The 57,671-nt window shown below is 37.4% G+C and carries 58 protein-coding genes, 11 tRNA genes, 1 rRNA gene and 1 riboswitch (1 of these 71 running past the window's edge); of the genes, 11 read left to right on the forward strand and 59 right to left on the reverse strand.

Features of this window, described 5'->3' with window-relative positions; translation table 11 throughout:
* The 13 genes from GGQ92_RS09310 to GGQ92_RS09370 all read right to left on the reverse strand — a co-directional run.
* Nucleotides 1-194 (reverse strand): 16S ribosomal RNA (locus tag GGQ92_RS09310); the annotation flags it as partial.
* Between the two features lie 150 nt (nucleotides 195-344).
* Nucleotides 345-421, reverse strand: a tRNA-Ile gene (locus tag GGQ92_RS09315).
* Between the two features lie 10 nt (nucleotides 422-431).
* Nucleotides 432-505, reverse strand: a tRNA-Gly gene (locus tag GGQ92_RS09320).
* Between the two features lie 212 nt (nucleotides 506-717).
* A tRNA-Pro gene (locus GGQ92_RS09325) sits at nucleotides 718-794 on the reverse strand.
* A gap of 3 nt (nucleotides 795-797) precedes the next feature.
* Nucleotides 798-874, reverse strand: a tRNA-Arg gene (locus GGQ92_RS09330).
* 75 nt (nucleotides 875-949) lie between these two features.
* Nucleotides 950-1,033 (reverse strand) — tRNA-Leu (locus tag GGQ92_RS09335).
* Nucleotides 1,034-1,050: 17 nt separating this feature from the next.
* Nucleotides 1,051-1,126, reverse strand: a tRNA-Lys gene (locus tag GGQ92_RS09340).
* A gap of 244 nt (nucleotides 1,127-1,370) precedes the next feature.
* Nucleotides 1,371-1,445, reverse strand: a tRNA-Gln gene (locus tag GGQ92_RS09345).
* A 4-nt stretch (nucleotides 1,446-1,449) separates the two neighbouring features.
* Nucleotides 1,450-1,526 (reverse strand) — tRNA-Asp (locus GGQ92_RS09350).
* Nucleotides 1,527-1,540: 14 nt separating this feature from the next.
* Nucleotides 1,541-1,612 (reverse strand) — tRNA-Glu (locus GGQ92_RS09355).
* Between the two features lie 10 nt (nucleotides 1,613-1,622).
* Nucleotides 1,623-1,713, reverse strand: a tRNA-Ser gene (locus tag GGQ92_RS09360).
* Nucleotides 1,714-1,716: 3 nt separating this feature from the next.
* Nucleotides 1,717-1,791: transfer RNA gene (locus GGQ92_RS09365), tRNA-Asn, on the reverse strand.
* A 242-nt stretch (nucleotides 1,792-2,033) separates the two neighbouring features.
* Nucleotides 2,034-2,489 carry a SprT family protein gene (locus tag GGQ92_RS09370; RefSeq protein ID WP_184247622.1) on the reverse strand — a complete coding sequence of 152 codons (456 nt, stop codon included), beginning with the start codon at nucleotides 2,487-2,489 and terminating at the stop codon, nucleotides 2,034-2,036.
* Nucleotides 2,490-2,557: 68 nt separating this feature from the next.
* Here GGQ92_RS09370 and cmpA point away from each other — a divergent pair, with 68 nt between their 5' ends.
* A complete protein-coding gene (cmpA, locus tag GGQ92_RS09375) occupies nucleotides 2,558-2,686 on the forward strand; it encodes a cortex morphogenetic protein CmpA (RefSeq protein ID WP_184247624.1) in 129 nt (42 codons plus the stop codon).
* 128 nt (nucleotides 2,687-2,814) lie between these two features.
* Here the strand turns inward: cmpA and GGQ92_RS09380 are convergent, their stop codons facing one another.
* From GGQ92_RS09380 to acpS, 14 genes are all read right to left on the reverse strand, one after another.
* A complete protein-coding gene (locus tag GGQ92_RS09380) occupies nucleotides 2,815-4,971 on the reverse strand; it encodes a Tex family protein (protein WP_184247627.1) in 2,157 nt (718 codons plus the stop codon).
* Nucleotides 4,972-5,155: 184 nt separating this feature from the next.
* Entirely contained in the window at nucleotides 5,156-5,749 is a 594-nt protein-coding gene (locus tag GGQ92_RS09385) for a SpoIIE family protein phosphatase (protein ID WP_184247631.1), read from the reverse strand.
* A gap of 1 nt (nucleotide 5,750) precedes the next feature.
* Nucleotides 5,751-6,542, reverse strand: a complete 792-nt coding sequence (sigB, locus tag GGQ92_RS09390; RefSeq protein ID WP_184247634.1) for an RNA polymerase sigma factor SigB — start codon at nucleotides 6,540-6,542, stop codon at nucleotides 5,751-5,753.
* Nucleotides 6,514-6,990 (reverse strand): anti-sigma B factor RsbW, encoded by a 477-nt coding sequence (rsbW, locus tag GGQ92_RS09395; protein WP_184247638.1) that lies wholly within the window; start codon nucleotides 6,988-6,990, stop codon nucleotides 6,514-6,516. The genes sigB and rsbW overlap by 29 nt, the downstream gene beginning before the upstream one ends.
* Nucleotides 6,991-7,320 carry an STAS domain-containing protein gene (locus tag GGQ92_RS09400; protein ID WP_184247641.1) on the reverse strand — a complete coding sequence of 110 codons (330 nt, stop codon included), beginning with the start codon at nucleotides 7,318-7,320 and terminating at the stop codon, nucleotides 6,991-6,993.
* Between the two features lie 112 nt (nucleotides 7,321-7,432).
* Nucleotides 7,433-8,446 (reverse strand): PP2C family protein-serine/threonine phosphatase, encoded by a 1,014-nt coding sequence (locus GGQ92_RS09405; RefSeq protein WP_184247644.1) that lies wholly within the window; start codon nucleotides 8,444-8,446, stop codon nucleotides 7,433-7,435.
* Between the two features lie 63 nt (nucleotides 8,447-8,509).
* The gene (locus GGQ92_RS09410; protein ID WP_184247647.1) at nucleotides 8,510-8,911 is read right to left on the reverse strand and encodes an anti-sigma regulatory factor; all 402 of its coding nucleotides are present in this window, start codon (nucleotides 8,909-8,911) and stop codon (nucleotides 8,510-8,512) included.
* A gap of 2 nt (nucleotides 8,912-8,913) precedes the next feature.
* Nucleotides 8,914-9,270 carry an STAS domain-containing protein gene (locus GGQ92_RS09415; RefSeq protein WP_221437287.1) on the reverse strand — a complete coding sequence of 119 codons (357 nt, stop codon included), beginning with the start codon at nucleotides 9,268-9,270 and terminating at the stop codon, nucleotides 8,914-8,916.
* A gap of 13 nt (nucleotides 9,271-9,283) precedes the next feature.
* Complete coding sequence (locus GGQ92_RS09420) at nucleotides 9,284-10,147, reverse strand: RsbT co-antagonist protein RsbRA (protein ID WP_184247653.1); 864 nt, start codon at nucleotides 10,145-10,147, stop codon at nucleotides 9,284-9,286.
* Between the two features lie 373 nt (nucleotides 10,148-10,520).
* Nucleotides 10,521-10,871 carry a type II toxin-antitoxin system PemK/MazF family toxin gene (locus tag GGQ92_RS09425; protein WP_184247656.1) on the reverse strand — a complete coding sequence of 117 codons (351 nt, stop codon included), beginning with the start codon at nucleotides 10,869-10,871 and terminating at the stop codon, nucleotides 10,521-10,523.
* A 3-nt stretch (nucleotides 10,872-10,874) separates the two neighbouring features.
* Complete coding sequence (locus tag GGQ92_RS09430) at nucleotides 10,875-11,156, reverse strand: CopG family ribbon-helix-helix protein (RefSeq protein ID WP_184247659.1); 282 nt, start codon at nucleotides 11,154-11,156, stop codon at nucleotides 10,875-10,877.
* A 145-nt stretch (nucleotides 11,157-11,301) separates the two neighbouring features.
* Complete coding sequence (gene alr, locus GGQ92_RS09435) at nucleotides 11,302-12,420, reverse strand: alanine racemase (protein WP_184247662.1); 1,119 nt, start codon at nucleotides 12,418-12,420, stop codon at nucleotides 11,302-11,304.
* 615 nt (nucleotides 12,421-13,035) lie between these two features.
* Nucleotides 13,036-14,052 (reverse strand): LolA family protein, encoded by a 1,017-nt coding sequence (locus GGQ92_RS09440; RefSeq protein ID WP_184247665.1) that lies wholly within the window; start codon nucleotides 14,050-14,052, stop codon nucleotides 13,036-13,038.
* 519 nt (nucleotides 14,053-14,571) lie between these two features.
* Entirely contained in the window at nucleotides 14,572-14,937 is a 366-nt protein-coding gene (gene acpS, locus GGQ92_RS09445; protein WP_184247668.1) for a holo-ACP synthase, read from the reverse strand.
* Between the two features lie 193 nt (nucleotides 14,938-15,130).
* Between acpS and GGQ92_RS09450 the strand changes: the two genes are divergently transcribed.
* Nucleotides 15,131-15,898, forward strand: a complete 768-nt coding sequence (locus GGQ92_RS09450) for a rhomboid family intramembrane serine protease (protein WP_184247670.1) — start codon at nucleotides 15,131-15,133, stop codon at nucleotides 15,896-15,898.
* Nucleotides 15,899-15,929: 31 nt separating this feature from the next.
* Nucleotides 15,930-16,379, forward strand: a complete 450-nt coding sequence (locus tag GGQ92_RS09455) for a hypothetical protein (protein WP_184247673.1) — start codon at nucleotides 15,930-15,932, stop codon at nucleotides 16,377-16,379.
* Between the two features lie 54 nt (nucleotides 16,380-16,433).
* Here the strand turns inward: GGQ92_RS09455 and cshA are convergent, their stop codons facing one another.
* Nucleotides 16,434-17,900 (reverse strand): degradosome RNA helicase CshA, encoded by a 1,467-nt coding sequence (gene cshA / locus GGQ92_RS09460; protein WP_343068803.1) that lies wholly within the window; start codon nucleotides 17,898-17,900, stop codon nucleotides 16,434-16,436.
* Between the two features lie 491 nt (nucleotides 17,901-18,391).
* Here cshA and GGQ92_RS09465 point away from each other — a divergent pair, with 491 nt between their 5' ends.
* A complete protein-coding gene (locus GGQ92_RS09465; protein ID WP_184247677.1) occupies nucleotides 18,392-19,306 on the forward strand; it encodes an EamA family transporter in 915 nt (304 codons plus the stop codon).
* A gap of 159 nt (nucleotides 19,307-19,465) precedes the next feature.
* Here the strand turns inward: GGQ92_RS09465 and GGQ92_RS09470 are convergent, their stop codons facing one another.
* The 9 genes from GGQ92_RS09470 to GGQ92_RS09510 all read right to left on the reverse strand — a co-directional run bounded on the left by GGQ92_RS09470 (nucleotide 19,466) and on the right by GGQ92_RS09510 (nucleotide 26,225).
* Nucleotides 19,466-20,203, reverse strand: a complete 738-nt coding sequence (locus GGQ92_RS09470) for an alpha/beta hydrolase (protein WP_184247680.1) — start codon at nucleotides 20,201-20,203, stop codon at nucleotides 19,466-19,468.
* Nucleotides 20,204-20,429: 226 nt separating this feature from the next.
* Nucleotides 20,430-20,756, reverse strand: a complete 327-nt coding sequence (locus tag GGQ92_RS09475) for a YppG family protein (RefSeq protein WP_184247683.1) — start codon at nucleotides 20,754-20,756, stop codon at nucleotides 20,430-20,432.
* A 59-nt stretch (nucleotides 20,757-20,815) separates the two neighbouring features.
* Nucleotides 20,816-21,067, reverse strand: a complete 252-nt coding sequence (locus GGQ92_RS09480; protein WP_184247686.1) for a glutaredoxin domain-containing protein — start codon at nucleotides 21,065-21,067, stop codon at nucleotides 20,816-20,818.
* A 65-nt stretch (nucleotides 21,068-21,132) separates the two neighbouring features.
* Nucleotides 21,133-21,600 (reverse strand): MarR family winged helix-turn-helix transcriptional regulator, encoded by a 468-nt coding sequence (locus tag GGQ92_RS09485; RefSeq protein ID WP_184247689.1) that lies wholly within the window; start codon nucleotides 21,598-21,600, stop codon nucleotides 21,133-21,135.
* 61 nt (nucleotides 21,601-21,661) lie between these two features.
* Nucleotides 21,662-23,074 (reverse strand): hypothetical protein, encoded by a 1,413-nt coding sequence (locus GGQ92_RS09490; protein WP_184247692.1) that lies wholly within the window; start codon nucleotides 23,072-23,074, stop codon nucleotides 21,662-21,664.
* Nucleotides 23,071-23,763, reverse strand: a complete 693-nt coding sequence (locus GGQ92_RS09495; RefSeq protein ID WP_184247695.1) for an ABC transporter ATP-binding protein — start codon at nucleotides 23,761-23,763, stop codon at nucleotides 23,071-23,073. Before GGQ92_RS09495 ends, GGQ92_RS09490 begins: the two co-directional genes overlap by 4 nt.
* A 58-nt stretch (nucleotides 23,764-23,821) precedes the next feature.
* A complete protein-coding gene (locus GGQ92_RS09500; protein ID WP_184247698.1) occupies nucleotides 23,822-24,142 on the reverse strand; it encodes a thioredoxin family protein in 321 nt (106 codons plus the stop codon).
* Nucleotides 24,143-24,225: 83 nt separating this feature from the next.
* The gene (locus GGQ92_RS09505; protein ID WP_184247703.1) at nucleotides 24,226-25,038 is read right to left on the reverse strand and encodes a DUF368 domain-containing protein; all 813 of its coding nucleotides are present in this window, start codon (nucleotides 25,036-25,038) and stop codon (nucleotides 24,226-24,228) included.
* 14 nt (nucleotides 25,039-25,052) lie between these two features.
* The gene (locus tag GGQ92_RS09510) at nucleotides 25,053-26,225 is read right to left on the reverse strand and encodes a CapA family protein (protein ID WP_184247706.1); all 1,173 of its coding nucleotides are present in this window, start codon (nucleotides 26,223-26,225) and stop codon (nucleotides 25,053-25,055) included.
* A 154-nt stretch (nucleotides 26,226-26,379) separates the two neighbouring features.
* Here GGQ92_RS09510 and GGQ92_RS09515 point away from each other — a divergent pair, with 154 nt between their 5' ends.
* Nucleotides 26,380-27,072 carry an ABC transporter ATP-binding protein gene (locus GGQ92_RS09515; protein ID WP_184247708.1) on the forward strand — a complete coding sequence of 231 codons (693 nt, stop codon included), beginning with the start codon at nucleotides 26,380-26,382 and terminating at the stop codon, nucleotides 27,070-27,072.
* On the forward strand, nucleotides 27,069-28,397 hold the full coding sequence (locus GGQ92_RS09520) for an ABC transporter permease (RefSeq protein WP_184247711.1): 1,329 nt from the start codon (nucleotides 27,069-27,071) through the stop codon (nucleotides 28,395-28,397). Before GGQ92_RS09515 ends, GGQ92_RS09520 begins: the two co-directional genes overlap by 4 nt.
* A gap of 215 nt (nucleotides 28,398-28,612) precedes the next feature.
* Here GGQ92_RS09520 and GGQ92_RS09525 read toward each other — a convergent pair whose 3' ends face one another.
* The 4 genes from GGQ92_RS09525 to GGQ92_RS09540 form a co-directional block, all read right to left on the reverse strand.
* Nucleotides 28,613-28,897: a YkvA family protein gene (locus tag GGQ92_RS09525; RefSeq protein WP_184247714.1), complete on the reverse strand. Its 285-nt coding sequence runs from the start codon at nucleotides 28,895-28,897 to the stop codon at nucleotides 28,613-28,615.
* A gap of 109 nt (nucleotides 28,898-29,006) precedes the next feature.
* Entirely contained in the window at nucleotides 29,007-30,836 is a 1,830-nt protein-coding gene (gene typA, locus GGQ92_RS09530) for a translational GTPase TypA (RefSeq protein WP_184247717.1), read from the reverse strand.
* 307 nt (nucleotides 30,837-31,143) lie between these two features.
* A complete protein-coding gene (locus tag GGQ92_RS09535; RefSeq protein WP_184247720.1) occupies nucleotides 31,144-32,481 on the reverse strand; it encodes a sensor histidine kinase in 1,338 nt (445 codons plus the stop codon).
* A 2-nt stretch (nucleotides 32,482-32,483) separates the two neighbouring features.
* Complete coding sequence (locus GGQ92_RS09540) at nucleotides 32,484-33,170, reverse strand: response regulator transcription factor (RefSeq protein WP_184247723.1); 687 nt, start codon at nucleotides 33,168-33,170, stop codon at nucleotides 32,484-32,486.
* Between the two features lie 166 nt (nucleotides 33,171-33,336).
* Here GGQ92_RS09540 and GGQ92_RS09545 point away from each other — a divergent pair, with 166 nt between their 5' ends.
* Nucleotides 33,337-34,530, forward strand: a complete 1,194-nt coding sequence (locus GGQ92_RS09545) for a S1C family serine protease (protein ID WP_184247726.1) — start codon at nucleotides 33,337-33,339, stop codon at nucleotides 34,528-34,530.
* A gap of 216 nt (nucleotides 34,531-34,746) precedes the next feature.
* On the opposite strand, the gene GGQ92_RS09550 is transcribed toward GGQ92_RS09545, so the two are convergent.
* The gene (locus tag GGQ92_RS09550; protein ID WP_184247729.1) at nucleotides 34,747-35,097 is read right to left on the reverse strand and encodes a TraR/DksA C4-type zinc finger protein; all 351 of its coding nucleotides are present in this window, start codon (nucleotides 35,095-35,097) and stop codon (nucleotides 34,747-34,749) included.
* 128 nt (nucleotides 35,098-35,225) lie between these two features.
* Here GGQ92_RS09550 and GGQ92_RS09555 point away from each other — a divergent pair, with 128 nt between their 5' ends.
* A complete protein-coding gene (locus GGQ92_RS09555) occupies nucleotides 35,226-36,095 on the forward strand; it encodes an NAD(P)-dependent oxidoreductase (protein ID WP_184247731.1) in 870 nt (289 codons plus the stop codon).
* A gap of 157 nt (nucleotides 36,096-36,252) precedes the next feature.
* Nucleotides 36,253-37,227 carry an oxygen-dependent tRNA uridine(34) hydroxylase TrhO gene (gene trhO / locus GGQ92_RS09560; RefSeq protein ID WP_184247734.1) on the forward strand — a complete coding sequence of 325 codons (975 nt, stop codon included), beginning with the start codon at nucleotides 36,253-36,255 and terminating at the stop codon, nucleotides 37,225-37,227.
* A 49-nt stretch (nucleotides 37,228-37,276) separates the two neighbouring features.
* Here trhO and ribH read toward each other — a convergent pair whose 3' ends face one another.
* From ribH to GGQ92_RS09585, 5 genes are all read right to left on the reverse strand, one after another.
* The gene (gene ribH, locus GGQ92_RS09565) at nucleotides 37,277-37,744 is read right to left on the reverse strand and encodes a 6,7-dimethyl-8-ribityllumazine synthase (protein WP_184247736.1); all 468 of its coding nucleotides are present in this window, start codon (nucleotides 37,742-37,744) and stop codon (nucleotides 37,277-37,279) included.
* A 1-nt stretch (nucleotide 37,745) separates the two neighbouring features.
* On the reverse strand, nucleotides 37,746-38,963 hold the full coding sequence (locus GGQ92_RS09570) for a bifunctional 3,4-dihydroxy-2-butanone-4-phosphate synthase/GTP cyclohydrolase II (protein WP_184247739.1): 1,218 nt from the start codon (nucleotides 38,961-38,963) through the stop codon (nucleotides 37,746-37,748).
* Nucleotides 38,964-38,976: 13 nt separating this feature from the next.
* Entirely contained in the window at nucleotides 38,977-39,609 is a 633-nt protein-coding gene (gene ribE / locus GGQ92_RS09575; protein WP_184247742.1) for a riboflavin synthase, read from the reverse strand.
* Entirely contained in the window at nucleotides 39,609-40,697 is a 1,089-nt protein-coding gene (gene ribD, locus GGQ92_RS09580) for a bifunctional diaminohydroxyphosphoribosylaminopyrimidine deaminase/5-amino-6-(5-phosphoribosylamino)uracil reductase RibD (protein WP_184247745.1), read from the reverse strand. Before ribD ends, ribE begins: the two co-directional genes overlap by 1 nt.
* A gap of 176 nt (nucleotides 40,698-40,873) precedes the next feature.
* Nucleotides 40,874-41,022, reverse strand: a riboswitch (FMN riboswitch).
* 105 nt (nucleotides 41,023-41,127) lie between these two features.
* The gene (locus GGQ92_RS09585; protein ID WP_184247748.1) at nucleotides 41,128-41,277 is read right to left on the reverse strand and encodes a hypothetical protein; all 150 of its coding nucleotides are present in this window, start codon (nucleotides 41,275-41,277) and stop codon (nucleotides 41,128-41,130) included.
* Between the two features lie 343 nt (nucleotides 41,278-41,620).
* On the opposite strand from GGQ92_RS09585, the gene GGQ92_RS09590 reads away from it, so the two are divergent.
* Entirely contained in the window at nucleotides 41,621-42,844 is a 1,224-nt protein-coding gene (locus GGQ92_RS09590; protein WP_184247751.1) for a dicarboxylate/amino acid:cation symporter, read from the forward strand.
* 219 nt (nucleotides 42,845-43,063) lie between these two features.
* Here GGQ92_RS09590 and murB read toward each other — a convergent pair whose 3' ends face one another.
* The 6 genes from murB to GGQ92_RS09620 all read right to left on the reverse strand — a co-directional run bounded on the left by murB (nucleotide 43,064) and on the right by GGQ92_RS09620 (nucleotide 52,360).
* On the reverse strand, nucleotides 43,064-43,972 hold the full coding sequence (gene murB / locus GGQ92_RS09595) for a UDP-N-acetylmuramate dehydrogenase (RefSeq protein ID WP_425486398.1): 909 nt from the start codon (nucleotides 43,970-43,972) through the stop codon (nucleotides 43,064-43,066).
* A gap of 292 nt (nucleotides 43,973-44,264) precedes the next feature.
* Nucleotides 44,265-45,203, reverse strand: coding sequence for an ornithine carbamoyltransferase (gene argF / locus GGQ92_RS09600; RefSeq protein ID WP_184247757.1), 939 nt, complete (start codon nucleotides 45,201-45,203; stop codon nucleotides 44,265-44,267).
* Nucleotides 45,200-48,436, reverse strand: coding sequence for a carbamoyl-phosphate synthase (glutamine-hydrolyzing) large subunit (gene carB, locus GGQ92_RS09605; protein ID WP_184247760.1), 3,237 nt, complete (start codon nucleotides 48,434-48,436; stop codon nucleotides 45,200-45,202). Before carB ends, argF begins: the two co-directional genes overlap by 4 nt.
* Nucleotides 48,429-49,514 (reverse strand): carbamoyl phosphate synthase small subunit, encoded by a 1,086-nt coding sequence (locus GGQ92_RS09610; protein ID WP_184247763.1) that lies wholly within the window; start codon nucleotides 49,512-49,514, stop codon nucleotides 48,429-48,431. Before GGQ92_RS09610 ends, carB begins: the two co-directional genes overlap by 8 nt.
* A gap of 174 nt (nucleotides 49,515-49,688) precedes the next feature.
* The gene (argH, locus tag GGQ92_RS09615; RefSeq protein ID WP_184247766.1) at nucleotides 49,689-51,104 is read right to left on the reverse strand and encodes an argininosuccinate lyase; all 1,416 of its coding nucleotides are present in this window, start codon (nucleotides 51,102-51,104) and stop codon (nucleotides 49,689-49,691) included.
* The gene (locus tag GGQ92_RS09620; protein ID WP_184247769.1) at nucleotides 51,101-52,360 is read right to left on the reverse strand and encodes an argininosuccinate synthase; all 1,260 of its coding nucleotides are present in this window, start codon (nucleotides 52,358-52,360) and stop codon (nucleotides 51,101-51,103) included. The genes argH and GGQ92_RS09620 overlap by 4 nt, the downstream gene beginning before the upstream one ends.
* 243 nt (nucleotides 52,361-52,603) lie before the next feature.
* Here GGQ92_RS09620 and GGQ92_RS09625 point away from each other — a divergent pair, with 243 nt between their 5' ends.
* On the forward strand, nucleotides 52,604-53,560 hold the full coding sequence (locus tag GGQ92_RS09625) for a DUF4349 domain-containing protein (RefSeq protein ID WP_246384330.1): 957 nt from the start codon (nucleotides 52,604-52,606) through the stop codon (nucleotides 53,558-53,560).
* Between the two features lie 781 nt (nucleotides 53,561-54,341).
* Here GGQ92_RS09625 and GGQ92_RS09630 read toward each other — a convergent pair.
* From GGQ92_RS09630 to GGQ92_RS09655, 6 genes are all read right to left on the reverse strand, one after another.
* Nucleotides 54,342-54,773, reverse strand: a complete 432-nt coding sequence (locus GGQ92_RS09630) for a hypothetical protein (RefSeq protein ID WP_184247772.1) — start codon at nucleotides 54,771-54,773, stop codon at nucleotides 54,342-54,344.
* A gap of 121 nt (nucleotides 54,774-54,894) precedes the next feature.
* Nucleotides 54,895-55,311 carry a DUF4064 domain-containing protein gene (locus GGQ92_RS09635; protein WP_184247775.1) on the reverse strand — a complete coding sequence of 139 codons (417 nt, stop codon included), beginning with the start codon at nucleotides 55,309-55,311 and terminating at the stop codon, nucleotides 54,895-54,897.
* A gap of 75 nt (nucleotides 55,312-55,386) precedes the next feature.
* Complete coding sequence (locus GGQ92_RS09640; protein ID WP_184247778.1) at nucleotides 55,387-56,088, reverse strand: class I SAM-dependent methyltransferase; 702 nt, start codon at nucleotides 56,086-56,088, stop codon at nucleotides 55,387-55,389.
* A 129-nt stretch (nucleotides 56,089-56,217) separates the two neighbouring features.
* Nucleotides 56,218-56,631, reverse strand: a complete 414-nt coding sequence (locus GGQ92_RS09645) for a DUF4064 domain-containing protein (protein ID WP_184247782.1) — start codon at nucleotides 56,629-56,631, stop codon at nucleotides 56,218-56,220.
* An 18-nt stretch (nucleotides 56,632-56,649) separates the two neighbouring features.
* Nucleotides 56,650-57,603 (reverse strand): ABC transporter permease, encoded by a 954-nt coding sequence (locus tag GGQ92_RS09650; RefSeq protein ID WP_184247785.1) that lies wholly within the window; start codon nucleotides 57,601-57,603, stop codon nucleotides 56,650-56,652.
* Nucleotides 57,596-57,671, reverse strand: partial view of an ABC transporter ATP-binding protein gene (locus GGQ92_RS09655; protein WP_184247896.1) — the 3' end only. The gene runs 830 nt beyond the window's last position; only the last 76 of its 906 coding nucleotides appear in the window; the start codon falls outside the window, past its right edge — the gene reads right to left on this strand; its stop codon occupies nucleotides 57,596-57,598. Before GGQ92_RS09655 ends, GGQ92_RS09650 begins: the two co-directional genes overlap by 8 nt.

A 57,671-nucleotide genomic window follows, 5' to 3' on the forward strand; every position in this document is an offset into this window, starting at 1 on the left:
TCTATCCGGTATTAGCCCCGGTTTCCCGGAGTTATCCCAGTCTTACAGGTAGGTTGCCCACGTGTTACTCACCCGTCCGCCGCTCGTTCCACAAACTTCATCCCGAAGGAATCGGTTTGCTTCCCGCGCTCGACTTGCATGTATTAGGCACGCCGCCAGCGTTCGTCCTGAGCCAAGATCAAACTCTCAATAAAAGACTTGCACAGGATGTGCTGATGCCGATGTTGCGACATGGACGTCGCGGTCTTAATCGGCAACATATGATCTTGCTCGCTTAAAAGCTAGCATATTGCTTATATTTCTTACTCGTTGTTTGATTCAGTTTTCAATGATCAGGCATCTAATGGTGGGCCTGAGTGGACTCGAACCACCGACCTCACGCTTATCAGGCGTGCGCTCTAACCAGCTGAGCTACAGGCCCATTATGATTTTGGAGCGGGTGAAGGGAATCGAACCCTCGACAACAGCTTGGAAGGCTGTGGTTTTACCACTAAACTACACCCGCATAATAATAGTATAATAATTTTCGTTGTTTTCACGCATTAATTTCTAGCTTATGGTTCCTGTCCCTGCATCTTCTCGCATTGCTTCGAAGTTGGCTTCTTCGGGACAACTCGCAGTTAATCGACGATGTTTCGCTCGTCACTAAACTACACCCGCATAATAATAGTATAATTTTGTCTTCTCTATATATTGGAAGGTATTTTGCGAACCTACTGGTCGGGAAGACAGGATTTGAACCTGCGACCCCTTGGTCCCAAACCAAGTGCTCTACCAAGCTGAGCTACTTCCCGGAATGGCGCGCCCGAGAGGAGTCGAACCCCTAACCTCTTGATCCGTAGTCAAACGCTCTATCCAATTGAGCTACGGGCGCTAATAAAAGCGACATCTCTTAATGTAACACAGATCGTTTGACATTGTCAATACTATTTTAGAAAAAGATGCGAAATGCGGTCGAGAGGACTTGAACCTCCACGGGATTACCTCCCACTAGGCCCTCAACCTAGCGCGTCTGCCATTCCGCCACGACCGCGTCATATAAAAAAGAAATGGTGAGCCATGGAGGATTCGAACCTCCGACCACCTGATTAAAAGTCAGGTGCTCTACCAACTGAGCTAATGGCTCTTAATAATATAATAGGATAATTGTTTATTTGTGATTCTAATTGTAATAGTTGATGGTAATTCAAAGATGATTTGTGCTCGTCTTGTCGCAGCTTAAAACACGCTGCCACTTTCCTCGCAAAACCTACGATGAAGTTTTCTCTAAGTTGTTGGTCGGTTTCTCTACCAACTGAGCTAATGGCTCTTAATAATATAATAGATAATTGTTTGTGAAATATCGATCATACTTCTTGATAAAATAAAAATGGCTGGGCTACTAGGATTCGAACCTAGGAATGACGGGACCAAAACCCGTTGCCTTACCGCTTGGCTATAGCCCAACACTGGCGGTCCGGACGGGACTCGAACCCGCGACCTCCTGCGTGACAGGCAGGCATTCTAACCAACTGAACTACCGGACCTATTAAATTTATGATGACCCGTACGGGATTCGAACCCGTGTTACCGCCGTGAAAGGGCGGTGTCTTAACCGCTTGACCAACGGGCCATTATTTAAATGGCGGAGAAGGAGGGATTTGAACCCTCGCGCCGCGTAAGCGACCTACACCCTTAGCAGGGGCGCCTCTTCAGCCTCTTGAGTACTTCTCCAAATGGCTCCACAGGTAGGATTCGAACCTACGACCGATCGGTTAACAGCCGATTGCTCTACCACTGAGCTACTGTGGAATAGTAACTTAAGCGACGATAAATATAATACAATATCTAATTTAGTTTGTCAACAACTTACATGAAATTAATTTCTCGTCGTTGTTTACATTTATACGTCTACTAAAAACAAGTGCTTTTATAATTTATCATATCTCCAATCTATTAGTCAACAGATATTTACATAAGTCGTCGTTATATTTTTGCCATTCTTATTTGGTTAATTGCTTATCCCTCTTATCCGCATTCTCAGCAACTATTATTTATTGAACGAACTTTAGTTTTCCCCTGCATTTTCCGCATCTATACTTCGTTGTATTCACTCTTCTCTTCCTATTGTATAGTTGACCACAACTAATGCACTCATATTGATACGTGTAGTCATTCTCCATTGATGGAAGCATCCTACAGTGGCGGGGCGAGTTTGTTTTCTTTAATAAGTCTCGAAATTCTTTATCTCTATGCTTATAACCTTTTCCTTCTATATGAAGATGATAATGACAGAGTTCATGTTTAATAATACCTTCTAATTCATCATAACCTAATTCCTCTAAATATTTTGGGTTTAATTCAATTTTTCGCTTACTTGGTATATACCTTCCGCCAGTTGTTCTTAATCGTTTATTAAAACATACTTCATCTATAAAAGGCTTATGAAAATACGTTTTCGATATTTCGTCCACCAATTGCTGTAAATCCAATTCTTTTATTTTTCCCATTTAAGTCACCACACTATCTTCTAAACATATACTAATTATATGACCAATTCTTTATTGGAGGGACAGATATGCCTGGTTGGTTGAGAAGACAATTGTCTGTAGCCTTTCATTCAAAGGACAAATCACAAATTAAACTACTTAATCAATGCTGGTATTATTATTGTAACCATTTAGAAGATGAACGTAATTCTTCCTAGTGGTCATATACTTACACTTTTCTCTAGTACTCCTAGCTCAAACTACCCTTCGCTACTGTACGATAATACACCCTTAGTACTCTATTTTAAAGAGCTTCTCTCCTTATTTTGAAGAGAAGCTCTTAGTATTATTGTATCATCGTTAATGCAATTCGTTGTTTATCAACTTGAACATCTTCGACCCATACAGTAACAATATCTCCTACCGAAACAATGTCCATCGGATGTTTCACATACTGGTTTGACATTTTTGAAATATGGACCAACCCATCTTGCTTTACTCCTATATCCACAAATACACCAAAGTCAACTACGTTTCTTACTGTACCTTGTAATTCCATTCCTTCTTTTAAGTCTTCCATAGCTAATACATTTTTCTTTAGTAATGGTGCAGGTAGATCATCACGCGGGTCTCTATTTGGACTCGCTAAGGATTTTAAAATATCTTGTAAAGTTGGAATACCAACAGATAATCCATCTGCTAGCTGCTGCACATTTACTTGAGCTAATTTTTGTTTTAACGTTTCACTACCTAAATCATCTGTAGTTAATCCTAATTCTTTCAATAGAGATTTTACGACTTCATAGGATTCTGGGTGGATAGGTGTCTTGTCCAAAGGCTCTTTCCCATCTAATACACGAAGAAACCCAATACTTTGCTCGTACGTTTTATTTCCGAGTCTAGGGACTTTTTTCAATTGCTTCCGGTCGGAAATTCTCCCTAATTCTTCACGATATTTCACAATGTTATTCGCTACCGTTTTATTCAATCCAGAAACATATTGTAGTAAAGAGGATGAAGCTGTATTCACATTAACCCCAACCTGGTTTACAGCTGTTTCAACGACAAAAGTCAAGGATTCATTTAGTTTCTTTTGGCTCACATCATGTTGGTATTGTCCAACACCTATCGCCTTCGGGTCTATTTTCACTAGTTCAGCAAGTGGATCTTGCACCCTGCGTGCAATGGATACCGCACTTCGCTCTTCGACCTGAAGATCAGGAAATTCTTCGCGAGCGAGTGGGGAAGCTGAATAAACACTTGCACCTGCTTCATTAACAATTAAATAAGCGACATCTAGTTTGTTTTTATCAATGGTGTCCGCTATGAATTGCTCTGTTTCTCTTGAGGCGGTTCCATTTCCAATCGCAATTAGTTCTATTGGATACTGGTTCATTATTTCTAATATTTTCTTTTCTGCTCCCTTTACATCATTTCTAGGAGCCGTTGGATAAATAACACCAACTTCATTCACTTTACCGGTTTCTGTTATTACCGCTAACTTACAACCTGTTCGAAAAGCAGGGTCTACCCCTAATACATATCTCCCTTTTAAAGGTGGCTGTAGTAACAAGCTTTGGAGGTTTTTAGAGAAAACATCTATCGCTTGTTCTTCTGCTTTTTCAGATAATCCATTTCGGATTTCTCTCTCTATAGAAGGCTGAATAAGTCGCTTATAGCTATCTTCTATTGCTTCATTTAAAAATAGTCCTACCTCATCTTTTGCATGAGTTGCTACAATTTCTTTTCTTAAATAAGACAGGATTTCTTCAACTGGAGGATCTACAACTACTTTCAATAAATTCTCTTTTTCTCCACGGTTAAGAGCGAGAATTCGGTGTGATACGATATTACGTACTGCCTCACTAAATTCATAGTACATTTCATATACTTTTTTCTCGTCATCTTCGCTATTCTTTACCGAGGATACTATGGTGCCTTTATTATACGTGACAGATCGTATTCTATCTCGATATTCTGGCTCATCGGCAATCCATTCTGCAATTATATCCTGCGTACCTGCTAAAACATCTTCTATTGTATGAAGTTCATGTTCCTCATTTATGTAATTCTTTGCCTCCACTTGGATATCGACCTTATCTTGGTCTTCAAATATGTGCTTTGCGAGAGGCTCCAATCCTTTTTCTTTCGCTATCGTAGCTCGTGTTCTACGTTTTTGTTTGAATGGACGATATAAATCCTCCACCTTTTGCAGTTGCGTTGCCTGTTCAATGTTTACTTTTAATTCTTCTGTTAACTTGCCTTGTTCCTCAATTAAACGAATAACCTCTTCTTTTCTTTCCGCTAAAGATAGTTCATAATTCCAAGTATCTTGAATTTCTTTGATTTGTATTTCGTCTAAAGAGCCTGTCTGCTCTTTTCGATATCTTGCAATAAATGGTACGGTATTACCTTCTTCTAATAAATGAATCACTTTTTCTACAGAGGAAGGTTTTCTATTTATCTTTTTTGAAACTGCTTGTAACAAATAAGTACGGTTCATACTTTACCTCCTTCAACACTCTCTATATTTTAGCAGAGTTCTCCTTCGTAACGAAATAGTTTCCTGTATACACGTAGCTAAATCAAAGAAAATTATATTCCTACTATACAATCATGGACTTCCGTAAGTTTGATTCAAACATTAAAAATACCCCGCCAAACCGGTAAATGGTCGGGGGATATCTCTATGTTACTTTCATTGCTATTATTGTTGTATCATCTTCTAGATCACCTGTATATAATTCTGCAAAACTGTTTGTGATGCTCTCCATATCTTCGCCTACAATAGGCATACTAGAGATGTCTTCTGATGTTACACCATCGGAAAAAAGCACAAAGGTCATGCCACTTTTAAGCTTATTTCGAACAATTTTGTATGGTCTCTCGTAACCAGTTAGATAACCTGCTTGTGGTATATTTCTCGTTTTTATAGAATCCTCCGTGACGGTTATAAGACTAATGTTACCTATTGATGTATAGTAATATTCATCACTTTCGAAATCCATTTGAAGAATACCTAACACAACGCCTCTTTTTCCTAACAATTGTTCATTACATCTTCTCAGTATTTGTTTAATTGGCTCTTTATAATATTTCTTTATCGTTTCCACAACAAGTTGCGAGGATTCCTTTGCAAATTCGCCACTCCCGAGCCCATCAGCGAGTGCACAGATAAAAGTATGATTGGTTTCAAGGTAAAAATAACTATCTCCACAATAATAATTACCTTTTTTAGGCTTTTGAAAGACAGACACTTCTACCCGTTTTTGATCTTCCATTCTAACGGATTGCCTCCACATTCTCTGCTAGAAGTGCTTCCCGTAACTTTTTAATAGCATGACGCTGGATACGAGAAACATGCATTTGAGAAATACCTAATAATTCGCCTGTTTCTTTTTGACTTTTGTTTTCAAAATAGGTGTACTTAAGAATTTGTTGCTCTCGATCGGTAAGTATGGGCAATACTTTCTTGAGCAACAATTTTCGTTCCACGTCATCATAGCCTTTATCCTGGTTTCCAACTAAATCTAAAATAGAAACCTCGCTTCCATCTGCATCTGCTTCAATTTTCCGGTCTACTGACAATGCATTATAGCTTTGTCCCATTTCCATCGTCTCGAGAACTTCTTCCTCAGAAACATCTATATAGGCAGCAATTTCTTGAATTGTTGGTGATCTTTGACTCTTTATCGTTAGCTCTTCCGTTGCTTTTTTTATTTTTGGCCCTAATTCTTTTATACGCCTTGGGACATGAACGCTCCATGTCTTGTCACGTATAAATCTTTTTATCTCTCCGATAATAGTTGGAATTGCAAATGACTCGAACGATCGACCCACCTCTGGATCATACCTCCTGATTGCAGCTAGCAGTCCTAACATCCCTACTTGCTCTAAGTCCTCATAAATCATTTCATTTTTAGCATATTTTCTCGCGATAGATTGAACAAGTTTTTTATACGTTAAAACAATTTTCTCTTGGGTCTCTTTATCTTCAGGATTCGTTTGATATTGTTTAATCCATAGGTACACCTCGTCATCTCGATTATGGTGTAGTCGAGATTTGGTCGTCATTGATATCCACCTCATTTTCGTGGAGGTATTTTGTCATTAGGACGATTACTCCGTAGTCATTCTTTATTTCCACCTTATCCATGAGAGCTTCAATTAAGAAGAGGCCAAACCCTCCTTCTCTTAATTCTTCTACTGAATGTTTGTTTTCATAAGGGCCTATTTCTGCTTTAACTTCTTCTAAGTCAAAGCTTCCTCCACGGTCAGCTACCATTATTTCTAGACGGTTCGCGTACAACCCAAATCCAATCGTTATTTCGCCATCATCTTTTTCGTCATATGCATGTGTAGTGGCGTTAGACATAGCTTCTGAAATAGCTATTTTTAAATCTTCAATTTCCTCATAGCTAAATCCCATTCTACTTGCGATTCCGGAAATACTAAGACGGACTACTCCAACATATTCTGGTTTAGCAGGTACTTTCATTTCAATGAAGTCAAAGGATTCCATTTATTTTCCACCTCGTACTGTTGTATCGATATTCATAATGCTATCTAGCCCAGTTATCTCGAACAATCTTCTAACTCGATCATGCATAGAAACGAGACGCATTTCACTGTTGTATTCCTTCGTAGATTTTAAAGCACCAATAAAAACACCAAGCCCCGTACTATCCATGTACGTAACATTTTCTAAATCGACAATCACTTTTGCCCCTTCTTGCTTTGTAAGAGGAACTAAGGCTTCCTTTAATTGCGGAGCGGTATAAACATCTACTTCCCCATTTACCTTAAGTATCTTTGTTTCGCCATTATCTAGTCGCTCTATTTCTAGATTCATGCTTGTACCTCCTACTTATGAATTTAGATTTATCCTAACCCCTCGAAAGGATACATGTATAATTTCATTAAAACGTATGCGTCTGTACGTTGGATTTTCCCTCATTTAATAGTTACGAAACTTGCTTTTTTAAAATGATTAGCGTAAAGTCATCACGCAACTGGAAATCCTGTAATCGTTCAAAATGCCTGAAAACTTTGTCAACGGCTTCTTGGGCTGGTAAATGCATGTGCGCCTTAATTACTTCTAATACTTCCTCAATCTCTAGAAACCTTTCTCCAACACGACATTCTGTAACTCCATCCGTAAACAAGATGATCGTATCATTTTTCTCAAGTTGGACCTTTACCTGTTCATAATTTGCCTCATCTGATACGCCTAAAACAAGTCCTTTTGTTTTCATTTCATAAAAGCGATCGTCCTTGGCACTATAGTAGTAGCCAGGCTCATGCCCTGCAGAGGCATAGTGAAGCGTACACGTTTCATATTGATACCATCCGTAAAACATCGTAATAAACATACTAGCTGTAACATTTCGCTCGACAACTCGATTTAAGCTTTGAAGAACTTGACTAGGATTTCTCATCGTTTCCGGCAAACTGTCTAAGGAATACTTAATCATGGACATAGCTAGTGCTGCAGGAACTCCCTTACCAATAACGTCTGCGATAGCTATGCCAATATTTTGATGGCGGTCTTTTACAAAATGGTAGTAATCCCCATTCATTTGATGTGCAGGTACACTAATCGACCCAATATCCAGCCCAGGTACGTTTGGTTTTTTCGTCGAAAGTAATGTTTGTTGCATGCTTGCCGCAACTGCTATTTCGGACTCAAGCTCTGTTTGCTTTTCTCTAAGACTTATAAACTCTTGGTAAGCTAGGCCATACGATATCATCGTCTCTAAGAGAAAGTTTAATGAATCGTCGATAGTTGGTGGTAAATCAGGATAAATTTCCTTCAATGATTGGATATGAATGTTAATAATTTCTTCCGGCAATATATTATGTCTCATTGTTTGCTTACTAAATTGCCCTGCTTGGTATAATGCATTTTCATCTTTTGTATACAAGTATTTCTGTAACATTTCTTTATATTTATTTACATCCATTCGAAAGGGCTCCATATTTATATTAACCTCCCAGTTATGTAATACCGCTTCATGCTTCTAGGAAGTGTCACATTCAATTTATCTCACCCATTTAATCGCCGTTACTGTAGTACCTTTACCTGGCTCAGATTGTAAATCAAAATGATTCATCAGTCTTTTTACCCCTGGTAGACCTGCCCCTAACCCGCCAGATGTTGAGTATCCATCTTCCATAACTCTACCCAAATCTTCTATTCCCGGCCCATTATCATGTGCTGTGATTTTTATTCCGCGTCTATTCACTTCAGTAATTACTTCATAATCAATTTGACCGTCTTCAGCATACAAATAGATATTTCTAGCTAACTCAGAAATTGCTGTGGCAATTCTCGCTTGATCAACAGTTCCAAATCCCAATTCTTTCGCCATTTCTCTTCCCATTTGTCTTGCGCTAACGATGTCCCATTCTTTTCTGATTTTCACACAAGATTTTATCTCCATGCCTACTCCTCCAGTTCCTGGCGAAGTTTAATCAGGCCTTGTTCTAGATTTAATGCAGTTGGGACATTTTGCATATGAACACCTAAATCAATCAGCGTCATTGCGACAGCTGGTTGGATACCTGTTAAAACAACTTTAGCACCCATGAGATCAGACATTGTAACCACATCACCAAGAACTTTTGCAATAAAAGAGTCAATAATATCCACGGAGGTTAGATCAATTACAACTCCTGTTGCTCCACTCTTGTGAATCTTGTCCAATAAATCTTCTTGAAATCGAATGGCTGTCTGGTCATCCAAATCAACTTGAATGGATACCAATAAGTAATTATGAAGCTTTAGTATTGGTATTCTCATTGTGTGCACCCCCCTATTTTAATGAGTCGAGAATATCGGTCATGTCGTTCGTGGAGTTATCTAGATTTACGATTTCACGATTGGTTATCTCTAAGGCTGATTGAAATCCTTTTCTCAGGGAACTCTTTGTCGGAAAGTTACTCAAATCAATGCCAAGATTGACAATCGTTTGCGCAATCTCCGGACGTATTCCAACTAATATGCATGTAGCACCAATTAATCGAACAGCTTCTGCTGCTTGAATAATATGATGTGCTACCATCGTATCCACTACTGGAACTCCAGTTATATCCATTAATACTACTTCGGAGTTATGTTTCATGACACCTTCTAGTAAGTTTTCCATAATCTGCTTCGCTCGCTCTGTATCAATTGTTCCGATTAGAGGCATTATGGTTATGTTTTCCATAACCGGGATAAGAGGTGCTGATAACTCCTGTAAAGCTAATCGTTGCAGCGATACAGTATGCTCCCAATTCCCGGAATATTGGTTGACAAGCTGTTTGATAATCGGCTCGACCCAATCGTCTACAACAGTTAGAATCTTTGAAAATTCAACCGTTTCAACCGAGCTTGATTCCGTTAATATAAAATCAATGGTTACCCTACGGAATGATTGTAGACCATCAGTAATATAACTTAATGGCCAACCTAAATTAATAATCCGCTCTGCAAAAGCATCTAATTTTGCAATTTCATCTGGATGATCAATACTTGCAAAGATATTATTAACGAACTCACGATTGGTCGATTCATACAATTCAGTAGAAATAGAAGATGTATAATCTCCCTTTCTCTTCTCTGCAATCTCTTTTAACCATTTTGCTGCAACCTCATCGCTATGCTCTAAAACAATTCTACGTAATACTTCTGGCATGTTCTCCCCTCCAACGTCAATTGCATGATTTATCAATTTCATTCTACATTATATGGAATGAAATGCAAACACAGTTAGTAATGCATTATAATAACAAACCTAGTTTCCTAGTTGTTTTTTATAAGGCTCCATTTAACACATATACCTCTTTTTAAAAGTGGTCAAACATTTTTTTAACAACTTTTCTAAACTTTCATATAATGTATGAAGCAAGCGCCGTTTTTGGTGCCATTTAAATTGATAGAACACTTATTTTCTTGGATGTAGATTATCTCTACTAGAACTCCACTGTTTTGATGAATCTCATCCCTTAAACAATCAAAAAACACCTTGTCTTTAATAGAAAAGACAAAGGTGTTTGAAGTACAGAGTGTTAGATATCTGTCAATCCAAGACTAATCTCTAACCCTCTATCTATAAGCTCCATCATGCTGCTATCTAAATGCGTAATCTTATCTGTTAATCGTTGCTTGTCAATCGTACGAATTTGTTCTAATAAAATAACAGAATCACGTTCAAAACCATATTTTTCTGCCTCAATTTCAACATGTGTTGGTAACTTTGCTTTTTGAATTTGTGCAGTAATTGCAGCCACAATAACTGTTGGACTGAACCGATTTCCAATATCATTTTGCAAAATTAATACAGGGCGCACTCCTCCCTGCTCCGATCCAACAACAGGAGATAGATCGGCGAAGTATACATCGCCTCTTTTTACAATCAAAATCTACACCCCGCTCACTAAGCGTTCAAGGGTGGTTTCTGCCTCCTCTTCGGCTTGGAAAGCTTCCGATGCTATATGAAGATTAATATTTGCCATTTCTAAATACCCTTTTTGCATAGATTCTTGAAAATGCCGTTTCTTCTTCTCACGTAAATAATTCCTCGTGGCTTGGCAAATAAAATCACTTAAATTACTGTCTTCATTTTTCATCAAGCCATCCACCTCATTTAGTAGGTTTTTAGGTAATCGTACTGCAACTTCTTGTAAGTCCTCCGACAAAACCATACACCTCCACCAAACATGACAACCCCGTTATTAATAATCATTTCCATCATACCATATGGGTTCCTTATTGCAAAGGGGATTTTAAGAAAATCGCATTTTTCGTCAGTGGTTAGTTTTGCCAAAAAAGTGATAATTAATTCGTATTCTACCTAATATAAACTCTTGGTATCCGTGCACTTAGCATACATGCGACTTCATAATTGATGGTATCCAAGTATTCAGCAACATCATCCATCTCAATGGTTTCGTGCTCATCTGTGCCGATTAGTGTCACTTTATCGCCGATTTTTGCCTCTTTTGTCAAACGCACCATTAATTGATCCATACAAATTCGGCCGACAATTTCACATCTTTCCCCGTTCACTAGTACTTCCATTCCTTGAAGTGCTCTTCGTATCCCGTCTGCATAACCCAATGGAACTGTACCAATCCATTCCTCTTTTTCTGCACGATAGGTAGACCCATAACTAATGGCTTCGCCTTTGTTTACTTTTTTAACGTGTGTTAAACGGCTAAATAGAGATAGAGCTGGCCTTAGGTTGATTGGGTTTTCTTTCTTTACAATTGGTGAAGGATATAAACCATACATACTTATCCCGTATCGGATAAAATGCTGCATTTTTTTCGGAAACCTCATGCTTGCTGCACTATTACCAGTATGCATGATTAATAGTTGTGACCAATGCTTAGCAAAGAAAGATTGGAGTGTTTCAAATTTTGTTAATTGTTGATTAAAATAGGCTACATCTTCTTCATCTGCTGTTGCAAAGTGTGTATATACTCCTTCTACATGGAATGTCTCATTTTTTAATAATGGTAAGATGTCGAGAAGTTCTTCTTCTGTTCTCAGTCCAATTCTCCCCATTCCCGTATCCCATTTTAAATGGATTGTAACAGGTTGCGATAACTCCAAGTCTACAACTTCTTGCAACCATTCTTTTTGATAACAAGTTAAAGTAATATCTTTCTCTACTGCTAGTGGAACATCCTCAGGTCGAGTTCTACCCATCACTAAAATTGGCGCCTCAATTCCTGCTTCTCTTAGGTGTAATGCTTCATCTAAAAGAGCTACAGCTAGTCGATTTGCTCCTGCTTGAAGTGCTACCTTTGCGACTTCTACATCACCGTGACCATAACCATTTGCTTTTACAACAGCGTATATTCCTGTATGTGCTTCTAGTCTGTCACGTAGTTGTTCGATATTATATTGTATATGCTGTAAATTTACTTCTATCCATGAATCACGGTAAAATTTTTCTTCCATTTTTTGTGATGCTCCTTGTCTCTACAATCCGTATTCCGTTAAATTGTATTCTAGCACTATCATAAGTAGATGACAATTTATCATTTCTGGATGAATAAATTCGGAGAAATGGCATTGCTTAACTAGTGATATTCGCTTTTAACATTAGATTCTTCTGGCGCAACATGGGATTGTCAGATTTAAAATTAGATTCTATATGCGTAACATGGGATTATCAGGTTTAACATTAGATTCTATATGCGTAACATGGGATTGTCACGTTTAATATTAGATTCTTTTGGCATAACATGGGATTATAACGTTTAATATTAGATTCTTTTGGCATAACATGGGATTATAACGTTTAATATTAGATTCTAAGATGCTCCTACAATAATAAACCTAGAAAAACGTGATATCCGATTTTCGTAAAGGCTTATCTAATGTTAATTTGAGATATCTGACTTTCGAACTGCGTTATCTAATGTTAAACCTAGATATCTGATTTTCGAATAGTGTTATCTAATGTTAAACCTAGATATCTGATTTTCGAACAGCCTCAGCTAATATTTAAAATGGATAAATATTTTAAACAAAAAAACAACCCGTTTTCAACAACGAGTTGTGCTAGTAATCTTATTTTGTTGCTTGATCAGTCATAGAAACAGCTACTTCAATCATCTCGGCCTTTGTTAACTCGTCACTCGCTAAGTAATAATTTATCCCATTAGCTTGCCATCTTAGTGCAGAGTTTGTCATGGCACCTACACTGAAACCAAGATCTACTGGCTCACCTTGGATTAACTCTGGTGTGCTTGTACTAGTTGGATAAACATCCAGTGTTTCTTGTATGATCGTGAAATTCCGCTCCCCATCATACGATAAAAGTACGCGTTTGCCATTCTCCGTATTCATCTGATCCTCTTCTACTAACTCAGCGCCAAACGTTTCTTCTGGGTAGAAAACCGTTAATTCTTTCGGTAGCTGTTCTTGGGCCATGACTGGAACTCCGAAAATACTGCTCGTCATGTTTTGCTTCATATCAAACGTGTCCTCTGGAAGGTCTGGATCTTTTTGAAAGTTCGAATATTCTACTTCTACTACTTCCTTTTTATCTTTATCCAGAATCTTCACTAAAACAGGCGCATAAGAATCTTTGTCAAAATAAATTGTTTGGTACGGTAGATTACTGTTCGCCTCGTAGTTTGTCTTTGTTTCAAATACATAGTAATTATCCGTTTGGCTGAACGTTGATTCTTTATCATTAATAATATCTTTGATTAAAGAATGGAATAAATAGGGTTGGCTATTATTATCTGGCCATTCACTTTGAAACTTAAAGCTTTTATTTAGAGCTGGAGTTAAGACAAAAACTCCTTCTTCATTTCTCAAAATGATTTGGCTACTCTCTTCATCTTGTTCATTCTTTAATAACACCCGATAAAAGTCTTCTTTTTTGTGAGTTACTTCAATACGAAATACTTGAGCCTCTTTCCCAGTTTCGAGTGTCATTAGGGCATTTGTTTGATATGCTGATAATTCGTCCGCCATATTTTCTAATTTGCCCAGTACGTCTTCTTTTGATTTTTCTCCACAAGCTGCTAATACAATCACTAACATCAATCCTACGAAAAGGATGATATATCTTTTCATCGCGACATCTCTCCTTTGTCTCAAATAAGAGGACAAAGGGAACACGATTACGCCTTTAGAAATGTACGAACTACGAATGGAATTTGATAGTTATAATTTCCGATACTAACCTCTCTAAAGTGTTTTTCATAGTTGACATGTATGACTTGTCCCTATTTTTGGTTGGAGGATAACAATCATTTATCACTATATTTAAATTCTTGACACAACTATTATCTTTACACAGTAGCAGCCTTCTCCTACTACTCCAGTAGAAGATAAATCGTATAGCCTTCATCATTATCTAATGTGCAATAGCGAAAGTATCCCAACCGTTTGTGTACTATGAGAATTTTTTTAATTAAATATATTTATTAAATTTCAATAGATGGTAGAACCCGCACCGTTATTAAAAATCCTTTCATTAATTCCCCCTTCACTAATCCTATATTTATCCAATTCGTACACTTCTTCAGCGGTTACGATGTACATCTTGTTCCCTCTTACCCGCAATAAAATAGTATGAGACAACCTATCCAATTATGCCGAAACTGTTTCAATAATTACTTGGGCAATTGCATACTCTTTACTATGGGAGATGGAAAGATGTATTTTTTTATCTGATACAGCTATACTTGTAAGATGTGGCGCACCTTTAGGGTCTGGTAGGATTTCTATGTCTTTAAAACCTACTTCTCCTATTCCTGTACCTAAAGCTTTAGAGAAAGCTTCCTTTGCAGCAAATCTTCCTGCTATAAATTCTATTTTTCTCCTTTGCGATGTATAACTATGCAACAATTCCTTTTCTCTTTCCGTTAAAATTCGGTCTACAAACTTTGCTCCTTTTTCTACTATGTCCGTTATTCTATCTATCTCTACTAAATCAATACCTATACCAATTATCATCGAGATTTCCTCCGTCTCTTTACTCTTCCTATCAGTATATCAAAAAATAGTTTGATCTATAGTTATATCGATAGCTTTGTATTAGGTGAAGCACTTCTTCCTATGATAAACTATTGCTGAAATACAGAAAAAATTAAACACTCATTGGATAATCTTACGTTTATAAAAATATTCCATAAAAAGGAGTTACTTCATGTTTATTCGAACAGAAGGATTCAAAGACTTTTTTCGTTTATATCCGCTCGTTTCTATCATCGTCTCTTTCCAGATTGGAATTGCGGTCATTGGTTGGATCATCCCACCGCTAGGAGATCTTATTATGTTTTATGGGGCTGGCCACCATTTCTTTATCGAGCAAGGTGAATATTGGCGATTCCTTACACCTATATTTCTTCACTCTCCACACAATGTCGGCCATATCCTTTTTAATTCCTTTGCTTTGATTCTATTTGCTCCACCGTTAGAACAAATGCTAGGAAAATTAAAGTTCTTATTTGTTTATCTATCTACTGGAGTACTTGCCAATATACTGACTTTCTTTGTCGAACCAACGCCTTATTATTCACACGTTGGAGCTTCTGGTGCAATTTTCGGTATCTTAGGTTTATACTTCTTTATGGTCTTTTTTGAAAAACGTTTAATCAGTCAATCTGATGCTAAGTTAATTCTAATTATCACCATTATCTCACTAGTAATGACTTTTTTACGTCCGAATATTAACATTCTTGGTCATTTGTTTGGACTTATTGCTGGATTTGCCTTAGGCCCTATTCTATTACAAAGTGCCAAGCCATTTAACCCTTCGCAAACGCCGAGAAGGCGGACAAGTAACGATGGTGTTAACTTTGATCCTAATCGTTGGCAGAAAAAAAGATATCGCTATCGCCATTGGATGAAACCAATAGTAATAGGAATCTTTATTTTGTTAGTGCTTATTGGTATTCTAAGTAATTTTCTATAAGAACAATCACATTCATTAAGGGGGAATTTGAATGACAGCCATTTGGCTTTTTACAGTTGCGGCAGTAGTAGCTGCAGGAGGGATTTTACTAGCTTTCAAGCGTTTGATGCGTGGTTTACAACAACGTATAAAAGAAAATGATTTTCACCATAAAGGATTACAAAAAGATCAAACGAAATATTTTCTTCAAGTTGCTATGATAGAAGCGATTCCTATTTTCCTAATTATTCTTGGGTTTATGTATACAGGAGAAGACCCGTCACTTCTGTGGACAATAATAGGTTTATTTTTCACTATTGGCATTATGGTCATTAGCTTCGTTCAAATAAAGAAAGAAAAACTAGAAATACAACATGATGTCGATAGAGTACCCGCAGAAATGAAGAAATATATACAATCCGTTGTTACGGTAGGCTATATTACAACTTTAGGTGTACCGGTTATTTCATTGGTGGTTATTATTATTACCTATATGTCTTAAAAGCAAAGATAAAAGGTATCCAACATACTACATTGGATACCTTTTTCTTATTTATTAGGAATTGCTTTTGGAACGTTTATTTTGAAACTTTCTATTACGGCCACCTTGCTTGCCTTTTCTATTAAAGCTTCCACGCTTGTCGCCACCACCGCCGCGGCCTCTTTGACTGTAGCTTCCTTTATTCTTCGAGCCATGTTTCACACTAACAGGCTGAACAGATGTCAATGTAACAGGAGTTTGTCTTCTTTCTCTTGTCATCATCTTTAAAGCAGCAGCAATAATCGTAACTGAGTCGTGTTCATCTAATAATTCAGTTGCTGTTTCGCGATATTCTTGCAGATCGCTTTGCTGGATTGCCTTCATGATCTTTTCTGCTGTTAACTGCTGTAGGCCACGTTTCGCTTCATCATAGCTTGGCGCTTGCATACGTTTCATTTTGCTCTTTGTTACCTTTTCAATCAGATGCAAATGTGGTACTTCTCTAGGTGTGATAAAGGAGATAGCCTCTCCAGTTTTTCCAGCACGCCCTGTACGACCAATACGGTGTACATAGCTTTCTGGGTCCTGTGGTATATCAAAGTTATAAACGTGTGTAACCCCGGATATATCCAAACCACGTGCTGCCACATCTGTTGCAACGAGAATTTCAATTCGACCTAATTTAAATTTATTCAATACAGATGTTCGTTTACCTTGCGTTAGATCACCGTGAATTCCTTCCGCTCGAAAGCCTCTTGCCTGTAATCCTTCGGTTAATTCATCTACACGCTTTTTCGTTCTACCAAAAATAATCGCTAATTCAGGTACATGAATATCTAATAGGTTTGTTAACGTATCGAACTTTTGCTTTTCTGTTACTTCAACAAAGAATTGATCGATATTAGATACCGTCATTTCCTTGGATTTTACTTGTACTTTCTCTGGGTTTTTCATTAGAGTCTTAGCAATGTCCAAAATTTCTTTAGGCATCGTCGCAGAGAATAGAAGCGTTTGACGTTCTTCTGGAATTGCCTCAAGAATGCTTCGGATATCGTCGATAAAGCCCATGTTTAACATTTCATCTGCTTCATCTAAGACTGCCACTCGAACATCGTCTACACGGATTGTTCTGCGTCGTAAGTGGTCTAAAAGACGACCTGGTGTCGCTACAACAATATGCGGGCCGTTTTTAAGAGCCTTGATTTGGCGTTCCATATGTTGACCACCATAAACTGGTAGAGTTTTTACTCTGTTTTCTCTTCCTAATTTATGCAATTCTTCAGAAACTTGAATCGCTAACTCTCTTGTTGGTGCTACTACTAATCCTTGAATTTTTCGAGCATTAGGTTCAATTTTTTCAATCATAGGGATACCGAATGCAGCTGTTTTACCTGTACCAGTTTGTGCCTGACCAATAACGTCCTTTCCCGTGATTGCTAATGGAATGGTTTGTGCCTGAATAGGTGTCGCTTCCTCAAAACCCATCTTTTCTAATGCCGTTAGTATTTGCTTTGAAATACCTAATTCGTTAAACTTAGTCACTATAACTTTCTACTCCTTCTATTTCGTTTATATTTTCAGTGTAACCAATTTATTATTCTTTTAATAATTCTTATAAGGAAAATGGATAAGGAAATGATTCATCGTAGCAATTCCCTTTTCATTTTAATTTGCTAATTAAATTTTATTATTATCATTAATAGCGGCGAATAATGAATTAGCCTGAATTAAGAATTGGCTCGTGTAACCACAAGAGAATCATTACATTTCCTTATGTCCAATGAAAAAAGCCTTCCATGAATAGGAAAAGGCTTGCCAAACACTGCCAATTGATTTACTAATCATACCATAATTTTATCTGCATGACCAATAATTATTCATAAACCCTTTCCGGTGACATTTACTTATAGAATTTTATATTGTTTTAGTAAAGATACAAATATTGTTATACTAAATATCAATAATAAAAAATACGAGTATACTTTCTTATTTTCCTTATAATAAATTAATTAAACTTCCTTGCAGGTGATGTTGTGAAAAATAAACTTTTTATCCCTTATACAGCTGTAGTCATAGGTGTTATTGCTCTTTCTTTATCTGCTATTTTCGTACGATTGATTGAGGAGGCACCTGTTGCGATTACAGCTAGCTACCGATTATTGCTAGCTGGTATTATATTATTTCCTTATGTTTTTCTAAAAAAACGTAAGGAATTAAAAAACTTAGGAAAACGTGAAGGTTGGATTGCTATTCTGGCAGGTATTAGTTTGGCGATCCACTTTATTCTTTGGTTTGAATCGCTTCAATATACATCTGTAGCAAGCTCTGTTGTGCTTGTTACATTGCAACCTATCTTCGCTTTTATCGGAACGTATCTATTTTTTAAAGAAAGATTTTCTAGTGCGACGATTATTAGTATGCTTATCGCTATTTTTGGAAGTTTTGTAATTGTGATGGGGGATTTCCAACTAGCAGGTGACGCTTTTTATGGAGATATGCTTGCTCTCACAGCAGCTCTATTTATTACCATTTACTTCCTCATAGGTCAGCAAATAAGATCCAAAACATCTGTGACGACGTACACATTTATCGCTTATACAATCGGTGGTTTGTTTTTACTCATTTATTCACTCTTAAAGGGGTATCCACTCGTTGAATATCCAGCAAACGATTGGTTATTCTTTATATTGCTAGCTATCATTCCAACTATTTTTGGCCTCAACTTACTCAATTGGTCATTAAAATGGTTCAGTACGTCTCTTATATCTATGGCTATTATCTTAGAGCCAATTGGTGCCTCTGCCTTCGCTTATTTACTTTTTAACGAGACCATTACTTGGTCACAATGGCTTGGTGGAACGATTATCATTTTCGGCTTGTTTCTCTTTGTTACAAGTACAAAAAGGGAGCGGAACATGCGGTTGACCGTCTCCAAGCACGATAAATAAGAAAAGCGTAAGCGCCTTGTTCACCCCCGACAAGCTTAAGTAAGGCTTGACGTGGCGTTCTTTGCCACAGAATAGCATTACTTAAGACCTCGAGGGGGTAGGCCGCTTGCGCTAGACAATAAGAAAAGCAAAAGCGCCTCGCTCACCCCTGTACGTGCTTTACTGTAATGCTCGTACGGAGGTGTTCTTTTTATTTAATTTCTTTGTCAAAAATGAAAACACTGCTTGAATTACTAAATCTTTATCTTCACCTAGTAAAATCAGATGTTTGGAATTATAAAAATATACAACCTCTGTCTTCGCAGGTATTTCCTTATCAAGATAATGAACCGATTTATAAGGTACCATGCCATCCTGTATTCCTTGAACAATGAACACAGGAGTCTTGATTTTCTTTAAATAAGGCTTCGTAAATTTCATACATTTCAAAAATTCCACCGAGGCGGAAAAAGGCACAAGGCCAAACTTTCGTCGGTAATTTGCGAACACCGGATCTGTATTTAACGTTCTCCTGACAGCTTTCCAGGCAAAATTCGCAATATCCATGCTCATTCGTGGGATACTAAAGAATTTCCTTGAAGCCGACAGTAGAACAAGCTTTTCCACTTGATATTTTGCTGCAAGATAACTCGCAATCATTCCTCCCATCGAAAAGCCTATAAGATAAATGGTTTCTTCCTTTTCTCTTATATGTAAAAAAGCTTCCTCCGCCGTTTTTATCCACACCTTGTGGGATACTCCAGCTAAATCTAATCCCTTTCCCTCTTCACCTAATCCATGTCCAGGTAAACAAACCGTCTCGATCCGCCAATCTGTGTGCTCTCTAAGGTACTTATCTAATGGTTCAACTTCATAAGGACCTCCAGTGAACCCATGAATAAGTAAACATGCTGTCATTTTATCTTCCTCCACATTAGCTAGTATTCTATTTTTCTTACACGGAAGTCTCCATTTAACTCCTTATTTTTATCATGTAGTATAGTCGAAACGGTTTCTCCTATATACTTATCGAAAGTAGCGAAATTATGTTAATAGAAGTCTTATTCCTATTCCTTCTCAATATACAAAAAAACCCGAACAAAATTCGACGGAATCGTTCGGTTTTTAAAAATCCATATACCTTTTATTTTTGTATCGTTTTTATAAAATTCCCAACGTTTTTAACTAGCGGTGATACTTGTTGATATGTGCTAGCTAGTTGGTTTACCGTATGGAACACCTTATCCATATCCATCTCGCCTTTATCCGTCTGAAAATAGCCTAGCAGTGGATTTTGTTTTGGTTTCTGTTGTGAGTTGGTATGAAAAGGAACATTTTGCATAGGTATAGGTGGTTTCTGGAAATAGCTATATGGATTTGCGTTCGGTTGATACCCTGGATACGTGTTCTGTTGACCCTGATAAAAAGGCATTCTTGGATTGGTAGGTGTGAATGGTGGTTGATGTTGCAATTCTATCCCCTACCTTTATAAGGAGTTTACTATAGTTTATGCAACTCCATTATATTTTGTTAATAGTCAAACGAACCAAATATTTCTTCTAGCTTTGATTGTTGATACCCTAATATATATTCCGACTCTCCATAAAAAACAACTGGGGTGATGTAGACATCCTGCTCCCGTAGTTTTTTTAAAAAAGATTTATCTTTTGATATATTTTTTATAAAGTATGGAATGCCCCTATTTTTAAAGAATTGAATAATTTCGTTACATTCATTACCACAATCATCACTTATATATACTTCTACTGTATCGAATTTCACGGGCAACTCCTCCTGAATAGTAAAAATGGTCTATTTATAACTACCCGAATTCAGAGGAGTTAAAACTATTTATTATAATTTTTCTCTATGAATAAGCCCAACTTCTTTAAAAGCTCTATTGCCTGTAATTTTTCTTCATTCGATAACCCACCAGTGATAGCTTCAATTTGTTTCCAATGCTCTGGAAATATATCATGTAGGAGCTGCTCACCGACTGCTGTTAATGATGCGTAAGTAATACGTCGATCTTTAGAACTAGGTGTTCTTTTCACCAAACCTTTTCTTTCTAATTTATCCACAACATACGTTATACTTCCGCTTGCTAATAATATACGTTCTCCAATTTTTTGTAACGGTTGTTCGCCCTCGTGATAGAGTAGCTCCATAACACCAAAGTCGGTTGTATTTAATCCATGCCCCTGGATGTCCTCTGCCACTTGATCCGCTACAGATCGATATGCTTTAGAGAGGACGACAAATAACTTTAAGGAAGGATCTTGTTTTCTACGTAAATATTCATTTCTCTCTTTCATTGGCTACACTCCTCAGGCAAACTTCTATATGACTCGTATTATAGCAAAGAAAAGAACACAGTCAATTATTTATTGGTAATTTTTTCTTATATTTACCAATTAAAATAATAAGAAAACTACAAAACAAAAACTTCACGTTTAACACACTAATAAATAAGCTTGCATATAAAGCTAATACTAGCAGTTGCTCGTATGCTGTGGCTGTATACCACCGATTATTAAATCGCTTTAAATGATGAGTGAGCTGGAAGTCAACCAATACATATAAAGCAAGAACAAAACAGATGCTATACCATAATATATTCAAAGTAAATCCTTTACCAATCCATAATGCAATTGCCATTACGATGAATAACAGCACACTACTACAATAAACAAAAAACATATAGCTTGATTTTAAATTTCGCATGTTCCACGGTATACTATGGACAAGTGGATATTGAAAAACGGTAACAAATAGGCTTCCCACCAATTTTACATACATAAACATTGCACCGACAATCCCTAAGCCTTGTACCAATTCCCCTTTAAAACTTGTAAGAAAAACACAAATTGCAAAATAAATTAGGATCATTATTACGTATTCGATATGATCTTGTAGTCCCTTCAACCATATACGACGATACATGTGAGATGCTTTACTATATCGAAATGGTTTCTTCATATATACATGCTGATAAATATCTTTCCATGCAGATTTTCTTTGTACAGGTTTTGTTTTAGTATCAGACATAAACCGGACAATCATCATGTTCCAAACCTTCTGATCATTCCGTTCAGCTATTTGTGTCCAAGATGCCTTCTTAAATCGTTTCGGATAAATGTAAAACTGAAAAATCAGTAGCATTACTAGTATTATACTAATCATCCATTCTTCTGGAACAACTTCTGTAATAACAATTAGCCGAGAAATAGCAATAAGTATTAAGCCTAAAAAATAGATAATCCACCGTTTTAAACCATGAAGCGAATGAAAATACCATTGCGGAAGGATTACTAGTAGTGTAGAAACCAACGTAATAATAAAAAGTTTAATAACAAATACATAGGAGAATGGCGTGAAAATTAATAATAAACTGAAGAAGGCGGTTATGTTTATCATAGAGCGTATCATTTTTTCTAAGAATAATAGTTTCCAAATGTGCTTAATGGAATAGGATAGTGTCGATAATTTGTATTCTGCACTCGTTATTCGTATCGCAGGGTCCTCATTCGATAGGACTAAAGCTCCCGCAATCAACCCTATAACAATCCATGATAAGCGATTCTCTGTTAATGATTCAATTTGATGAAATATGGGCTCAAACTGCTGCAATTGGTCGTATAAAATAATAAGGAAAAGAATAGTAAACAAGCCAAGGTACACAGAAATCGTTTTGTCTAGAGCTACACCGAAAGCAAATCGATATAATTTTCTTTTCTTTTGTGATCGATTCTTTCTAATAAATCTAAGAATAGCTACGGTTCGCTTCATTCTTCCATTCTCCTTGATAATCCCTTAAATTGCTGCACATCGCCTTGCTCTATTATTAATCCTTTCTTTAGCATGACATAGGACGTTGCTAACCTGTCCAATCTCTCCAACTGGTGAGTCGTTAGTAGAATACTCGTACCACTTCTTATTTTTTGTATTAAAATTTCTTCTAATTGAGTAATTGCATGTACGTCTAACCCAACAAAAGGTTCATCAATTAATAGTAGAGGTACATCCGGTAACAGAGCACATATCGTTTGCACTTTCTGCCTCATACCTTTAGAAAGAGATTCGGGGTATTCATTCATCTTGTCCTCTATTTCAAAGAGTTGTAGCCACTCCTCAGCTCTAGTCAGTAATGAGCTCTCTTCCATTTCATAACTCTTACCATATAGTTGAACATGCTGCATTACCGTTAATTCTGGTAATAGAAATGGTTCCTCTGGTATGTAGGAAAATAACTTTTTATAAGCTAAATAATCAATATCCTGATCTCTATTATGTATATGAATCGTGCCTTCCTTTTTTTGTTGCATTCCAATAATTGTCTTCATTAATGTAGACTTCCCCGCACCATTGTGTCCAATCAGCGCGATGGATTCCCCTTCGGACATTTCAAAGCTTATATCATTTAATAACGTCTCTCTTCCGATCTCCACATGGACATTGGCCAATTTTAAAACGGTCATCTTATTCCCCCAGTTTCTCTTATTTCTAGAAAAAAAGAGACAACCAAAATGGCGTCCCTTATGCTAATTCTTCTTGCAAAAACTCCAAAACATCATCTGGGGTTTTTGTGTATGCACTGTGGCGATGAGCAAGCTTTTCTCCATTTTGGAAAATAAGGATGCTAGGTATTCCCATAACTTCATATCTTTGAGCTAATCCTTCCACTTCATCGCTGTTTACCTCATACCAATCATAGTTATTATATTGTTCTAGAATATCTCCGATAAACATGTCCATTCGTTTACAATCAGGACACCAATCCGCATAAAACTTAATGATTACAGGTTTATCAGAAGCAATAATTTCATTAAATTGTTCTACCGAATGAATTGCTTTCATTTATTCAAGCACCTCTTTTATTTTTTTTATCGTACTAGCTAAAATTTAGCAAAGTTAAAAGGTACTTTCAAGGTTTTGGCTTTTTACTCGTACTCTACTTTCCCTAACAGGTAAGCACTGAGTAATCCAATTGCAAACGTAACAACACAACCTAATATTCCTCCAGTAGTTGCCGGGAATCCTGGAAAGATAACGAAAATAGAGCCAATTACCATCCCAATTACTACTGCATAGGTACCGATAGGAAACGTTGCAAATAACTTATGTATCACTTTACTCATAAGTAGAATCCCTAATAAAATTCCTATTCCTGTAATGAAAATTACGAGCAGATTTCGGTCATTAATCGCACTAATAATCGTCGCATACGAACCGATAACTAACAAAATAAAGGAGCCACTAATACCAGGTAAAATCATCGCCGCACTCGCTGCAAACCCAGAAAAGAACAACCATATGTAGGTGGAAGTCGAAAATTCGGTAATGATTGCTCCCTCACCTGTTTGTAACAACATCATAGGCGCAACAATTGCTATTCCAAGTAGGATTAATAAATAATGTGGTATTTTAAAATTTTGCTTCGCTTCAGACTTATTAAATAAAAATGGCAGCACACCAATAATTAGGCCTAAAAAAGCGAATTGAGTTTGTGCTGGATAATGCTCAAACAACCATTCAATCACACGGGCTAATAAGAAAATGGCCGTAAGCACGCCAATACCAAGTGGCAATAAAAATAAAAAGTGTCTTTTAAAATCTCTACTAAATATCCCGTTAATGGCTTCGATAAGGCGATCATAAATACCTAACACAACCGCAATCGTGCCACCACTTACACCCGGTATTACATCACTTGCTCCCATCACCAAACCACGATAAAGATTTCTCCATTCCAAATGCTTATCCCCCTTTATTCCATAAAATCTATGTCTGTAAATTGTGATAAATGATTTTTAATTTCCTCATAATGACCCTTAGCATCATTAAGGTGTTGATTTGAAATGTCTTTCATTGGGATAATCGAGTAATTTCTCATTTTCCCATTTATTCTTTCATGATGAACAAAGGTAGGTAACATGGATGGGGAATGTACTTCAAACGTATCTCCCTTTCGATCCGTCGTTTTGGTAACCTCGAAGTTGAAAATACCTCCGATTTGACGATATAGCTTATCCTGTCCTGATAAAAAGTTCCCTAAGGAATACGCAATTAGCATCTGGTTACCTTCTTTACCTTCCACCCAATCTACCGGTTGTAGTACATGTGGATGATGTCCAATAACGACATCTACACCTAAATCTGCAACGAATTGTGCTAAGGAACGCTGCTCATTATTAGGCAATCTCTCATACTCATTACCGAAGTGAAGGCTAACAACAATAATATCGGAAAGTTGCTCTGCCTCCTTGATCTCACGTTCCATTAATTCCTTATCGATTAAATTAACGAGATAATCTTTTCCTTCAGGTACTGGTATTCCATTTGTTCCGTATGTATAGCTAAGAAATGATACTCGAATTCCTTCCTCTTCTATAACACGAATCTGCTTTTGGTCCTCTTCGTCCTTGAAGCTCCCTGTATAGAGCATTCCAATCTTATCATAATAACCGATAGCATTTTGAATTGCTATTTCCCCTCGATCTAACGTGTGATTATTTGCCATTGTGACAATATCTACACCTAACTCCTTCAAGTTATCACCGAGCTCAAACGGACTATTAAACTGTGGATAGGTGGACAGTCCAATTTCTTTTCCTCCCATAATGGTTTCCTGATTAGCCATAGTAATAGTAGGTTCTTTTAAATAGGCTTGAACCTCTTCAAACATCGGGAGAAAGTTATAGGTACCATCTGCTTGTTCCGCATCATCATATACGCGAGAATGAATAAGTAAATCACCAACCGAAGCAATGCTTATACTCGTTTCTACTGGTTGAATGCTCGCTAGAAAATTACCTTCAATTTCTTTGTGATTTTGTTCTGTTATAGATGCTGGATGGTTATCACTCGAATCACCTGTAGAGCAACCTACTAAATAAAAAATAAGTAATAAATAAACTATGTATATTGTTGTTTTTTTCATGACACAAGTCCCCTTTTTTCGACCTCTATTCTACCATAGACTGTTAATTATAGAAAACTTGACTAAACAAATTTTAATTATTTAGCAGATACGTTGAAATTTTTCACTTGTTTTGTTCGTCTAACTAGGTAGAGGCTAAACAAGGAGGAATAAAATGATTAAAGTGAATAACATTTCCCATACATTTTACTTAGGTAAAAAAGGAAAAGAAACAGCGGTTTCTGTATTGAAGGATATTTCTTTTAGCGTAAATGAAGGGGAAATCATAACAATTACAGGTAAAAGCGGATCGGGTAAATCGACTCTTTTAAACCTTGTTGGTGGTTTCTTGCGTCCAACAGAGGGAGAAATTTGGATAGAAGAAAAAAACATTACTACGTTATCAGAAGGGGATTTAGCAGACTTCCGGTTAGAAAACTTAAGTTTTATATTTCAAAGTTTTCAACTCATCCCAAGTATGACAGCATATGAAAATGTCGAGCTACCACTTGTTTTAAAAGGATTAGACCGTGACATCCGTCGCAAAAGGGTAATGACTGCGTTAGAGCGTGTAGGATTACAAGATCATGCATCCTACTATCCGAGTGAACTTTCCGGGGGACAGCAACAGCGGATTAGTATCGCGAGGGCGCTAGTAATGGAATCGAAAATCATTTTAGCGGACGAGCCAACAGGAAGTCTAGACAGTGAAACAGAGCAAGAAATATTAGCTTTTATTAAAGAGTTAAACGAAAAAGAAAATCTCACCTTTTTAATCATTACACATGACGAAGAAGTAGCTAAAATCGGTCATCAGCGTATCCATTTACATGATGGGGAAATTATGAAAGAAGGTGTATCTGTTTGAAGTTACAAGATCAATGGCAATTTATTCGTTCCAACATGAAAAAAAGTAAATCACGCGTTTATATGACAGTGCTAGCATCTGCTATGGCTTGTACCTTTTTAGTTGTCCTGGCATCCGTTGGGTTTGGAATCCATGATACGTTAATAAAAGATGTAATAGAAAATAGAAATGTTACCCAAATTGAGATTTACGGGCTAGATAAGGATGGGGAATCAAAAGAGATTGGTGACGAAGAAATTAAACAGATAGAAAATATGGAGGGTGTGAAAGCTGTAACACGCTCTAAGGAATTGGCACAAACACCTGTGTATCGAACAGATAATTATGCGGGGCATGGGTGGACAGTGGTCTCCCACTTCCCATCCGAAATAGAAGCTGGTATGGAGGTTGAGGAAGGGAGACTGCCGGAAAACGCTAATGAAATTATCGTAGGCCATCATTTTTCCAACGAGTTAATACCTCAAGACAAAGACGTGAACGAAATTTTCGATGCGAATGGTGAATTGTTGGAAGAGTTTGCCTATAAAGATAGCTTATTAGGCAAAGAAATAAGTCTTACTGTTAGTAAAGAAACAAACGGAAAAGAAGAGGAACATACGCTAAACGTGACGATTGTCGGTATTACCGCACCTCCCGCCCGTGGTTGGATGGAAGACCGTACCGTTCATATTTCTGAAGAATTATTAGCAGAGATTGAAGACTTTACGGGTACAGTTAAGGGAGCTGTTCACGAATCCGAGGACCATTATGTATCTAGTGGCTATGATCGAATCCACGCTTATGCTCATAATATGGAAGGTGTTGTGGATATATCGGAACAATTAAATGAAGAGGGATATTATGCTTACTCACCAGCAGAAGAATTAAAAAACATTAATGTTGTATTTACAATAGTGAAAGCAGGATTAATCTTTATTGGAACGATTGCGATTATTATTGCATCGATTGGTATCTACAATACAATGACAATGGCTGTAACGGAGCGTACGCCTGATATTGGTATTATGAAAGCCTTAGGGGCACATCCGAAAAAAATAAAGCAAATATTCTTACTTGAAAGCAGCTACATAGGTTTACTTGGGGTATTAATAGGAATTGTCGCTTCTTATATTATTAGTTTTATTGCAAACATAGGGTTAACAATGATAGTTGAGGGAATGTTTGAGGAGCAATTACCTGAAGGTTTTCGCTTTTCTTCCATACCTTTAAGCTTAGTCGCTATTACCGTGATTATTTGTTTGACCGTTACCGTTATATCCGGATCCAAACCAGCCAAAAAAGCCACTCAAGTCGATGTATTACAGGCCTTAAGACGAGAAATTTAGAAATAGGAATAAGCTAGTAGAGATTGGGAAAGAAGTAATTTTCATAATACAAAATTCGAATGTTATACTAACGCCAAGTCAAAATACTTCGCTTTCCGCAGGCAACACCTGCGGAAAGCGAAGTGTTTTAGCGAAGTAATTACAAAAGCGTACAAACTGACGGATTCTATCGAATCGTTCAGTTTATACTATGATTAAATACTTTTGTACCTGCCTCAGTTTTTAACAATACCGAAATTATGCTTTTCTTTAATTGAATTAGGCGCCATTTTTATAACCAACTGTAAAATAAGCGTAACGACTACTACATCGTCAATTAAACCGAATAACAACAAGTAATCGGGTATGGCATCGAAGGGAATTACGATATATAGGACAATCAATAAAAGGATTGCAATTTTCTTTAGAAAAGATACTTCCTTGGAAAAGAAATAATCTTTTAAAAACGGTACTGATTTATGAAATTTGAATAAAAACGTTAATCTTCTCCAAAATCGCATTTTTACCCCTCTTTCTCCCTTTCATTATCAAATACCCTTTAAAATTATTAGCAAAACGAAAAGAAGATATAAAAGTATGGCCAAGCAATGCTTGACCATACCAAAGGTTTTATTTTTTCTTTGCTGCTTTTTCTCGCTCGTTTTTATTTAATATCTTTTTACGTAATCGAACAGATTCTGGAGTTACTTCACAATATTCATCATCATTTAAATACTGCAAAGATTCCTCTAAGGACATTTTACGTGATTTACGGATTGTTACCGTATTATCTTTATTAGCTGAACGAACGTTTGTCAAGTGTTTTTCTTTCGTGATGTTTACTGTTAAATCATTATCACGATTATGTTCGCCGACAATCATACCAGCATATACTTCCGTACCAGGTTCCACGAAAATTACACCACGGTCTTCTAGGTTCATAATTCCATAAGTAGATGCTTTACCATTTTCTAGTGAAACGAGAACACCTTGACGTCGTCCACCTACCTGTCCCTTAACCATTGGCGCATATTCTTCGAAAGAATGGTTGATGATTCCATATCCATGTGTGATGGTCATAAATTCCGTTGAATAGCCTATTAGACCACGTGATGGCACTTTGAACTCGATGCGGACTTGACCGTTACCATGGTTCGCCATATCAAGCATTTCACCTTTTCTAATACCAAGAGACTCCATAACCCCACCAGTGTATTCTTCTGGAACATCAATTTGAACACGTTCTACCGGCTCACATTTTACACCATCGATTTCTTTAATAATAACTTCTGGCTTCGATAATTGTAATTCGTATCCTTCTCGACGCATATTCTCTACTAATATAGACAAATGAAGCTCTCCACGACCGGAAACAACCCACGCGTCCGGGGAAGCTGTTTGTTCTACTCGAAGACTTACGTCCGTTTCTAACTCGGACATAAGACGTTCTTCAATTTTTCTTGAGGTAACATGTTTTCCTTCACGTCCAGCAAATGGACTATTGTTCACAACAAACGTCATCTGTAGGGTTGGTTCATCAATTCGCAGTAACGGTAAAGCCTCTTGCTGATCTACCGGACAAACTGTTTCACCTACGTTAATATCTTCCATTCCTGCAATCGCAACAATGTCCCCTGATTTCGCTTGGTCAATCTCAATTCTTTTCAAACCGATGAAACCAAATAACTTCGAAACACGGAACTTCTTCACTGAGCCATCGTTTTTCATTAGTGCTACCTGTTGACCTACTTTAATTGTTCCTCTGAATACTCGTCCAACACCAATGCGTCCTAAATAATCGTTGTAATCGAGCATTGTTACTTGAAATTGTAATGCGTCATCTGCATTATCAATGGGCGCTGGTATATGTTCTAAGATGGTATCAAAGACAGGGTTCATACTGTTTTCTTGTTGAGCTGGGTCTGATTCCAAGCTCGACGTACCATTCAATGCAGAAGCATATACAACAGGAAATTCTAATTGCTCATCATCTGCACCTAACTCTATGAATAAATCCAATACTTCATCTACTACTTCTTCTGGGCGTGCATTCGGACGATCAATCTTATTCAATACAACAACTGGACGAAGCTTTTGCTCTAACGCTTTCTTTAAAACAAAACGTGTTTGTGGCATACAACCTTCATAGGAATCAACTACAAGCAACACACCGTCCACCATTTTCATAATACGTTCTACTTCTCCACCAAAATCAGCGTGACCTGGTGTATCTAAAATATTGATACGAGTATTCTTATATTCAATAGCCGTGTTTTTGGCTAGTATCGTTATTCCTCGTTCCTTCTCAATATCGTTAGAATCCATTGCACGTTCGTCAACTTGTTCATGCTCACGGAAGGTTCCTGAATCGTGTAGTAATTGGTCTACTAACGTCGTTTTCCCATGGTCAACGTGAGCAATTATAGCGATATTTCGTAAATCCTCTCTTGCTGTGGTCATGTATTACTCTCCTCTTTTATCAATGACTTGAACATAGCTACATTGTCATTTCTCCATTTATAATATCTAGTTACAATAACTAGTTAAACCTCTTTAAACAGTTTTGAAAACATTATCGTTTAACAACTTGTCAATTATACCACATTATCAACTGGAATTAAAAGGATTTTTTGTTTATTCAACTCTTCTTTTATTATCGTTCGTCTTTTTTCAAGTACTATTCACATATCTATTTCTTAATAATCTAATCTTCATTCCATTATTTGAAGATCAAAACACAGCGACAATACGTTTCTTTGACCTATGATTATTTCATAAACACTATAGTAAACTTCGCTCCATGCGGTTCGATGTTCCCTGCTTTAATTTTACCCCCTGATTTTTCAATAATAGCTCGGGCTATCGCAAGGCCTAATCCTGTCTCTCCTGTAGTCCCTTTCACGAATCGGTGGAACAGTTGATCCATAAGGTCTGGGTCAATTCCTTCTCCATCATCTGTAATTTCAATCATCACTTTAGTGTTATCACTACTCACATTTAATTCTACAATTGATTTTGCATGTCGAATCGAATTCGTAACAATATTCATTAACGCACGTAAAAATTTTTCTTCGTCTATTGTTATTGTAATCTCTTCCACATTTTTCATTTGAAATGTTACGTTTCTCTCTTTTGCTATCGCGAGTGCCCGATCTTCTATTTGCTCTGTCATTCGTACGAGAGAAACTTCTTTAAACTGATAAGGTTCTGCCTCACTATCTAACTTAGCCAAAAGAATAATTTCATTGATAATCTTCTTTAAGCGATTGATTTCCTCAACCATCACGTCGTATCCTCGTTCCGCATCTTTTCCTTGAAAAATACCATCACGAATTCCTTCTGCGTAGCCTTGAATGGTCATTAGAGGTGTTTTTAATTCATGACTAGCGTTCTGAAAGAAATGGCGTTGCGATTGGATATAACTTTTCAATTCCTTTGCCATGTCATCTACACTCTGTGCAACTTCCTTTATTTCCCCAGTTGCTTTTATTTCTTCTAATTGATCAAATTCCCTTTTTTCTACCTTTTTTAACTTCTTTCGGAGCTTCGTCAATGGTGTAACTAACGTCCTTGTTAAATAGTTACTAATTAGTACAGCAGCAATAATCCCGATTAAAAAAATTAAAGTCAAACGATTGATTAAGCTTTTTTGTACCTCTTGCAAATCATCCAACGGAGTTAATAGAACAAGCTGCTGAGAAGTAAATGGGGTATAAAAAGGTATAATGGACACCACATACTTTTCTCCGCCCGCTTCCCATAGCGGTTGCTCTTCGTTTCTTAAATCATAATAGTTCACCCATCGCTCTATAGTGTTTGCATCTGGGATGGAAGAGAAAATAATCCGATGATCTACTTCGTCATAAGCAAATACTTGAAGATTATATTCCTCTAGCATGCTTAGCAATCTGTGAACATTAGCAGTACTATTTAAATCCTGTGAGAGGATAAAATTAACAATCAATTCTCCACTATCCTCCAATTGCCTTTGTTCATCCTTAATTAACATTTGGAGCATTTGGGAGTAAATAGTAATACCTGTAATCGCCATTATTACGACAAGTAATGATGTAAATGCAATTGTTAATTGATTTTGTAATCTCATCATTATTCCTCTTCTAGTTCCAAACGATAACCGTAACCCCAAACTGTTTCAATCGGTAATCCGTTCAATTTCTTTCGAATTCTTTTCACCAAATCATCTACAGCTCGATCACTTCCGAAGTAATCTTCTCCCCATACAAGTATTAACAATTCTTCTCTAGAGAAAGCTCGGTTTGGCTGCTTAGCAAAAATCTCTAGCATTTCATATTCCTTCGTAGTTACATCAATTTCTGTCTCTTCCCAAAAAACTTGACGTGCCGGTTGATCGATTTGTAAGTCACCAACTCGAATGATTCCATTACTTTTTGGTGTATCTACCGTGGTACTATGAACACGTTTAAACAGACGTTTAATTCTAGCGACCAACTCACGAGGACTAAATGGTTTTGTTAAATAATCATCACTACCTAGTTCAAGTCCTAGAATTTTATCTACCTCTTCATCTTTTGCGGAAATGATAATGATCGGTACTTCACTCGTTTCGCGAATCTTCTTACACAATTCATAGCCATCCATTCCAGGTAACATGATATCTAAGATCCACATATCTGGCTGGCCCTGCTCCGCAAGTTTCCAAGCGTCCTCGCCGTTATCTAGCAGTTTTAATTCATAACCTTCGTTCGATAAGTATGCTTGAACAATGTCACGGATGTTTTTATCATCTTCTACTACATAGATTGTTTGTGTCAAAACATTCACTCCTAACTTTGCTATTAGCGTTATTCTCTCATATAAATAATGTTTTTGAAGTATTCTTTTTTCCACATTTTTTTTACATTTCTCTCATTATTATGCCATATCTTCTACCTATAATAGAAGTTAGTAATAGTCAAACTTTCCGAAAGGATGATGATAGATGTCAGAACAACCAATCACAGACAAAAAAGATAAAAGCTCCTTCTCTAACTTTATTAGTGGTTTTGCGGGTGGATTAGTTGCTGTTTTACTCGTAGGCGGAATCTTTTGGTCATTGTCAGAAGCAGATACAAATTCTGCAGAACAACAAGATGAACCTGTAATGAAACAAACAGAAGGTTCTTCTATTCCGACAACGAATATAACGTATGAGGAAACAAATTCTGTAAATGCTGCTGTTGAGCAAGTATCTGATGCTGTAGTTGGAGTATCAAATATAAGCCACCTAAATCTATGGGAAGATTCCGAAACTCAAGGAACAGGTTCAGGAGTTATCTATAAAAAAGAAGACTCATTTGCATATGTAGTAACGAATAACCATGTCGTCGAAGGTGCACAAGCTGTCGAGGTTATATTATCGAACGGCGAGCACGTTGAAGCGGATATTTTAGGAACAGATGCGTTAACAGATTTAGCTGTCCTTCGTATTCCTGGTGATAAGGTCGAAACTGTCGCTACTTTAGGATCATCTGATGATTTAAATGTTGGTGATACTGCGGTTGCTATTGGAAATCCACTCGGAACAGAATTTGCTGGTTCGGTCACAAAAGGTATCATTAGTGGACTTGATCGAGCTGTGGATGTAGATACAAATGGTGATAGAATGCCTGACTGGACGACAAATGTTATTCAAACAGATGCAGCTATTAACCCTGGGAATAGTGGTGGAGCATTAATTAATGCAAAAGGTGAGTTAATTGGTATTAACTCCATGAAAATTGCTCTCACACAAGTAGAAGGGATTGGTTTTGCGATTCCGATTGATGAGGCAAAACCAGTTATGGACCAATTAGAGACTTCTGGTGAGGTCGTTCGTCCTTACATGGGAATAAGCGGCGTTGATTTATCCAGTGTACCGGCACGTCATGCAAGAGATACATTGATGCTAGATGAAAGCGTCGAGGAAGGAATTGTCCTTGCTCAAGTCCAACCACGCTCACCATCCGATGAGGCTGGTTTACAAAGATACGATGTCATTACGAAAATAGATGATACGGGCGTTTCCTCCATGTTAGAATTAAAATCTTATTTATATCGTCATAAGCAAATAGGCGATGAAGTAACCATAACTTTCTATCGTGAAGGGAAATTACAAACGACGAAGATGGCCTTAACCGAACAAGAGAATATATAAGTAGAAAAGCGAAAGCACCTCGCATACCCCCGACAAGCTTAAGTAAGGCTTGGCGTGGCGTCCTTTGCCACAGAATAGCATTACTTAAGACCTCGAGGGGGTAGGTGCTAGAGCTAGACAATAAGAAAAGCGAGAGCACCTCGCCCACCCCGACGGGCTAGATCAACATCTAGGCACCCTCTTTATACTAAAAGCTGCTGAAGGTATCAGCAGCTTTTATATTTCATTCGCATGGTCAATACAGTAGGTTGTCTCTGGTATAGCACGTAAACGCTCTTCATGGATTTCCTTTCCACAAATTTCACACTTACCATACTCACCATTTGCTAATCTATCTAAAGCTTTTTCTATTTGAAGTAATTCTTGCTCCTTACGTTCTTCTAGAGCCATATCACGTTCTCGTTCAAATAATTCCGTACCCATATCACCAGGATGATTATCGAATGTTGTTAGTTCGCCGACTTGCTCTTCCAATGTTTCATCGTACGGCGCTTCCTTTGCAAATAATAATTCATCTCTTCTATCTTCTAACTTTTGCTTACATTCTTTCTCAATACTCTTATCCATCTTACCGCCTCCTGAAAATACTATTCCCTGCCTTATTCAAATAAAAACAAAAATTAATCGGCAATGTAATGAAAGCGTTATTATAATCTGATAAAGTTATATGTAGAAATACAAAGGGGGTACGTTGTATGTTTCAAAACATTGGATTTATTGGTGCCGGAGTTATGGGGAAAAGCATGGTAAAAAACTTATTAAAAGCAGGAAAAACAGTACATTTATATACTCGAACTAAAGAAAAGGCGAACGAGCTTCTAAGAGAAGGAGCGATATGGGAGAACACAGTCGCTGACGTTGCAAAAAAATCAGACTTAATTATTACAATTGTAGGTTTTCCAAATGATGTAGAAGAGGTTTATTTTGGCGAACAAGGGATTCTAGAAAATGCAAAACCAGGTTCATTTGTCATTGATATGACAACCTCTAGTCCGCTCTTGGCAAAGAAAATATACAATCAAGCAAAAATATATCACATACACAGTTTGGATGCTCCGGTTTCTGGGGGAGATATTGGTGCAAAAAATGCTACATTAACCATCATGGTTGGTGGTGATCACAGCGATTACGAACTTTGTCTTCCAATCTTAAGACTGATCGGTGAAAATATTATTCGACAAGGTGACGCAGGTTCTGGTCAGCATACAAAAATGGCGAACCAAATTGCTATTGCATCCAATATGGTTGGTGTCTCTGAATCAATTGTATATGCGAAAAAAGCAGGCTTAGATCCAATTCAAGTTCTTGATAGCATCTCCGCTGGCGCTGCTGGAAGTTGGTCATTGTCAAACCTTGCGCCAAGAATGATTGCACATGATTATACGCCTGGCTTTTACATTAAACATTTTATTAAAGATATGAAAATCGCACTAGCATCCGCTAAAGAAATGGGTCTACAAATGCCCGGTTTAGAATTATCGTTACAGTTGTATACGGAGCTAGCAGAAAACGGCGAAGAAGATAGTGGTACACAAGCATTAATTAAATGGTTTCAAGACGCATAGGCCAAAAATGATAATGGACGTATTCTCTATAAATCTTACATGAAAACTATATTGTTAATTACGTAAAATAGTGATAAAATATACTATTGCAAGTATATAAAACAACACCCAACCTTCATTTATATCTTGCAAATATTAATGATAGGTGGCAGAAAAAATGGAAAATGAAAAATATCAAGTATTACTGTACTACAACTATGTAGACATCGAGGATCCAGAAACTTTTGCAAAAGAGCACCTTCGCTTTTGTAAAGATTTGGAGCTTAAAGGAAGAATACTCGTAGCACATGAAGGTATTAACGGAACCGTATCTGGTACGGTGGAAGCAACTAATAAGTATATGGAAGCAATGCACAATGATCCACGTTTCGCAGATATGATTTTTAAAGTGGACGAGGCAGAAGGCCATGCATTTAAAAAAATGCACGTTCGACCAAGACCTGAACTCGTAACCCTTCGCTTAGAGGAAGACATTGATCCTCGCGAAATAACTGGAGAGTATCTAGATCCAAAAGAATTCTATGAAGCACTTCAAGATGAAGATACAGTAGTATTGGATGCTCGAAATGACTATGAATACGATCTAGGTCACTTCCGTGGTGCGATTCGTCCAGATATCGAAACATTTCGTGAATTACCAGAGTGGGTAGAAGAAAATAAAGAATTGTTAGAAGGCAAGAAAGTTGTCACGTATTGTACAGGTGGAATCCGCTGTGAGAAGTTCTCTGGCTGGTTAAAGAAAAGTGGTTTTGAAGACGTTGCTCAGCTTCACGGTGGTATCGTTACGTACGGTAAAGATCCTGAAGTACAAGGCGAACTATGGGATGGTCAGCTTTACGTATTTGATGAACGTATTTCCGTGCCCGTAAATCGTAAAGAGCATGTTATTGTAGGTAAAGACTACTTTGATGGAAAACCTTGCGAGAGATACGTGAACTGTGCAAATCCTGAATGTAATAAACAAATTCTCTGTTCTGAAGAGAATGAACATAAATATATGCGAGGTTGTACACCTGAATGTCGTGTCCATCCACGTAATATGTACGTAAAAGAACACAACTTAACTGAAGAAGAAATTCAAGCACGTCTTGAGCGTATTGCTGAGGAAGATGGTATCACTCAAGAAGCTTAATGGATTAAAAAACAAGATGACTCACTATTGCGGCATCTTGTTTTTTCATTTATCCGATTTGGTTTAATAAATTTGCCATTTCAATTGCTGTAACAGCAGCTTCTGCACCTTTATTACCAGCTTTCGTTCCTGCACGTTCGATTGCTTGTTCAATACTGTCCGTTGTTAACACACCAAAAATAACTGGAATATCAGCTTCTAATCCTACACTTGCAACACCTTTAGATACTTCATTACTTACAAAATCAAAATGAGGTGTAGAGCCTCTAATAACCGATCCTAACGTAACTACTGCGTCGTATTTACCTGACTTCGCCATTTTTTTAGCTACTAGTGGTATTTCAAACGCACCTGGAACCCATGCGATCTCCACATCTTCTTCATTTACACCGTGGCGGCGTAACGCATCCTCTGCGCCAGATAGTAATTTACTATTGATAAATTCATTAAATCTCCCTACAACTAAACCTACTTTTAATCCTGTTCCTATTAATTTCCCCTCGTATACCTTTGCCATCTTATCTTTCTCCTCCTTGGTTTTCATCCATCTTTAATAAATGATCTAATTTTTCTACTTTTGTTTTTAAGTAATCGATATTGCTCTCGTTTGCTGGAACTTCTATTGGCTTACGATCTACTAACTCTAATCCATACTCTTTAATACTTTCCATTTTTCTCGGGTTATTGGTCAGCAAATGAATTTTGCCTACGCCTAAATCTCGAAGAATTTGCACACTTACAGCATAATCTCTTAAATCATCCGGAAATCCTAACTGATGATTCGCTTCTACTGTGTCGTAGCCTTCCTCCTGTAGTTTATAAGCCTTCATTTTATTGATAAGCCCGATTCCTCTTCCCTCTTGACGCATATAAACGAGTACCCCATGACCTGCTTCTTCAATTTCTTCAAGAGCCTTAGCCAGTTGTGGACCACAATCACAACGCTTCGATCCAAATGCATCCCCTGTTAAACACTCTGAATGAACTCTTACTAAGGTCGGTTTGTCAGGTGTGAGCTCTCCCTTGTACAATGCCACATGCTCTTTACCACTGTACTTCTCGGTATATGCTACAAGTTTAAAGTCACCATAAGATGTCGGCATGTTAATTTCTGCTTCACGAATAATCAATTTATCAAATCTTTTACGATAATGGATTAACTGCTGAATCGAAATCATTGGCATCTGATGCTGTTCTGCAATTATTTCTAAGTCTTTTTGTCTTGCCATCGTGCCATCTTCATTCATAATCTCGCAGATAACGGATACAGGCTCAGAACCTGCAAGTCGTGCTAAATCAATCGCCGCTTCTGTATGTCCTTGACGCTCAATGACACCAGCCTCTTTCGCAATAAGAGGGAAGACATGGCCTGGTCTATTAAAATCACTAGCCGTTGTTGCTTTGTCTAACAATTTTTGAATGGTAAGAGATCGTTCAAACGCGCTAATACCTGTGTGTGTTTCCTTATAATCAATACTTATTGTAAAATTCGTACCGTAATCATCTGTATTGCGAGCCACCATCTCACCTAGTTGCAAGCGTTCGGCATATTCTTTTGTTAATGGCGTACAAATTAAGCCACGACCTTCTTTTGCCATAAAGTTAATGATTTCAGGAGTAACATGTTCAGCAAGCGCAACAAAGTCTCCCTCATTCTCACGGTCTTGATCATCCACGACGATAATTATTTTACCTTCTTTTAATGCCTGGATTGCTTCTTCTACTGTATTTTTCATCGCTAACCACTCCTTAGAATCCTAACTGCTGAAGTCTTTCTTCTGTAATACCTGATGTATGATTGGAAACTTCTAATAGTCTTTCCATATATTTTGCCATCATATCGAATTCTACATTCACGATATCACCACTCATTTTTTTACCTAAAACGGTAGCTTCTTGTGTCTCTGGGATTAATGAAATCGTGAAGCCTTGATGATCTACCCCAAATACAGTGAGCGATGTACCATCAACAGTTATAGAACCTTTCAGAGCAATTAGCTTTGTCTCCGCAACTTTGATGTAATAGTATTTGGCATTATCTTCTATCCACGTGCGTTCTATTGTACCTGTCAAATCAATATGTCCAGAAACGATATGTCCACCGAACCTTCCGTTCATTTGCATTGCTCGCTCCAGGTTAACCTCTGATTGACGCTTTAAACGGGCTAAGGAAGATCCTCGGAAAGTTTCTGGTATAACATCTACTGTAAACCATGTATCGCCAAATTCTGTTACCGTAAGACAGACGCCATTTACTGAAATACTATCACCAATCGAAACATCTTCTAAAACCTTTTTGGCAGCGATGCGCAATGCTAATGCTTCGTTCGTTTGTTGAATCGCTTCGATTTTTCCCTTTTCCTCTACGATACCTGTAAACATCAGTTTGCCCCCTTCGGCTTTGCAATAATTTTTATATCATTTCCGAGTTGCTCAACGGATACTAGGTTAAATTCGACTGCCTCCTTCATCAATTCCGGAGACTTCCCTCCAATAGCACTAATCGCATCTTGTCCTCCTAGCAATTTAGGTGCAATGTACCAATGACATTCATCCACCATACCTGCTTTTAAAAGGGATGCATGAATTTGACCGCCACCTTCTACATATACCGATTGAATTTTCTCTTCACCTAAAGCTTGCAATGCATCAGCGATATCAATTGTATCTGCCGCTAGTTGGATCACATTTACATGAGGATATTTTTTTTCGAACTTTGCAGTGTCTGCTCTCTTACCACAAATCATATACGTAGGTGCACTTTGATCAAGGATATGATAGTTTCCATCAAGAGAAAGTTGGGAATCGAGAATGACACGTATTGGATTCTTTCCACCATTTTCAAGCCTTGTCGTCAGGCTAGGATTGTCTTTTTCAACCGTATTCCTACCAACTAATATTGCGTCATGTCGATGTCGTTCACGATGGACATCTTCTCTAGCAACCTCTGCGGTAATCCACTTACTATCACCTATTTTTGTTGCTGTTTTCCCATCAAGGGTTGTCGCGGCTTTCAATGTAACAAAAGGGCGATTATGCTTTAAAAAATGAAAGAAGAACCTATTAATAGCTTTGCCTCTTTCTTCTTCAATTCCAATTTCTGTTTCAATTCCAGCAGCTTTTAAAATTTCTATACCTTTTCCTGCAACCTTAGGGTTAGGATCTTGGCAGGAGATATAAACTTTCCTCACTTGTTTCTTCACAAGTAGTTCCGCACATGGGGGTGTTTTTCCATAGTGTGCACATGGCTCCAGTGTTACGTATACATCAGCATCTTTTGCATCGTCACCAGCTTGTTCTAGTGCCAACACTTCTGCATGCGGTTCCCCTGCTTTCATATGTGTACCAACACCAAGTAGCTTTCCATTTTTCACAACAACCGCACCAACCGATGGATTAGGACTCGTTTGCCCAATTGTTGCTTCAGCTAGCTCTAGGGCTAATCCCATCCATTCTTCTTTTGTACGCATATTCTCACCTTCATTTCTAATCAGTACATTCAAGTAATTTTCCAAATAAAAATAGCCTCAGGATAGATACCTGGGGCTATAGAATCGTCAAGTTAACTCGGATATTTATTAACGTATCTTAAATAAAGGCAATGACAATATACCACTACCAATAAAATAAGAGTTAAAAATTAATCCGATTCCTTTTCTCATCCAGACTTTAACTGTCGGCTTTGGAATTTCACCAAATCCACCTTCACATTATAAAAATGATCCGGGTCACGGACTGAAAGCTTGAAAGCTTATCACCGTCGGTCGGGAATTACACCCTGCCCCAAAGGAATAAATTTTTGTATGAAATTGTAATTTCATTATATAAAACGTATTGGGGTTTTGCAAACTAATCTGCTCATATAACCCGCAATATAATGTAAATAGTTAGAATCAATCACTAGTTTACACCATTAATCGATAGTGGACAGATATGTTTTGATGCCTCTGGAGAATTTGCAGCTAACTCAAAAGTAATAATAAAAGAGGTAGCAGAAAATGCACGAACAAAATAAATAATATGAGTAAAGCAAAAGATTTTTTTACACATTTTCTTTGCTTTCTCCTTGATTTCCCCCCTTTTCATTTCTACATTTTCTAGTATTTCCCTTTATATTCATCATTTCGGTTCTATTGATTCAGAACGGACAATAGAATAATAAAAATATTCCAGTTTTTTTGAAAAAAATCTATCTTAATCGTTAAACAAATTGTCGTACTAGTAATGAACGCTTGGATAAGATTGGGGGTGTGTACTTCTTTATCAATGACCATTCATTTTATTTTTTATAGAAAGGCAGTTTTGGAACAGCAAGAAGTGACACCACCGTCTTCATTTAGTTGATTACTTCACGAAACGCCATCTACTATTTTTAAGGAGAGGTGATTTCCCAATGAGTTTAACGAAAAAAATATTAATTGCTCTTGTACTTGGTGTGGTTGTTGGGATTGTTTTAACTTTCGTTACTGAAAGCGTTTACTCAAATCTTGATATGTACCTGTTAGGACCTGTAGGACAAATCTTTATCAATTTAATTATGATGCTTGTAGTACCAATCGTCTTTGTCTCTATTGTATTAGGTACTGCAGGACTTGGTGAACCTACTAAGCTAGGAAGAATTGGTGTTAAAACCATTTCCTTTTTCTTAGTAACAACAGCAATTGCTCTTATACTAAGTCTTAGTCTAGCGTATATCATTAAGCCTGGAACAGAGGGTGTATTTGATGTAGAAACGGCAGATTATGAAGCAAGTAGTGCTCCACCAATAATGGAAACCCTCGTTGATATTATTCCAACTAACCCAGTTGAAGCAATGTCTACTGGCGACATGTTATCGGTTATCGCATTTGCTATATTTATTGGAATCGCATTAGCATTCCTAGGAGAGAAAACACAAGGAATTAGTCGATTGTTCGAACAAGCAAACGAAATACTGATGCTCATAGTAAATCTCGTTATGAAAATAGCTCCTTATGGTGCATTTGCATTAATTGCCTCTGCAATAGGGGGTGCTGGTTTAGACGCAGTCGGATCAATGGGAGCATATATGATGACGGTTATTCTAGGTTTAATCCTTCATGCGGCCATCACTTACAGTTTAGCAATTTGGTTAATAGGCCGTTCAAACCCACTTGAGTTTTACAAAGGATTTTTCCCGGCAATGTCTGTTGGATTTAGTACTGCTAGCTCGAGTGCAACGTTACCAATTTCTATGAAGGCTGCGCAAGAAAATCTTGGTGTAAGTAAAAATGTAAGTAGCTTCGTACAACCGTTAGGAGCAACAATTAATATGGATGGAACCGCAATTATGCAAGCGACTGCAGCGGTATTTATCTCACAAGTATATGCAGTAAGTCTCGATTTTACCGATATTATTCTTATCATCCTTACTGCAACACTCGCAAGTATTGGTACTGCTGGCGTGCCTGGTGTTGGTTTGATTATGTTAGCTATGGTTCTCAATCAGGTTGGTCTTCCAGTAGAAGGTATCGCCTTAGTTATTGGGATTGATCGTTTGTTAGATATGTTACGAACATCATTAAACATTACAGGAGACGCCACTGCTGCTTATATCATTTCCGAAGGAGAAAGACGAAGAGAAGAGAAAGGCAGTTAGTAAATAGAAAGACGCACTTGATGGGAATCTTTGAGGACGGGGGCGTGTGCTATGAACCGTCGAAGGTGTTCTATCTACCGTGGAACGGTCCTATCAACCGTCGCAAGAGCTCTATGAACTGTGAAATTTCTCTATAGACCGTCAAGGAGACTCTATCTACCGTGGATTGGTTGTATAGACTGACATCGAACAGTATATAAAAAATTAGGTGAGGATGAATTAATCCTCACCTAATATTCTTACTTCTCGTTCTAAATCTACACCAAATTTTTCTTTAACCGTACGTTGTACCATTTCAATTACTTCTATATATTCCGTTGCGGTAGCGTTGTTTTTATTCACGATAAAGCCTGCATGCTTAGTCGATACCTCTGCTCCACCTACTCCTTTACCTTGCAAGTCACTATCCTGAATTAATTTGCCTGCAAAATGTCCAGGAGGTCTTTTAAACACACTTCCACAAGAAGGATATTCTAATGGTTGTTTTGATTCCCGTTTATAAGTTAGATCATCCATCACTGCTTTAATGTCTTCCCTCTTTCCAGGTTCAAGAGAAAAAGTAGCTTCCAGAACAATCAATTTTTTCGTAGGTATATTACTAGTTCGATAAGATAAATCAAAAGCCTCTGCTGGAAGACGAATCACTTTCCCCTCACTATTCACAACTAATGCACTTTCTAGACAGTCTTTAATTTCTCCTCCATAAGCACCAGCGTTCATGTAGAGAGCCCCTCCAACTGTACCAGGAATACCACATGCAAATTCTAATCCAGTTAATTCTTCTTTTAAAGCAAATCGTGAAGCATCAATTATTCTTGCTCCACTTTCTGCAATTACTTGATTCCCCTCTCTTCTTATACCATCAAATCTTTTCAAACTAAGGACGATACCTCTAATACCACCATCTCTTACAATTACGTTAGAGCCATTTCCGAGTAATGTAAAAGGAACCTGGTTGTCATTTGCATATTTTACGATTGCCTGTACCTCTTCAACCTTAGACGGCATTAGGAAGAAATCTGCCTTTCCACCAAGCTTTGTATACGTATGATTTCTTAATTGTTCATCTACTTTTATATAGGTCGGATCTATCAATTGCTGTAAATCCGTTAAGATCTTGTCTGTCATCATATCCATCCCTCAAGTATATTATGTGTACCATTACACTTTATTATAGCAAGTTGAAAATAATTACCGCAATGCGGATTCCTCTCTAGAAATTTTAGCATAGCAGTCCGAATGTACCTTTACAGTACCGTGCCAAGACTAACTTATGCCAAGTCATCTATGCCTAATCGTGTATTTCATCTCACTCGATAGAAATAAAAAATAGAAAGGCAGGAATCCCCACCTTTCTATCATACAAGTATCGTTAAATTTTGTGAATCTTTTACTGTTTTTGCTTGCTTAATCCTTCTTCTTATTCACCCATAAAGGCTACCATAAGTGCTTTTTGCGCATGTAGACGATTTTCCGCTTCTTGAAATACTACTGAATTCGGTCCATCGATAACATCTGCTGTCACTTCTTCACCTCGATGTGCAGGAAGACAATGCATAAAGATAGCATCCGCTTTTGCGTGAGCCATAAGTTCTTTATTTACTTGGTATGGAATAAACGCTTTTTCCCGTTCTTTCTGTTCTTCCTCTTGACCCATACTTGCCCATACATCGGTATATATGACATCTGCATCCTTAATCGCTTCAATTGGGTCGTCCGTAACCATAACTTCTGTTCCATCTGCAAATGATGTTGCTAGCTCCACCATTTCCTGCTTCGGTTGATAACCGGATGGTGCGCCTATCGCTATATCTAATCCCATTTTTGCACATCCAATCATTAAGGAGTGTGCCATATTATTACCATCACCAATATACGCCATTTTCAGACCAGCAAGCTCACCTTTTACCTCTTTAATCGTTTGAAGGTCTGCTAATACTTGGCATGGATGAAAATCATCGGTTAACCCGTTGATAACTGGTATCGTAGCATTATCTGCTAATTCGACCACATCTTGCTGAGAAAATGTACGAATCATAATACCATCTAAATAACTGGATAAAATTTTTGCCGTATCAGAAATAGGTTCTCCTCGACCAAGCTGAAGATCATTAGAACTTAAAAACAATGCTGTTCCACCTAATTGATACATACCAGCTTCGAACGAAACACGGGTTCTAGTCGATGATTTTTCAAAAATCATACCTAAGGTTTTACCTTTTAATGGCTCATAGACCTCATTATTTTTACGTTTTTGCTTTATTTGGTCTGCTAGTTCCAACAAATAGGCTATTTCTGCCGTTGAAAAATCTGCCAGTGATAACAAATCTCTTCCTCTTAATTCTTCTTTGAAACTCATAGGAAGGCACGCTCCTTCTTGTTTTGCATTTGGTTATCTTTTCTTAAATTTTGAATCGATTCAACATTCTTTATCGATATGTTTGCTGCTTGTAAATAGGCAGCTAATGTCTCGTTAGAGCTGAAGCATACTGTATCGGAACGTAGTGCTGCTTCACGCAAATTACTATGTTCATCTTTCGTACCCGTTCGATAAACATCTGTAATCAATGCGTAGCAATCGTCCAAGCAATTTTGAATTGCTTCCTCATAGTTATAAACCTCTACTCCATCTATTCCAGCTTCTTTTAATAAAGTTGCTGTCTGTTGATCAGCATGGATTGTAGGTTTAGCTGCCTTTATAGCTTGGACAAGTTGTGAATCGACTTTCTTTAGCGAGAGCCAGATTGTATTGCTTTCTCCCCAGCCAGTTACATTATCTTCTTTCCATTGAAAAGCCTTGGCAATTGCTTCATTTATTGTTTTACCTAAACCTATAGCTTCTCCTGTTGATTTCATTTCAGGCCCTAAAATCGGATCTAAGCCAGGCAGTTTATGACTAGAGAAAATTGGCATCTTCACAGCATAGAAGGGAATATCTTCATGCAATCCAAGCTTCCACTGTTGATCCGTCAAGGACTCTCCCATTTGTACCCGTGTAGCCAAATCTACCATTGGAACCCCTGTTACTTTGCTTGATATTGGCACTGTACGAGAAGCTCTTGGATTTACCTCTAGTACATAAATGGTCTTACGGTCTTCGCTTATAACAAATTGAATATTCATCATACCTTTGAAATCTAATGATCCAGAAATCTTTTTTGCATAGGATGCAATCGTATCTTTTTGATCATTTGTAAGACTAGGAGCTGGAAAGACTGCAATACTATCACCGGAGTGAACACCCGCTCGTTCTATATGCTCGAATACACCCGGTATTAAAATGTCTTCCCCATCACAAACGACATCAATTTCCACTTCATATCCTTCAATATATCGATCAATCAATAGAGGGAAAATACGACTACCTCTAGACTTTTCTTCTAAATCCTTCAAATAAGTCTCTAATTGTTTTTCATCACTTAAGATGACCATCCCTTGGCCACCGATTACATAGGATGGACGAAGTAGGATAGGATAGCCAATTGTTCGGGCCGCTTGCTTTGCATCTTCCATTGCATTCACCGTATCCCCAGGTATATGTGGGATATCCAGCTTTCTAAGTAATGTATAAAATAGGTCACGGTCTTCTACCGCATCGATTGCATCTAGTGACGTACCCATGATTGGTACACCAGCACCTTTCAGTCCATCTGCTAGATTAATAGCTGTTTGCCCACCAAATTGTACAAGTACACCATCTGCTTGTTCCTTATGAACAACATGTAAAACATCTTCCACAGTTAGGGGTTCAAAATACAGATGGTCTGCTGTATTAAAGTCTGTACTAACCGTTTCTGGATTATTATTAATGACAATCGCATCTATATCCTGTTCTTGTAAAGACTGCGCTGCATGAACAGAACAATAATCAAATTCTACCCCTTGACCAATTCGTATTGGACCAGAGCCAAGTACGACCATTTTTCGCTCTCCAGGCAACTGCTCTACCTCATCCCACTCATTCCATGAGCTATAGTAGTATGGAGTTTCTGCTGTATATTCTGCCGCACACGTATCTACGATTTTATAGGATGGCGATAGATTGTCTGTTTGTAACTTTTCAAAGATATTCGAGATATCAATGTTCCATATGTTAGATAACGTAACATCAGAGATTCCATAAGCTTTTGCTTCTTTTAAATCTTCATTTGTTACCTCAGACCATTGTTTCTTCGCTAATTCTTGCTCTTTCTCTATCATTTTCTCTATTTCGAAAAGGAAGTAATTACTAATCTCTGTTACAGCATGAACTTCTTGAACCGTCATCCCTCGACGAAACGCCTCTCCAACCATAAATATACGTTCATCTGTTGCATGTTTCAACGCATCCAATAAAGCTTCATCCGATAATTGTTCACTTCCTGGTAGCGCCAATGAGTGAAGGCCAATTTCCAAGGAACGGATAGCTTTATTTAATGCCGTTGGAAAGTTACGAGCCAATGCCATAACTTCTCCAGTTGCTTTCATCTGGGTACCTAATGAACGATCTGCATTCGTGAATTTATCAAAAGGCCATCTCGGAAACTTTAAAGCTACATAGTCTAGAGCTGGCTCAAAGCTTGCATACGTATTCCCTGTTATAGGGTTTAATACCTCATCTAAATGATAGCCTAACGCCAATTTAGCAGCGATACGAGCAATCGGGTAACCCGTTGCTTTTGAAGCTAAAGCACTTGATCTGCTTAAACGTGGATTTACCTCAATAATAATGTATTCATCTGTTTCGGGATGTAGAGCAAATTGAATATTACATCCTCCAATTACACCTAATTCACGAATAACTTTAACAGAAGACGATCGCAACATTTGGTATTGTTGATCCGTTAATGTTTGAGATGGTGCTACAACAATACTATCCCCAGTATGGACACCAACTGGGTCAATATTCTCCATATTCGCAACGATAATACATGTATCGTTCGCATCTCTTACAACTTCATATTCGATTTCTTTCCAACCTTTAACACTTTGTTCAATTAATACTTGCTTTATCGGGCTATAGTGTAACCCGTTTTTTACGATTTCTCGGAGTTGTTGCTCGTTATCTGCAATACCTCCACCTGCACCACCCAACGTATAAGCAGGTCGAACAATTTGTGGATAACCTACTTCTTCAGCAAATGCCACTGCTTCTTCCACAGAACTTGTGGATAAGCTTTCTGCTACTGGCTCTCCAATTTCATTCATCATGGACTTGAATTTTTCCCGGTCTTCTCCTTTTTGTATCGTATCTAACGATGTACCGAGCAACTTGACGTTGTATTTTTCTAAAACACCTGCTTCGTCTAGAAGAAATGCCATATTGAGACCAGTTTGACCACCTAACGTTGCTAAAATGCCATCCGGCCGTTCCTTTTCAATAATTTTTGTGACCGACTCACATGTGAGAGGTTCTAAGTAAACTTGATCTGCAATATTTTCATCTGTCATAATCGTTGCAGGGTTATTATTCACTAAAACAACTTCTATGCCTTCCTCTTTTAATGATAAACAAGCTTGCGTACCTGCATAATCGAACTCCGCCGCTTGACCTATCACAATCGGACCTGAACCAATCACAAGAACTTTCTCTATATTTTTAAGTTTAGGCATGCTGCTTCTCTCCCTTTGCAACCATCTTGTTTAATAATTCATTAAATAACTGCTGCGTGTCTATAGGTCCGTACTGAGCTTCTGGATCGAACTGAACCGTCCAAATTGGATAATGCTTATGGGATAAACCCTCAACGGATTGATCGTTGACATGTGTAAAGGAAATGTCCCATTCTGAACTATCTATAGAATCATTCACAACGGTATACCCATGATTTTGAGTAGTCATATAGACTTTGCCTGTCGCTTTTTCTTTTACCGGATGATTCGCTCCGCGGTGTCCACTTGGTAGTCTGCTCGTTTTAGCACCGTATGCTAAAGCTAGGAGCTGGTGTCCTAATGATATTCCAAGTGTAGGATATGTTTCACTTACCTTCTTTACATTAGGTAGTACGGATGAAAGTTGTTCTGGATTTCCTGGGCCATTGGAATATAACACGCCATCAGGGTCCAATTTTCTAATCGATTCGAATGTTGTATCATATGGCATTACCGTAACTTGGCATCCCCATTCTAGAAGGGAATCTAGTATGGATTGCTTGTAACCAAAATCAACTAAAACAATATGTGGAGTTAATTGAACAGAATGGTTCTTCGAGAAAAAAGTAATTGGTTCCTTGACAGAAACTGTTGGCGTCATTGGCTCATTCTTTGGTACAAAATTTGGCTTCTCATCAGGATTTGTTGTTATTTTTCCATAAATTTCCTCATACTGTCGAATTAACTTCGTCAGAGAGCGCGTATCGATACCAGATAAAGCAGGAATATTATATTTATCTAGAGTCTCTGTTAAAGAGAGACTTGTATTTTCATATTCTGGATGATCATTTATTGAAGAAACGATTACTCCAGATAAAGATAACGTTCCTATCCCATCCTCCATTTCAGGGTAACCACAGTTACCAATAAGAGGATACGTCAGTACTACGATTTGTCCAGTATAGGATGGATTTTGGATAATTGCATCATAGCCTGTCATAGCCGTATTAAAAACCACTTCACCTTCCGAGACCTTATCTGAACCTATCCAATCTCCTTCGAACACCTCACCTGTATTTAATACTAGATAGCCCTTCATGTTCGTTCCTCCCAATCCTCATCACGTTGTTTATAATTATACTCATTTACTTATATTTATACATTTATAAGCAAAAAAATAATCTCAAAACTCTTCACTATCTGAATCATTTATATAGGAAAAACTAAGCCTCGCATGGAGGAAGACTTAGTTTCCCTAGATTTCTTCTTTAGTTCACACATTAACCTTCTCCGCAAATTCTTCTACCCATTGCTGATTCTCGCTCCAACGATTCTCTGCCGACTGAATTTGCTCCTCGACACGGTTCTTAGCTGTACCGCCAACAACATCACGCGCATTAACAACTGTTTCAGGTGCTAATACCTGATAGATATCTTCTTCAATTAAACTAGAAAACTGCTTAAATTCTTCTATATTTAAATCAAGTAAAAATTTTCCCTGTTCAATTGCATACAATACTGTCTGACCAACTACAGCGTGTGCTTCACGGAAAGGCATCTCTTTATTCACTAGATAATCCGCTAAATCCGTAGCATTGGAAAAGTCCTTCGCAACTGCTTGATACATATTTTCTTTCTTCACTTCCATTGTTTGTATCATCGGTGCGAATAATGCTAGGGCACCTTTCAACGTATCCGCGGTATCAAACATTCCTTCTTTATCCTCTTGCATATCTTTATTATAAGCAATCGGTAATCCTTTTAATGTTGTTAACATTCCAATTAAATGACCGAATACTCTTCCTGTTTTCCCACGCACAAGTTCTGCTACATCTGGATTCTTCTTCTGCGGCATCATACTACTACCTGTACAGAACGCATCATCTAGTTCGATAAAGTTAAACTCTGCACTTGACCATTGAACAAGCTCTTCACTTAGGCGTGACAGATGCATAATAATTAGCGATGCATTCGAAAGAAATTCGACAACAAAATCTCTGTCGCTAACAGCGTCCAAACTATTTTCTACTACCCCATCAAAATGAAGCTGTTCTGCTACATATTGACGATCAATCGGAAATGTCGTTCCTGCTAGAGCACCTGCTCCTAGTGGTGAGCGATTTACTCGTTTAAAGCTATCTTGCAATCGTTCGATATCACGTTCAAACATGGATACATATGCCATCATATGATGGGCGAACAATACTGGTTGGGCACGTTGCAAGTGCGTATATCCCGGTAGAATTGTATCTAAATTCATCTTCGCTTGACCTAGCAAAGCTTCTTGTAGTTTTACTAGTAAATCTACCATCGTTACAATCGTATCACGTAGATATAGTCTCATATCTAAAGCTACTTGATCATTACGACTTCTTCCCGTGTGTAGTTTACCACCAACTGCTCCCACTTCTTCAATCAGAAGCTTCTCTACATTCATATGAATATCTTCATTTTCTTCGCTAAGCTCTGCTTCACCATTAGCAATCTTTTTGGCTACGACTTTCAAGCCATTTTTAATTGTATCCGCATCTCCAGCTGGAATGATTCCACACTTAGATAACATTTCTACGTGCGCTAAACTTCCTTGGATATCATATTGAGCTAGCTTTTGATCGAAGCTTATCGAAGCTGTATATTCATCCACTAATTCATTTGTTGGTTTTGTAAAACGTCCGCCCCATAATTTCATTGTTTAACAGATTCCTTTACGTCAATTTTTGTTTTTTCCATTATCTTCGCTTTATCGGCATGTACATCATTCACTGTAGAATGCACTTTTGTTGGTAACCCCCAAAGTTTGATAAAACCGAGTGCTGCTTCATGATCAAACTGATCACCTTCAGAGTATGTTGCAAGTTTAATGTCATATAAAGAATTTTCAGATTTACGACCAATTACAAACGCTTGACCTTTATATAACTGAACTTTTACAACTCCTGTTACATATTTCTGCGTTACTGTGATAAATGCTTTTAAAGCTTCTGTCAATTGGTTAAACCATAGACCGTCATAAATTGCTTGAGTTAGTTGTTGCTCTACAATTGGCTTAAATTTCATAACCTCTCTTGGTAACGTGAGAGCTTCTAATTCTTGGTGAGCAGCAATTAATGTCATAGCAGCTGGTGCCTCATAGATTTCGCGAGATTTAATCCCTACTAAACGGTTTTCTACGTGATCGATACGACCAACGCCATGTTTACCAGCAATATCATTTAACTTTAAAATCAAGTCATCAAGCTTATATGGGATTCCATCTATCGCAACTGGTTTTCCTTCTTCAAATGTAATTTCAACTACTTCTGGAGTATCTGGTGCATCGACTGGGTCTGCCGTTAATTCAAAAGCATCTTTTGGTGCTTCTGCCCACGGATCTTCAAGAACACCACACTCATTTGCTCGACCCCATAAGTTCTGATCCACACTGTATGGACTATCTAAATCGATCGGAATCGGTATACCATGTTTTTCTGCATATTTAATTTCTTCATCTCTTGTCATTTTCCACTCACGAACAGGTGCAACTATTTTTAATTCAGGATTTAGAGCTGTAAAAGCAACATCAAAACGCACTTGGTCATTACCTTTACCAGTACAACCGTGCGCTACTGCCACAGCACCCTCTTTTTCTGCAATATCGACTAATACTTTAGCAATTAATGGACGAGATAAGGCAGAGACTAATGGATATTTACCTTCATAAAGAACGTTCGCTTGTAGTGCTGGTAAAACGAAATCCTCCGCATATAATTCTTTCGCATCGATTGAATAGGATTTAATCGCACCTACATCAATGGCTTTATTTTTAACGAACTCTAAGTCTTTTCCTTCTCCGACATCCAATCCTACTGCAATAACATCGTAATTATATTCATCCTGAAGCCATTTGATCGCTACAGAAGTATCTAAACCACCTGAATATGCTAAAACTACTTTATCTTTACTCATCTCGGTAACCTCTCCTTATCATGTCATGTACGCTTCTATTTGGTTATGTATTATTATGCACTATCCAGTATAATAATTCAATAGTTATCTGAATTTTTTTACCCTTCTTTCTACTATCTATCCTTTCAATACCTCCAGAAATCGAATTTAGCTCGTTTATGAATAAATATAAATAACAGAATACTTTGTAACTTTTTTATTCGGTCGACGACTAACTTATAAATACGAAAGGTGGTTGGAGATATGATTGGTAAAAAAAGCTTGATAGGATGTTTGGTTCTCATACTTCTTATCATGTTTAGTAGTTGCTCCACGTCCACAGAGAACGAGAGTGCAGATAGCGGTTCCCAGGAAAGTAGGGACCAAGCAACAATTGGAGAAATGAATGTAGAATCTGAGATTGGATACACCATGGAAGAAGGCTTAGCAAACAATACAATGGAGGATACAAGTGAGACTTCTGTGGAAGAAATAGAGGAACCTTCTGCACTAGATGATGCTGAAGCAACAGAAAGAAAAATAATCTACCAGGCATACTTACATGCAGAAACAGCAAACTTTGATGAGCAGCTAGCTTTTATCGAAAAAGAAACGAAGCGCTATCAAGGATATATTGTTCAATCAGCATCCTCTGGAGTAACGGAAGACCACAACCGAAACGGTACAATTATTGCTCGTATCCCTGCAGATCAATTCCAACGTTTCCTATCTATCTTTGAGGATGGTGACATGGAGCTTGTCGAGCGCTCTGTTAGTGGAGATGACGTTACTGAACAGTACGTCGACCTTTCATCGAGACTTGATGCCAAAAAGGTTGCAGAAGAAAGATTGTTACAGTTTATGAAAGAAGCTGAAAAAACCGAGGACTTACTAAAAATATCAGCGGATCTAACTAAAATACAGGAAGAAATTGAACAATTAACAGGGAAAATTCGCTACTTAGAAAATCAATCCGATTTCGCTACTGTAGAAATTTATTTATCAGAAACAAAAGTTGCCGTTTCCTCTGTTCCGGATCAATCCGAAAGTACATGGCAAAAGACGAAGGAACAATTTATCAAAAGTATTAATCTACTATTAAATGGAGTCTCCGCGTTATTTATCTTTATTGTAGGGAATTTACCTATATTTTTAGTAATAGGTTGTATCATTCTTATCTCATGGCTCTTGTATAAAAAAATATCCAAAAAGAGACTGTAGAAGTAATTTTCATAATACAAAATCCGAATGTTATACTAACGCCTTGTCAAAATACTTCGCTTTCCGCAGGCAACGCCTCAACTAATTACAAAAGTTATATAAAAACTTTTGTAATGGATTTTCGGCTGTTGCTTTTTCTGCAGGAGTCTTGTATTTTGACTTGGCTATTTATATCCTTTCCATGATTTGGTTGGATTTTCGTGCTATTTTTTTATGCTCGGCCTCTTCGCTCTGCGACTGAAAGCCTCTTTTACCGGCCTCGCCTTGAAAGGCTCATCGAATGGTTCTCCCTCTTGCACCACATTTATTCACTGATTCTAAAAGAATCCCTTATTGTTTATTGTTTTTTGCCCTGTAAACGGATCAAACTCTTCGAATATTGTTAATCGGCCAAACTATTAGAGATTTATACGTACACAAAGCACTATACAGGAGACTACCATGAAGAGAGGTATTTTTTAACCCACGCCGGAAGCTTACCAGAGAGGCAAGGGCTGGGATATAACTAAACCTTACAATATTAAAGGCGAACAATTAAAAAATGGGATATAAATTACGCAGCAAAAACACCTAGACTCCTGTAGGATAGCAACAGCTGAGGGATTACAGGATGTAATTCAGTTCGGCGTTGCAACAGGACCTTGCAATATTAGCCGAACATCCTATAGTTTTAGCGAAGTAATTATAAAAAGCATACAAACAGAACTGATTCTAACGCATCGTTCGTTTGTAGTATGATTAAATAATTCTGTCCCAGCCCCTTATCCATAATTTAATTTTTCTAATCCTCATCAAATACAGCTTCTAAATTTTTTTCTTTTCCCTCCTTAATGTCCATCAGTACAGGAAGGATATAGAGAATAAAAATTAGAAATCCAACTCCAATGGTCGATATAAGACTAATTAGACTCGCTATTAATAAGGAAGTTTTTGCGGCGGAAAGTTTCCTTATCCCTAGATAATATAACGCCAATATGGCTGGTAAAAGTGATGCGATTAATCCATATAGCCCCATATACATTACTGGTTTAGTAGTTTGATCATTCTGATTATACAGAGACCCTGGTCCAAGCAGTGGCTCGAACATACCAAAAAATCCTATAAGTGCATCTTTTAAAAAGATAATTAAAGCGATACTAACGGCAATACCAATTCCTACTATGTTTAATACAAGAGCAAGGGTTGTAATGACAACAGCACTTGTCCTGCTCATAATGTTTACCTACCTTTCTGATTTCACTTGGTTGATTACAAGCTTCCCCATTTAAATTATATGCTAATTTCATATAGTACGACTCATTGACTTCATACTACTTGATTATATAAAGAACTTATCATACCTTTTCAATTGAATCGTCCACAATTTTATCCTTTCTTCTCAATCCTAAAACGCCTGCTATAATAAAGAAGATAGAGGCATAAAATACATCACTAAATGAAATTATTGTAGTAGTAATTCCAACAATAAATAGGATACCACCTGCAATTTTTGGTTTATAGGGTTTATGAAATAGAATAATAGCTACAATGGCAGTAATACTGGCAACGATGCCCATCCTTGTAATCAACTCTGTATGTTCAACGACTTTTTCTAATTGTATTTCTTCCGTACCATCCGTTGAATTAGTCTTTATCGCATTTAATAATTTCTCCGTAAAAATCAAAGGTTTCATTACAATTACAAGGAAGACACTGAACAAATAAAGGAACCCTCCTATAATTATCAGAACTACTTCTGTTGTCCTGTTCATCTATAACCTCCCCTTGTAATTACTATCCTCTACACAAATGGCAATTATGAATCCCAAAAAGTATTCGCTGACAGATTATTTCACTCCACCAAAAACTGCTATTTCCATCCATTTAAAATAACAATCTACATGATTAAATCCTAAGTCTCTCAACCAATCAAGCTGAATATCTACCCTTTCAAGGATATTATCTTCTTTGTCAGAACGGTTGTGATAGTCCTTCGCAACTTCTTCTACGTTTTTGTTATTATGAGACGCTAAATGTTGAATAAACAAATCATCATATAATTCCTCTACTTTAGCTGATGCGGACACTACATGTTCTATATTAATAAACATTCCACCATTGGATAAAAGGGAGTATATTTCGTGATACAATTCTTTCTTCTGTTCATTCGGAAGGTGATGTATGGCAAACCCTGAAACAATGCAATCGACTTCATTTTGTTCTATAAGACTGGTAATCGATTCACTAAGGTCGGCATGGATAATGGTACAACGATCATTAAATCTACTCATATGTTCTTTCGCTGCGTCAATCATTGGTTTAGAATGATCGATTAATATTGCTGAAGCATCAGGATAAGTACGTAACAATACTTCTGCTAGAAAACCATTCCCACATCCCAAATCCACAATCGTTTTTGGATTTTGACAAAAATGATGGACTAAATTTAGCATCAAGTTTACTTGTTCCGCACCAAACGGAATACCACCACGTACCTGTTCCAAATAATGAGTTGTGATATCGCCTCGTTGCCAGTTAGTTGTCGCCATATTCACATCCTCCTTTTAGGTAAAAAAACGGCTCCAAATAGTTTCATATTAACTACTAGGAGCCGCTGTTTATTGTCATCTGTCTACTTTCTCTAACTCATGATAATTAGTGATTGATTGAATATTATTTTATTGAACACTCGCAAATGTATCGTCTTCTAACTTTTTCTTTCTCACTAATCCCATAATACCTGGGATAATATAGAACAATTGGAGAGTAAGTATACCTACAACAAGCAGAATAATTCCCGCTACTTTCGGTTTATTGTCTCCTTTAAATAGGATCATAGCAACGATACCAGCAATTATCGCAATGATACCAATTACAATGATAACTACCATAAATGAGCCTAGCGAATCAAACATATCTAATGCCATCTGACTGTCTTCGGCACTAAGGTCATTTATAGCTGGATCATTTAAGAAATCATTTCGAAATTCTTCTGTTTTAAAAACCGTATTCATTACACCTGCAAAAAACATACCTATCAAGTAAAAGAATGCTCCTATAATCGTTAAAACTACTTCTGCTGTTCTTCTCATCATTATTTCCTCCTTTTGTTATGCACCAGCAACATCTCGCTTGGTAAATGCCAACCAAGACACTACTAAAAATATAATATAATAGATTGCGATAATCGCAATAGAAAATCCTAAAGTCATTCCTTCTATTACCGGTACCCCATTCCCCATATATTGATTTAAGTTCGTATTAGCAAACAAGATATATTTTGCCCATTCATAGTTTGATAACATCGCTACAACTGTAGTTCCTGTGAACATGAGAAAAATGGATGTTCCGATAGCCATACCGCTATTTCGAAACAGACTAGATATCATAAAAGCAAAAGTTGCCATCATTACTAAATTTATCATATTTAAACCGTATTGTGTGAAAATCTCGCCAAATATACTTGTTTCTTTCGGACCGTCTACACTCATTTGAACAATGGTCGGATTTAAACCATTTAAACCAAAGAATAGACTCCCTATAATCATACTGGATATGAATAAAAATAATAACATAATCATCGAAAAAAGCAAGACCGTTACATATTTAGATAATAATATCTTAGTACGTGAGATAGGACGTATTAATAGTAGTTTAATCGTACCTAAACGGTATTCGCTCGCTATAATTCCAGCTGCGATAATAATCGTAAACAAACTAATCATCGAAGAGAGCCCTGCATTTTCCATTGTGAATTGCCATGCATCATACGGTAATGGTTTAATATCATTTTCTATATGGTAGTTATTAATAGCAATTTCATCTGTGAACATTCCATACATATACTCGTCTTCTTCATTCATTTCCTCAAGATTAGCTGTTTCTACCCGAAGCTCCTCTTTCCAATTATCGTCTACTTCTGTTGTTGTCACACTTTCGCTAAAAAATTCAATCACCGCGCCGAATAAGATGATAACTAATAAAATAGCATACATAATCCAAGTAGATATTCGCTGGGAGAGTTTCATATTTTCATTTTGTAATAAAGCTATAAAATTATGCAATCGTATTCTCCCCAATCCGTTCAAAGAATTTATCCTCTAAACTTGTCTTTTCCACGTTAACTTCATAA

This window comes from Gracilibacillus halotolerans (genome assembly GCF_014206945.1).
In the GTDB taxonomy this organism is placed as follows: Bacteria; Bacillota; Bacilli; order Bacillales; family Amphibacillaceae; genus Gracilibacillus; species Gracilibacillus halotolerans.

Coding starts and splice junctions, on each gene's coding strand:
- GGQ92_RS09550 (WP_184247729.1), bottom strand. CDS start 35,097: ATGGATAAGAGTATTGAGAAAGAATGTAAGCAAAAGTTAGAAGATAGA.
- GGQ92_RS09625 (WP_246384330.1), top strand. CDS start 52,604: ATGATTGGTAAAAAAAGCTTGATAGGATGTTTGGTTCTCATACTTCTT.
- ribH (WP_184247736.1), bottom strand. CDS start 37,744: ATGGCAAAGGTATACGAGGGGAAATTAATAGGAACAGGATTAAAAGTA.
- murB (WP_425486398.1), bottom strand. CDS start 43,972: ATGACAGACAAGATCTTAACGGATTTACAGCAATTGATAGATCCGACC.
- ribD (WP_184247745.1), bottom strand. CDS start 40,697: ATGCGTACAAAAGAAGAATGGATGGGATTAGCCCTAGAGCTAGCTGAA.
- GGQ92_RS09590 (WP_184247751.1), top strand. CDS start 41,621: ATGAGTTTAACGAAAAAAATATTAATTGCTCTTGTACTTGGTGTGGTT.
- GGQ92_RS09610 (WP_184247763.1), bottom strand. CDS start 49,514: ATGAAGGGCTATCTAGTATTAAATACAGGTGAGGTGTTCGAAGGAGAT.
- argF (WP_184247757.1), bottom strand. CDS start 45,203: ATGAGTTTCAAAGAAGAATTAAGAGGAAGAGATTTGTTATCACTGGCA.
- GGQ92_RS09415 (WP_221437287.1), bottom strand. CDS start 9,270: ATGAGAATACCAATACTAAAGCTTCATAATTACTTATTGGTATCCATT.
- GGQ92_RS09635 (WP_184247775.1), bottom strand. CDS start 55,311: ATGAACAGGACAACAGAAGTAGTTCTGATAATTATAGGAGGGTTCCTT.
- GGQ92_RS09380 (WP_184247627.1), bottom strand. CDS start 4,971: ATGAACCGTACTTATTTGTTACAAGCAGTTTCAAAAAAGATAAATAGA.
- ribE (WP_184247742.1), bottom strand. CDS start 39,609: ATGTTTACAGGTATCGTAGAGGAAAAGGGAAAAATCGAAGCGATTCAA.
- GGQ92_RS09495 (WP_184247695.1), bottom strand. CDS start 23,763: ATGACCGTTTTAAAATTGGCCAATGTCCATGTGGAGATCGGAAGAGAG.
- GGQ92_RS09510 (WP_184247706.1), bottom strand. CDS start 26,225: ATGAAAAAAACAACAATATACATAGTTTATTTATTACTTATTTTTTAT.
- GGQ92_RS09640 (WP_184247778.1), bottom strand. CDS start 56,088: ATGGCGACAACTAACTGGCAACGAGGCGATATCACAACTCATTATTTG.
- GGQ92_RS09440 (WP_184247665.1), bottom strand. CDS start 14,052: ATGAAAAGATATATCATCCTTTTCGTAGGATTGATGTTAGTGATTGTA.
- GGQ92_RS09385 (WP_184247631.1), bottom strand. CDS start 5,749: ATGGAAGATCAAAAACGGGTAGAAGTGTCTGTCTTTCAAAAGCCTAAA.
- GGQ92_RS09585 (WP_184247748.1), bottom strand. CDS start 41,277: ATGTGTAAAAAAATCTTTTGCTTTACTCATATTATTTATTTTGTTCGT.
- GGQ92_RS09430 (WP_184247659.1), bottom strand. CDS start 11,156: ATGGTTTTGTCGGAGGACTTACAAGAAGTTGCAGTACGATTACCTAAA.
- GGQ92_RS09515 (WP_184247708.1), top strand. CDS start 26,380: ATGATTAAAGTGAATAACATTTCCCATACATTTTACTTAGGTAAAAAA.
- GGQ92_RS09555 (WP_184247731.1), top strand. CDS start 35,226: ATGTTTCAAAACATTGGATTTATTGGTGCCGGAGTTATGGGGAAAAGC.
- carB (WP_184247760.1), bottom strand. CDS start 48,436: ATGCCTAAACTTAAAAATATAGAGAAAGTTCTTGTGATTGGTTCAGGT.
- GGQ92_RS09570 (WP_184247739.1), bottom strand. CDS start 38,963: ATGAAAAATACAGTAGAAGAAGCAATCCAGGCATTAAAAGAAGGTAAA.
- GGQ92_RS09500 (WP_184247698.1), bottom strand. CDS start 24,142: ATGAAAGCAATTCATTCGGTAGAACAATTTAATGAAATTATTGCTTCT.
- GGQ92_RS09370 (WP_184247622.1), bottom strand. CDS start 2,489: ATGGGAAAAATAAAAGAATTGGATTTACAGCAATTGGTGGACGAAATA.
- GGQ92_RS09410 (WP_184247647.1), bottom strand. CDS start 8,911: ATGGAGATAAAATCTTGTGTGAAAATCAGAAAAGAATGGGACATCGTT.
- GGQ92_RS09485 (WP_184247689.1), bottom strand. CDS start 21,600: ATGAAAGAGAGAAATGAATATTTACGTAGAAAACAAGATCCTTCCTTA.
- GGQ92_RS09630 (WP_184247772.1), bottom strand. CDS start 54,773: ATGAGCAGGACAAGTGCTGTTGTCATTACAACCCTTGCTCTTGTATTA.
- GGQ92_RS09525 (WP_184247714.1), bottom strand. CDS start 28,897: ATGCGATTTTGGAGAAGATTAACGTTTTTATTCAAATTTCATAAATCA.
- cmpA (WP_184247624.1), top strand. CDS start 2,558: ATGCCTGGTTGGTTGAGAAGACAATTGTCTGTAGCCTTTCATTCAAAG.
- GGQ92_RS09400 (WP_184247641.1), bottom strand. CDS start 7,320: ATGAATCTAGAAATAGAGCGACTAGATAATGGCGAAACAAAGATACTT.
- GGQ92_RS09645 (WP_184247782.1), bottom strand. CDS start 56,631: ATGAGAAGAACAGCAGAAGTAGTTTTAACGATTATAGGAGCATTCTTT.
- acpS (WP_184247668.1), bottom strand. CDS start 14,937: ATGATAATTGGTATAGGTATTGATTTAGTAGAGATAGATAGAATAACG.
- alr (WP_184247662.1), bottom strand. CDS start 12,420: ATGGAAGAAAAATTTTACCGTGATTCATGGATAGAAGTAAATTTACAG.
- GGQ92_RS09535 (WP_184247720.1), bottom strand. CDS start 32,481: ATGAGATTACAAAATCAATTAACAATTGCATTTACATCATTACTTGTC.
- GGQ92_RS09620 (WP_184247769.1), bottom strand. CDS start 52,360: ATGAGTAAAGATAAAGTAGTTTTAGCATATTCAGGTGGTTTAGATACT.
- GGQ92_RS09490 (WP_184247692.1), bottom strand. CDS start 23,074: ATGAAGCGAACCGTAGCTATTCTTAGATTTATTAGAAAGAATCGATCA.
- GGQ92_RS09470 (WP_184247680.1), bottom strand. CDS start 20,203: ATGACAGCATGTTTACTTATTCATGGGTTCACTGGAGGTCCTTATGAA.
- GGQ92_RS09455 (WP_184247673.1), top strand. CDS start 15,930: ATGACAGCCATTTGGCTTTTTACAGTTGCGGCAGTAGTAGCTGCAGGA.
- typA (WP_184247717.1), bottom strand. CDS start 30,836: ATGACCACAGCAAGAGAGGATTTACGAAATATCGCTATAATTGCTCAC.
- rsbW (WP_184247638.1), bottom strand. CDS start 6,990: ATGGAATCCTTTGACTTCATTGAAATGAAAGTACCTGCTAAACCAGAA.
- GGQ92_RS09450 (WP_184247670.1), top strand. CDS start 15,131: ATGTTTATTCGAACAGAAGGATTCAAAGACTTTTTTCGTTTATATCCG.
- GGQ92_RS09405 (WP_184247644.1), bottom strand. CDS start 8,446: ATGGAGCCCTTTCGAATGGATGTAAATAAATATAAAGAAATGTTACAG.
- GGQ92_RS09420 (WP_184247653.1), bottom strand. CDS start 10,147: ATGCCAGAAGTATTACGTAGAATTGTTTTAGAGCATAGCGATGAGGTT.
- trhO (WP_184247734.1), top strand. CDS start 36,253: ATGGAAAATGAAAAATATCAAGTATTACTGTACTACAACTATGTAGAC.
- argH (WP_184247766.1), bottom strand. CDS start 51,104: ATGAAATTATGGGGCGGACGTTTTACAAAACCAACAAATGAATTAGTG.
- sigB (WP_184247634.1), bottom strand. CDS start 6,542: ATGACGACCAAATCTCGACTACACCATAATCGAGATGACGAGGTGTAC.
- GGQ92_RS09545 (WP_184247726.1), top strand. CDS start 33,337: ATGTCAGAACAACCAATCACAGACAAAAAAGATAAAAGCTCCTTCTCT.